The sequence below is a fragment of the Streptomyces sp. NPDC046925 genome, from assembly GCF_040644915.1.
GTDB lineage: Bacteria > Actinomycetota > Actinomycetes > Streptomycetales > Streptomycetaceae > Streptomyces.
This window is the reverse complement of the sequence record NZ_JBEYWZ010000005.1, coordinates 283,361-333,352: the sequence shown is the minus strand read 5'-3', so window position 1 is coordinate 333,352 and position 49,992 is coordinate 283,361. Positions and strand designations below refer to the sequence as shown.

45 protein-coding genes and 1 pseudogene (1 of these 46 running past the window's edge) are annotated in these 49,992 nt (G+C 69.7%); 22 read left to right on the top strand and 24 right to left on the bottom strand.

All coding sequences use genetic code 11. The features are described 5' to 3' along the window. Positions 1–142: 142 nt before the first annotated feature. Positions 143–1,078 (bottom strand): serine hydrolase, encoded by a 936-nt coding sequence (locus ABZ906_RS22985; RefSeq protein ID WP_361191210.1) that lies wholly within the window; start codon positions 1,076–1,078, stop codon positions 143–145. 121 nt (positions 1,079–1,199) lie between these two features. Here ABZ906_RS22985 and ABZ906_RS22980 point away from each other — a divergent pair, with 121 nt between their 5' ends. Both ABZ906_RS22980 and ABZ906_RS22975 read left to right on the top strand, forming a co-directional pair. Continuing rightward, on the top strand, positions 1,200–1,874 hold the full coding sequence (locus tag ABZ906_RS22980; protein ID WP_361190564.1) for a GntR family transcriptional regulator: 675 nt from the start codon (positions 1,200–1,202) through the stop codon (positions 1,872–1,874). Continuing rightward, positions 1,871–3,172 (top strand): MFS transporter, encoded by a 1,302-nt coding sequence (locus ABZ906_RS22975; protein WP_361190567.1) that lies wholly within the window; start codon positions 1,871–1,873, stop codon positions 3,170–3,172. The genes ABZ906_RS22980 and ABZ906_RS22975 overlap by 4 nt, the downstream gene beginning before the upstream one ends. Positions 3,173–3,217: 45 nt before the next feature. Here ABZ906_RS22975 and ABZ906_RS22970 read toward each other — a convergent pair whose 3' ends face one another. Then, positions 3,218–4,042, bottom strand: coding sequence for a maleylpyruvate isomerase family mycothiol-dependent enzyme (locus tag ABZ906_RS22970; RefSeq protein WP_361190569.1), 825 nt, complete (start codon positions 4,040–4,042; stop codon positions 3,218–3,220). Between the two features lie 136 nt (positions 4,043–4,178). Between ABZ906_RS22970 and ABZ906_RS22965 the strand changes: the two genes are divergently transcribed. Further along, positions 4,179–4,982 carry a carbon-nitrogen family hydrolase gene (locus ABZ906_RS22965; RefSeq protein WP_361190572.1) on the top strand — a complete coding sequence of 268 codons (804 nt, stop codon included), beginning with the start codon at positions 4,179–4,181 and terminating at the stop codon, positions 4,980–4,982. A 31-nt stretch (positions 4,983–5,013) separates the two neighbouring features. Here ABZ906_RS22965 and ABZ906_RS22960 read toward each other — a convergent pair whose 3' ends face one another. The 4 genes from ABZ906_RS22960 to ABZ906_RS22945 form a co-directional block, all read right to left on the bottom strand. Beyond that, complete coding sequence (locus ABZ906_RS22960) at positions 5,014–5,508, bottom strand: LURP-one-related family protein (RefSeq protein WP_361190574.1); 495 nt, start codon at positions 5,506–5,508, stop codon at positions 5,014–5,016. Between the two features lie 136 nt (positions 5,509–5,644). Continuing rightward, a complete protein-coding gene (locus ABZ906_RS22955; protein WP_361190577.1) occupies positions 5,645–5,869 on the bottom strand; it encodes a hypothetical protein in 225 nt (74 codons plus the stop codon). A gap of 135 nt (positions 5,870–6,004) precedes the next feature. Next, positions 6,005–7,309 (bottom strand): M18 family aminopeptidase, encoded by a 1,305-nt coding sequence (locus ABZ906_RS22950; RefSeq protein WP_361385400.1) that lies wholly within the window; start codon positions 7,307–7,309, stop codon positions 6,005–6,007. A gap of 308 nt (positions 7,310–7,617) precedes the next feature. Further along, entirely contained in the window at positions 7,618–9,450 is a 1,833-nt protein-coding gene (locus ABZ906_RS22945; RefSeq protein WP_361385397.1) for an acyl-CoA dehydrogenase, read from the bottom strand. A 187-nt stretch (positions 9,451–9,637) separates the two neighbouring features. On the opposite strand from ABZ906_RS22945, the gene ABZ906_RS22940 reads away from it, so the two are divergent. From ABZ906_RS22940 to ABZ906_RS22930, 3 genes are all read left to right on the top strand, one after another. Beyond that, complete coding sequence (locus tag ABZ906_RS22940) at positions 9,638–10,120, top strand: SseB family protein (RefSeq protein WP_361190585.1); 483 nt, start codon at positions 9,638–9,640, stop codon at positions 10,118–10,120. Positions 10,121–10,242: 122 nt separating this feature from the next. Beyond that, entirely contained in the window at positions 10,243–11,199 is a 957-nt protein-coding gene (locus ABZ906_RS22935) for a pirin family protein (protein ID WP_361190588.1), read from the top strand. A 70-nt stretch (positions 11,200–11,269) separates the two neighbouring features. Continuing rightward, a complete protein-coding gene (locus ABZ906_RS22930; protein ID WP_361385394.1) occupies positions 11,270–12,334 on the top strand; it encodes an AI-2E family transporter in 1,065 nt (354 codons plus the stop codon). On the opposite strand, the gene ABZ906_RS22925 is transcribed toward ABZ906_RS22930, so the two are convergent. Next, on the bottom strand, positions 12,289–14,475 hold the full coding sequence (locus tag ABZ906_RS22925) for a SpoIIE family protein phosphatase (protein ID WP_361385391.1): 2,187 nt from the start codon (positions 14,473–14,475) through the stop codon (positions 12,289–12,291). The two genes, ABZ906_RS22930 and ABZ906_RS22925, sit on opposite strands and share 46 nt — an antisense overlap. Before the next feature lie 217 nt (positions 14,476–14,692). Here ABZ906_RS22925 and aspS point away from each other — a divergent pair, with 217 nt between their 5' ends. Next, positions 14,693–16,477 (top strand): aspartate--tRNA ligase, encoded by a 1,785-nt coding sequence (aspS, locus tag ABZ906_RS22920; protein ID WP_361385388.1) that lies wholly within the window; start codon positions 14,693–14,695, stop codon positions 16,475–16,477. Positions 16,478–16,590: 113 nt separating this feature from the next. Next, on the top strand, positions 16,591–17,544 hold the full coding sequence (locus ABZ906_RS22915; RefSeq protein ID WP_361385385.1) for an intradiol ring-cleavage dioxygenase: 954 nt from the start codon (positions 16,591–16,593) through the stop codon (positions 17,542–17,544). 59 nt (positions 17,545–17,603) lie between these two features. Here ABZ906_RS22915 and ABZ906_RS22910 read toward each other — a convergent pair whose 3' ends face one another. Then, positions 17,604–18,404: a metalloregulator ArsR/SmtB family transcription factor gene (locus tag ABZ906_RS22910; RefSeq protein ID WP_361385382.1), complete on the bottom strand. Its 801-nt coding sequence runs from the start codon at positions 18,402–18,404 to the stop codon at positions 17,604–17,606. 68 nt (positions 18,405–18,472) lie between these two features. Further along, the gene (locus ABZ906_RS22905; RefSeq protein ID WP_361385379.1) at positions 18,473–19,342 is read right to left on the bottom strand and encodes an NAD(P)-binding domain-containing protein; all 870 of its coding nucleotides are present in this window, start codon (positions 19,340–19,342) and stop codon (positions 18,473–18,475) included. 106 nt (positions 19,343–19,448) lie between these two features. Between ABZ906_RS22905 and ABZ906_RS22900 the strand changes: the two genes are divergently transcribed. Beyond that, positions 19,449–20,099: a TetR/AcrR family transcriptional regulator gene (locus ABZ906_RS22900; protein WP_361385376.1), complete on the top strand. Its 651-nt coding sequence runs from the start codon at positions 19,449–19,451 to the stop codon at positions 20,097–20,099. Positions 20,100–20,114: 15 nt separating this feature from the next. On the opposite strand, the gene ABZ906_RS22895 is transcribed toward ABZ906_RS22900, so the two are convergent. The 3 genes from ABZ906_RS22895 to ABZ906_RS22885 all read right to left on the bottom strand — a co-directional run bounded on the left by ABZ906_RS22895 (position 20,115) and on the right by ABZ906_RS22885 (position 23,590). Further along, on the bottom strand, positions 20,115–20,300 hold the full coding sequence (locus ABZ906_RS22895) for a hypothetical protein (protein ID WP_361190608.1): 186 nt from the start codon (positions 20,298–20,300) through the stop codon (positions 20,115–20,117). A gap of 219 nt (positions 20,301–20,519) precedes the next feature. Beyond that, entirely contained in the window at positions 20,520–22,154 is a 1,635-nt protein-coding gene (gene metG / locus ABZ906_RS22890; RefSeq protein WP_361190611.1) for a methionine--tRNA ligase, read from the bottom strand. Between the two features lie 95 nt (positions 22,155–22,249). Further along, positions 22,250–23,590, bottom strand: coding sequence for a VWA domain-containing protein (locus ABZ906_RS22885; RefSeq protein WP_361385373.1), 1,341 nt, complete (start codon positions 23,588–23,590; stop codon positions 22,250–22,252). A 289-nt stretch (positions 23,591–23,879) separates the two neighbouring features. Here ABZ906_RS22885 and ABZ906_RS22880 point away from each other — a divergent pair, with 289 nt between their 5' ends. After that, positions 23,880–25,970: a PhoX family protein gene (locus tag ABZ906_RS22880; RefSeq protein WP_361190617.1), complete on the top strand. Its 2,091-nt coding sequence runs from the start codon at positions 23,880–23,882 to the stop codon at positions 25,968–25,970. 89 nt (positions 25,971–26,059) lie between these two features. Here the strand turns inward: ABZ906_RS22880 and ABZ906_RS22875 are convergent, their stop codons facing one another. Together ABZ906_RS22875 and ABZ906_RS22870 are read right to left on the bottom strand one after the other, a co-directional pair. Continuing rightward, positions 26,060–27,343, bottom strand: a complete 1,284-nt coding sequence (locus tag ABZ906_RS22875) for a hypothetical protein (protein WP_361385370.1) — start codon at positions 27,341–27,343, stop codon at positions 26,060–26,062. Between the two features lie 232 nt (positions 27,344–27,575). Further along, positions 27,576–28,517, bottom strand: a complete 942-nt coding sequence (locus tag ABZ906_RS22870) for a LysR family transcriptional regulator (RefSeq protein WP_361385367.1) — start codon at positions 28,515–28,517, stop codon at positions 27,576–27,578. Between the two features lie 220 nt (positions 28,518–28,737). On the opposite strand from ABZ906_RS22870, the gene snpA reads away from it, so the two are divergent. Further along, complete coding sequence (gene snpA / locus ABZ906_RS22865) at positions 28,738–29,403, top strand: snapalysin (protein WP_361190625.1); 666 nt, start codon at positions 28,738–28,740, stop codon at positions 29,401–29,403. Positions 29,404–29,503: 100 nt separating this feature from the next. Here snpA and ABZ906_RS22860 read toward each other — a convergent pair whose 3' ends face one another. Next, positions 29,504–29,908 carry a hypothetical protein gene (locus ABZ906_RS22860; RefSeq protein ID WP_361385364.1) on the bottom strand — a complete coding sequence of 135 codons (405 nt, stop codon included), beginning with the start codon at positions 29,906–29,908 and terminating at the stop codon, positions 29,504–29,506. A 33-nt stretch (positions 29,909–29,941) separates the two neighbouring features. Continuing rightward, positions 29,942–30,385, bottom strand: coding sequence for an SH3 domain-containing protein (locus ABZ906_RS22855; protein WP_361190631.1), 444 nt, complete (start codon positions 30,383–30,385; stop codon positions 29,942–29,944). A 177-nt stretch (positions 30,386–30,562) separates the two neighbouring features. Between ABZ906_RS22855 and ABZ906_RS22850 the strand changes: the two genes are divergently transcribed. The 5 genes from ABZ906_RS22850 (at position 30,563) to ABZ906_RS22830 (ending at position 37,003) form a co-directional block, all read left to right on the top strand. Beyond that, positions 30,563–31,561: an ATP-binding cassette domain-containing protein gene (locus ABZ906_RS22850; RefSeq protein ID WP_361385361.1), complete on the top strand. Its 999-nt coding sequence runs from the start codon at positions 30,563–30,565 to the stop codon at positions 31,559–31,561. Next, positions 31,558–32,409, top strand: coding sequence for an ABC transporter permease (locus tag ABZ906_RS22845; protein WP_361190636.1), 852 nt, complete (start codon positions 31,558–31,560; stop codon positions 32,407–32,409). Before ABZ906_RS22850 ends, ABZ906_RS22845 begins: the two co-directional genes overlap by 4 nt. An 85-nt stretch (positions 32,410–32,494) precedes the next feature. Further along, positions 32,495–33,328: a hypothetical protein gene (locus ABZ906_RS22840; RefSeq protein ID WP_361190638.1), complete on the top strand. Its 834-nt coding sequence runs from the start codon at positions 32,495–32,497 to the stop codon at positions 33,326–33,328. Between the two features lie 532 nt (positions 33,329–33,860). Next, positions 33,861–34,904, top strand: coding sequence for an endonuclease/exonuclease/phosphatase family protein (locus ABZ906_RS22835; RefSeq protein WP_361385358.1), 1,044 nt, complete (start codon positions 33,861–33,863; stop codon positions 34,902–34,904). 224 nt (positions 34,905–35,128) lie between these two features. Next, positions 35,129–37,003, top strand: coding sequence for an FUSC family protein (locus ABZ906_RS22830; protein ID WP_361385859.1), 1,875 nt, complete (start codon positions 35,129–35,131; stop codon positions 37,001–37,003). A gap of 149 nt (positions 37,004–37,152) precedes the next feature. Here ABZ906_RS22830 and ABZ906_RS22825 read toward each other — a convergent pair whose 3' ends face one another. Beyond that, positions 37,153–38,352 carry an SGNH/GDSL hydrolase family protein gene (locus tag ABZ906_RS22825; RefSeq protein WP_361385355.1) on the bottom strand — a complete coding sequence of 400 codons (1,200 nt, stop codon included), beginning with the start codon at positions 38,350–38,352 and terminating at the stop codon, positions 37,153–37,155. A 166-nt stretch (positions 38,353–38,518) separates the two neighbouring features. Between ABZ906_RS22825 and ABZ906_RS22820 the strand changes: the two genes are divergently transcribed. Continuing rightward, positions 38,519–39,475, top strand: coding sequence for a LysR family transcriptional regulator (locus tag ABZ906_RS22820; protein ID WP_361385352.1), 957 nt, complete (start codon positions 38,519–38,521; stop codon positions 39,473–39,475). Between the two features lie 60 nt (positions 39,476–39,535). On the opposite strand, the gene ABZ906_RS22815 is transcribed toward ABZ906_RS22820, so the two are convergent. After that, positions 39,536–40,792, bottom strand: coding sequence for an ion channel protein (locus tag ABZ906_RS22815; protein WP_361385349.1), 1,257 nt, complete (start codon positions 40,790–40,792; stop codon positions 39,536–39,538). Between the two features lie 207 nt (positions 40,793–40,999). Further along, positions 41,000–41,410: pseudogene (locus ABZ906_RS22810) on the bottom strand (hypothetical protein); the annotation flags it as partial. A 201-nt stretch (positions 41,411–41,611) separates the two neighbouring features. On the opposite strand from ABZ906_RS22810, the gene ABZ906_RS22805 reads away from it, so the two are divergent. After that, positions 41,612–42,490: a helix-turn-helix transcriptional regulator gene (locus ABZ906_RS22805; protein ID WP_361385346.1), complete on the top strand. Its 879-nt coding sequence runs from the start codon at positions 41,612–41,614 to the stop codon at positions 42,488–42,490. Continuing rightward, positions 42,420–42,698 (top strand): DUF397 domain-containing protein, encoded by a 279-nt coding sequence (locus tag ABZ906_RS22800; RefSeq protein ID WP_361385343.1) that lies wholly within the window; start codon positions 42,420–42,422, stop codon positions 42,696–42,698. Before ABZ906_RS22805 ends, ABZ906_RS22800 begins: the two co-directional genes overlap by 71 nt. A 16-nt stretch (positions 42,699–42,714) precedes the next feature. On the opposite strand, the gene ABZ906_RS22795 is transcribed toward ABZ906_RS22800, so the two are convergent. Next, positions 42,715–43,659, bottom strand: coding sequence for an SGNH/GDSL hydrolase family protein (locus tag ABZ906_RS22795; protein WP_361385340.1), 945 nt, complete (start codon positions 43,657–43,659; stop codon positions 42,715–42,717). 211 nt (positions 43,660–43,870) lie between these two features. Between ABZ906_RS22795 and ABZ906_RS22790 the strand changes: the two genes are divergently transcribed. Then, positions 43,871–44,254 (top strand): nuclear transport factor 2 family protein, encoded by a 384-nt coding sequence (locus ABZ906_RS22790; RefSeq protein WP_361385337.1) that lies wholly within the window; start codon positions 43,871–43,873, stop codon positions 44,252–44,254. Between the two features lie 97 nt (positions 44,255–44,351). Then, a complete protein-coding gene (locus ABZ906_RS22785) occupies positions 44,352–45,488 on the top strand; it encodes an FAD-dependent oxidoreductase (protein WP_361385334.1) in 1,137 nt (378 codons plus the stop codon). A gap of 81 nt (positions 45,489–45,569) precedes the next feature. On the opposite strand, the gene ABZ906_RS22780 is transcribed toward ABZ906_RS22785, so the two are convergent. The 3 genes from ABZ906_RS22780 to ABZ906_RS22770 all read right to left on the bottom strand — a co-directional run bounded on the left by ABZ906_RS22780 (position 45,570) and on the right by ABZ906_RS22770 (position 48,504). Beyond that, a complete protein-coding gene (locus tag ABZ906_RS22780; RefSeq protein ID WP_361385857.1) occupies positions 45,570–45,995 on the bottom strand; it encodes a MarR family transcriptional regulator in 426 nt (141 codons plus the stop codon). Positions 45,996–46,129: 134 nt separating this feature from the next. Further along, the gene (locus ABZ906_RS22775; protein ID WP_361190664.1) at positions 46,130–46,495 is read right to left on the bottom strand and encodes a PH domain-containing protein; all 366 of its coding nucleotides are present in this window, start codon (positions 46,493–46,495) and stop codon (positions 46,130–46,132) included. A gap of 71 nt (positions 46,496–46,566) precedes the next feature. Then, a complete protein-coding gene (locus tag ABZ906_RS22770) occupies positions 46,567–48,504 on the bottom strand; it encodes an Ig-like domain repeat protein (RefSeq protein WP_361385331.1) in 1,938 nt (645 codons plus the stop codon). A 306-nt stretch (positions 48,505–48,810) separates the two neighbouring features. Here ABZ906_RS22770 and ABZ906_RS22765 point away from each other — a divergent pair, with 306 nt between their 5' ends. Then, a complete protein-coding gene (locus ABZ906_RS22765; RefSeq protein WP_361385328.1) occupies positions 48,811–49,542 on the top strand; it encodes a helix-turn-helix domain-containing protein in 732 nt (243 codons plus the stop codon). A 15-nt stretch (positions 49,543–49,557) separates the two neighbouring features. On the opposite strand, the gene ABZ906_RS22760 is transcribed toward ABZ906_RS22765, so the two are convergent. Beyond that, positions 49,558–49,992, bottom strand: partial view of a DUF5707 domain-containing protein gene (locus ABZ906_RS22760; protein ID WP_361385325.1) — the 3' portion only. It continues 72 nt past the right edge of the window; only the last 435 of its 507 coding nucleotides appear in the window; the start codon falls outside the window, past its right edge; the stop codon is at positions 49,558–49,560.

The window sequence follows — 49,992 nt, the reverse complement described above, 5'->3', positions numbered from 1 at the left end:
CGTGCGGGACCGGGTCGTGCGGCGTCGTGGTGCTGTACGTATGAACTCCCCGGCCCGCTCGGAAGGTTCCGCCCGCCGCATCACGCGGCGGGCCCCCTCGTCGTACTCCCCTCAGAGGCCGATCCGGACCCCGGAGGAAGGCTTACTTCTTGAAGCCGTAGTCCATCAGCTTCTTCGCGTCCTTCGTGCGGGCGTCGGAGGAGGTCGAGGTGAGGACCGTGCCGATGACCGTCTTGCCATTGCGGGTCGCGGCGAAGACCAGGCAGTACTTGGCCTGCGGGCCGGAGCCCGTCTTCACGCCGATGGCGCCGCTGTAGCTGCTGAGCAGGTTGTTCGTGTTCGACCACGACATGTAGCGGTAGCCGCCGCTCTTCGTGGTGACCTTCTGCTTCGTCGACTTCGTCTTCACGACCGTACGGAACGTGGAGCTCTTCATCGCGCTGCTGGCGAGCTTCGTCAGGTCACGGGGCGTGGAGTAGTTGCTCCCGTTGCCGATCCCGTCGAAGGAGTCGAAGTGGGTGTTCGTCATGCCCAGGCTCCTGGCCTGGGCGTTCATCTTGCCGATGAACGACTTCACGCGGGCGGAACGCGTGGAGCCCTTGCCGAACTTGTCCGCGAGCGCGTACGCCGCGTCGCAGCCGGACGGCAGCATCAGGCCGTACAGGAGCTGGCGGACGGTGACCTTGTCGCCGACGATCAGCCGGGCGGACGAGGCGGTGTTCCGGACGATGTAGTCGCTGTAGGCCTTCTCGATCTTGACCTTGGAGTCGAGGTTCAGGTTCGACTGCGAGAGCACGACCTTCGCCGTCATGATCTTGGTGGTCGAGCCGGTGGACCGGCGGGTGTCGGCGGCCTTCGTGAAGAGCGTCTTGCCGGTGCCGTTGTTCATCACGTAGCCGCCCTTGGCGGCGATGGACGGCTTCGGCAGTGCGGCCGCGTGGGCCGGGGTCGTGAGGGCTCCGCCCGCGAAGACCGCGCTCGCGGTGACGATAACGGCCGATGCGCGACGAATGCCCTTGATGGGGGTTTTCAAGTTCTGTGCTCCCAATGCCCAAATGCCCCTGGAATGCGGCCACATGAGGGTGCCGCTCGACAGGTATGACACACGAGAGAAGCAAATGGATGCACGGGAACGCGGGTGATGTCCGGATCGTGGAATGGACGCCCTCATGAGTACCTGTTGTATCTATGCTGTGCGCATGCCTGTCGCACCCGCCTCACCCCCCACACAGACCCTCAAGCGGCCGCCCGCAGCCGAGCGCGTGTACGCGCACGTCAAGCAGGGCGTGCTCGACCGCCGGTACGAGGGCGGCACGCTGCTCACCGAGGGCGAGCTCGCCGAGGCGGTCGGGGTGTCCCGCACACCGGTGCGCGAGGCCCTCCTGAAGCTGGAGGTCGAGGGGCTCCTGCGGCTCTACCCCAAGAAGGGCGCCCTGGTCCTGCCGGTGTCCGTGCAGGAGATCGCCGACGTCGTCGAGACACGGCTCCTGGTGGAGACACACTCGGTGCGCAAGGCGGTGCCGGCGCCGCCCGCGCTGCTCGCCCGCCTGGAGGAGCTGCTTCACCAGCAGCGCGAGCAGGCCGCGGCCGGGGACTTCTCCGCCGCCGCCGTGACCGACCGCTGCTTCCACGCCGAGATCGTGCGCAGCGGCGGCAACGAGATCCTGGCCCGCCTCTACGACCAGCTCCGGGACCGGCAGCTGCGGATGGGCGTCGCCGTGATGCACTCCCACCCCGACCGGATCGCCAAGACGCTCGCCGAGCACGAGGAGCTCCTGAAGGCCCTGACCTCCGGCGACGTCGAGGCCGCCGAAGCGGTGGTCACCCGGCACGTCGGATGGTTCCAGAACCTGGCCAGGGGCGAAGTCCGATGACCACCGTGCCCGTCTCCCTGCCCGGCGATCCGCCCGGCGGCAAGAAGGCCATGCTCGTCTGGGGCATCGGCGTCGCCGTCTACTTCGTCGCCGTCATCTTCCGCACCTCCCTCGGCGTCGCCGGTCTCGACGCCGCCGACCGCTTCCACGTCAACGCCTCCGCGCTCTCGACCTTCTCGATCCTCCAGCTGCTCGTCTACGCGGGCATGCAGATACCCGTCGGCCTGATGGTCGACCGGCTCGGCACCAAGCGCGTGCTGACCATCGGGGTCGTGCTCTTCACGATCGGGCAGCTCGGCTTCGCCTTCTCGCCCTCGTACGGGATGGCGCTCGCGTCCCGCGCGCTGCTCGGCTGCGGTGACGCGCTGACCTTCATCAGCGTGCTGCGCCTGGGCACCCGCTGGTTCCCCGCCCGGCGCGGCCCGATGGTCGCCCAGCTCGCCGGCCTGGTCGGCATGGCGGGCAACCTCGTCTCCACCCTCGTCCTGGCCCGGCTCCTGCACTCCGTCGGCTGGACCGCGGCCTTCGCGGGCAGCGCGCTGTGCGGCGTCGTCGTCCTCGTACTGATGACGCTGTTCCTCAAGGACCACCCCGAGGGATACGCGCCGGAGCCCGTGCGGCACTCCGGCGGAGCCTTCGTGCGCAAGCAGATAGCCATGAGCTGGCGCGAGCCCGGCACCCGGCTCGGCCTCTGGGTGCACTTCACCACGCAGTTCCCCGCGATGGTGTTCCTGCTCCTGTGGGGCCTGCCGTTCCTCGTCGAGGCGCAGGGCCTCACGCGCGCCACGGCCGGGACGCTGCTCACCCTCGTCGTGCTCTCGAACATGGTGGTGGGCCTGGTCTACGGCCAGATCGTCGCCCGGCACCACGCGGCACGCACGCCGCTCGCGATCGGCACCGTCGCCGCGACGGCCACGATGTGGGCGGTCACGATCCACTACCCCGGCGACCACGCCCCGATGTGGCTGCTGATCATGTTGTGCACGGTGCTCGGCGCCTGCGGCCCCGCATCCATGATCGGCTTCGACTTCGCGCGGCCCGCCAACCCGCCGGAGCGGCAGGGCACCGCGTCCGGCATCGTGAACATGGGCGGCTTCGTCGCCTCCATGACGACGCTGCTCGCGATCGGCGTTCTCCTGGACGCGACCGGCGACAACTACCGGATCGCCTTCTCCGCCGTCTTCGTCCTCGAAGCGGTGGGCCTCAGCCAGATCCTGCGGCTGCGGACGCGCGCGGTGCGCAGGGAGAAGGAGCGGCTTGTCGCCAGCCGCGTGGAGGCCGTGCACGTTCCTGTCTGAGGCCTGAGGCCTGAGGTCTGAGGCGGGGCCCCGGGTCCCGAAGGGCTACGGCGTGACCGCGAACTCCCGCAGGATCGCCTCGGCGAGACCGTGATCGCCCTCGATCTTGACCCGGTCGGCCACCGACGCGTACGAGATACGGCCGCAGGCGAGGCGGAAGTACGTCTCCCAGTCCAGGCTCAGCGTGGCGAGCGGGCCGAGCGAGGGGGAGCTGTCGACCGTGGCCCGCCCGTCGGCGTCCACGCGGACCGTGCGCAGGAACTCGACGGGACCGCTCACGTCGAAGACGACCGCCGAATTCACCGGTGCCCCGGCCTTCTTGGCGACCACGTCGGTCAGTCCGTGCAGCAGGAGGTCCCGCGCCACGAACGCTCCCTGGGAGTCCAGGTTGCCGGGCTTCTTCAGCGTCGTACGCAGGTCCTGCTCGTGCACCCAGACGTCGAACGCGCGCATCCGCGTGGCCAGTTCGAGGGTCTGCTCCGTGCCGAGCGGGCCGCGGATCTTGTGGGAGGGGTCGCGCGATTCGTTCCGCAGCTGACGCGTGCGGCGGATGATCGTGTACTCCAGCTCGGAGGTCATCTCGGGCGCCGTGTGATGCCGTCGGACGTCGACCTGCATCTCCATGTAGCGCTGGCCCTCGGTCTTCACGTGGTAAAGATCGCGGGGCAGGGTGTGGATGGGGCGCGGGTCGCCCAGCATCTCGCAGTCCAGGCCTATGACGTGGGAAATGATGTCCCGCACCGACCAGCCGGGGCAGGGCGTGGCCCAGTTCCACTCTCCCTCGGCGAGCGGTGACACCAGCTCGGATATGGCTGATACGGATTGGGTCCAGGCGTCGGCGTAGGTTTGCAGGCTGGGATGGAGACTCACGGGACCCCTCGACGGTCGTACGCGGGCGGTGGGTGTCTGAGACGCTAAGTTACGCTGCCCACAGGCACCCCGGCAGTGCTTTCGTGTGACGATCGTAGGCCCGTGTTGACGGCTCGAATGCCAGGACGGTGGTAGTGTGCGCGCCTCCCTCATCCAGATCGCCGTAGACGAGGGCGAAACGGTCAATTCCCGCCGCTCGCGCGTCTCTTCACTGGTACGAGAAGTAGCCGAGCGTGAGCGGCCGGATCTCATCGTTCTTCCCGAACTGTGGACAACGGGCGCCTTCGCGTACGAAACGTTCGCGAGCCAGGCGGAATCGCTTGAGGGACCCACGTACGAAGCGATGGCCAAGGCAGCGCGTGACGCTGGCGTCTGGCTGCACGCGGGGTCCGTCCCGGAGCGGGACGCGGCCGGGGACCTCTACAACACCTCGCTCGTCTTCTCGCCGGACGGTTCGCTCGCCGCCGCGTACCGCAAGATCCACCGGTTCGGCTTCGACAAGGGCGAGGCCGTGCTCATGGGGGCGGGCAGCGAACTGGTGACGGTACGGACGCCGGCCGCGGCGATCGGGCTCGCCACGTGCTACGACCTCCGCTTCCCCGAGCTGTTCCGGGGCCTTGTCGACGCGGGCGCCGAGATGTTCGTCGTGCCCGCGGGGTGGCCCGCGCGGCGGCGTGAGCACTGGACGCTGTTCGCCCGGGCGCGGGCCGTCGAGGATCAGGTGTACGTCCTGGCCTGTGGCACCGGCGGCACGCACGCCGGGGTCCCCCAGGCGGGGCACAGTGTCGTGGTGGACCCCTGGGGCGAGGTGCTCGCCGAGGCGGGGGACGGTGAGGAGGTCCTCACCGTCGACCTCGACCTCGCGAAGGTCGCCGCCACGCGTGAGCAGTTCCCCGCGCTGAAGGACCGGCTCCTCGGGGTGGACGCCCCTCAGCGCTGAGGACCCTCCGCGCTGAAATTGCCCGGTGGCCCTAGTCGTCGCCGCGTTCCTTCTCCGCCAGGCGGATCACGCAGACCGCGACGGCCAGGAGCAGGGAGGCGTCGGCGTCCTCGCGGACGATCTGCAGGCCGTACGTGTCGCGGACGTGGAACCAGCGCCGGGAGATGTCGGCCAGGAGTTCGCCGTCGTACTCGATGGCGAACTCGCGGTCCAGGATCTTGCCGCTGACGTCGAGCTCGGTGCCGTCGACCAGCTCCACGCGGTAGTGGTTGCGCAGCAGCGAGAGGCGCTTGCGCTTGATCTTGGCCAGGGGCTCGCCGTCGCGTTCGATCACCATCGTGTCGCGCAGCGACAGCATCTTCGCGTGGATGTCGATGAGGACACGGCCCTGCATGTCCTTGAGCTCGAAGGTCTCGCGCAGGCGCATCGCCTTGCCGTCGACGAGAAAGACCTTCTGGCCCTGGTCGTCCTCGATCCAGTAGTCGTCACCGATGCCGAGCAGTCGGTCGCGTACGAGAAGTTTCATGGAGCCATGAGTACCCCGCACCGCCCATGACACCGTGGAAAGCCGGGGGAGTTCACCGTGACGTGGCGTCATGCGGCAGGGCCCGGCAGCGGTGGATGCGGCTGCCGGGCCCTGCGAAGACGAGCGGGTGGAGCTGTTACAAGCCGTGGCGGTGGTGGTCGTCCTCCGTCTCGATCACCGTCGCGCCCGGCGGTACGACCGTCTTGCGGCGCGCGTTGGTGAACGCGGCGACACCGATCACGCCCACGGCCATCATGATCAGACCGGCGACGGTGACGTTGATGCCGTCCATCTCCCAGTCGGTGGCGAACGCGAGGATGGCGCCCGCGGCGATCAGAAGTATGCATCCGCCCAGGCCCATGTGGACCGCCTCCCTAAGTCGTGGCAGGGACTCCGGGTACCCGGGCCCGGCACCATCACACAGGGAAGCGGAAATCGCCCTCGGGGCGGCGGTCCTGAGTGCCCCTCAGCCCTCGTCCTGAGCGCCCGTCAGCTCCTAGCCCCGGAGGAACGCCACAAGGGCGTTGGCGAGCAGGTGCGGGTCGTCGGCGCCGCACAGCTCGCGCACGCTGTGCATCGAGAGGATCGCGACGCCGATGTCGACGGTCTTGATGCCGTGCCGGGCCGCGGTGATCGGGCCGATCGTCGTGCCGCAGGGCATCGCGTTGTTCGACACGAAGCTCTGGAAGGGCACGCCCGCCTTCTCGCAGGCGGCGGCGAACACGGCACGTCCGGCGCCGTCGGTGGCGTACCGGTTGTTGACGTTGACCTTGAGGATCGGGCCGCCGTTGGCGCGGGGGTGGTGCGTCGGGTCGTGCCGCTCGGCGTAGTTGGGGTGCACGGCGTGGCCCGTGTCGGAGGAGAGGCAGACGGTGCCGGCGAAGGCGCGGGCCTTGTCCTCGTACGTACCGCCGCGCGCGAAGACGGAACGTTCGAGCACCGAGCCGAGGAGCGGGCCGTCGGCGCCCGTGTCGGACTGGGAGCCGTTCTCCTCGTGGTCGAAGGCGGCGAGGACGGGGATGTACGGCAGGGAGCCGGCGTCGTCCGCCGTGGCGACGGCGGCGAGCGCCGCCGTACAGGCGTGCACGGAGAGGAGGTTGTCCATGCGCGGGCCCGCGATGAGGTCGCGGTCGCGGCCGAGGTAGGAGGGCGCCTCGACGGGGTGCGTCATCAGGTCCCAGCCGGTGACGTCGCCGGGCGTCAGGCCCGACTCCTCCTCCAGGAAGGAGATGAGGTCGCCCTCGTGCACGTCGTCGCCCAGGCCCCAGATGGGCTGCATGTGCTTCTGCTTGTCGAGCTTGAGACCGTCGGCGACCACTCCGCGGTCCATGTGGATGGCCAGCTGCGGGACACGAAGCAGCGCCCGGTCGATGTTCACCAGGCGCGTCGAACCGTCCCGCAGCGAGAGTCTGCCCGCGAGGCCGAGGTCGCGGTCCAGCCAGGAGTTGAGCAGCGGGCCGCCGTAGATCTCGACCGCCACCTGCCGCCAGCCGTGCGCGCCCGCGTCCGGCTTCGGCTTGACGCGGAGGTTGGGGGAGTCGGTGTGGGCGCCGACGATGCGGTACGGGGTGTGCGCGGATGCCCCTTCGGGCACGTACCAGGCGATGATCGCGCCGCCGCGCAGCACATACTTCCCGCCGGTCGAACCGTCCCAGGCGTCGGTCTCCTCGACCTGCCTAAAGCCGGCCTTCTCCAGCCGCTCCGCGGCGCCCGCCACGGCGTGATACGGGGAGGGGCTTGCCGCAAGGAAGGTGATGAGGTCGTCGGAGAGGCCGCGGTCGAAGCGGGCAGGTGTGCTCATGGCTTCCAGCCTAGCTAGCGGTTTTCTCTGGCGTGGGCGCCCGTTTCCGGGAGTTTCTGTACCGGATGTGCCCGAATCCCGGCGCTTGTACCGCCGGAGTCCCCTCCTTCCGCCCGCCCGCCGGCCGGCTGCGGCGGCGCCCCCGCCTGTCCCGCCGCTCCGCGCCGGATCTCCCCCACCCACCCACCCGACACCCCGCATCACCCCCTGAACCACCCTGCGCCCACGGCTCCGCCCCCCCAGAACCGCCGACGGCCCGCCCCCGGAACTCCGGGGGCGGGCCGTTGGCGTAGGTGGAGCCGTGGAGGCTAGAACGCTGACTCGTCCAGTTCCATGAGGGACAGGTCCACGCCCTCGGCGAGCTTCCGCTCGGCCGTGACGCCCGGCAGGACGTTCGCGGCGAAGAACTTGGCCGCGGCGATCTTGCCCTCGTAGAACGCTTTGTCCTTGGTGGAGGCCGTGCCCGACTCCAGCTTCTCGGCGGCGACAGCCGCCCCGCGCAGCAGGAGGTAGCCGACGACGACGTCGCCGGAGACCATCAGGAGGCGGGTCGTGTTGAGGCCCACCTTGTAGATGGACTTCACGTCCTGCTCGGTGGCCGCGAGGTCCGTCAGCATGACGCCGACGATGGCCTCCAGCTCGACCGCCGCCTTGGCCAGCTCCTCGCGGGCCCCGGCCAGGCTCTCGCCGCCCGTGCCGACCGCGAGGAACTTCTTGATCTCCTCGGCGAGGCCGTTCAGCGCGGCACCCTGGTTACGGACGATCTTCCGGAAGAAGTAGTCCTGGCCCTGGATGGCGGTCGTGCCCTCGTAGAGGGTGTCGATCTTCGCGTCACGGATGTACTGCTCGATGGGGTACTCCTGGAGGTACCCCGAGCCGCCGAACGTCTGGAGCGACTGCGCCAGCTGCTCGTACGACTTCTCCGAGCCGTAGCCCTTGACGATGGGCAGGAGCAGGTCGTTGAGCGCGATCAGCGCCGACGCGTCCTCGCCCGCCGCCTCCTTGATCTGGATGTCGTCCTGGACGGCCGCGGTGTGCAGCACCAGGGCGCGCATGCCCTCCGCGTACGCCTTCTGCGTCATGAGGGAGCGGCGCACGTCGGGGTGGTGCGTGATGGTGACCTTGGGGGCCGTCTTGTCCATGAACTGGGCGAGGTCCGGGCCCTGCACGCGCTCCTTTGCGTACTCCAGGGCGTTGAGGTAACCCGTGGAGAGCGTCGCGATGGCCTTCGTGCCGACCATCATGCGGGCGAACTCGATGATCATGAACATCTGGCGGATGCCGTCGTGCTTGTCGCCGATCAGCCAGCCCTTGGCGGGGTGCTGGTCGCCGAACGTCATCTCGCACGTGTTGGACGCCTTGAGGCCCATCTTGTGCTCGACGTTCGTGGCGTACACGCCGTTGCGCTCGCCCAGCTCGCCGGTCTCCCAGTCGAACTCGTACTTCGGGACGAGGAAGAGGGACAGGCCCTTGGTGCCGGGGCCGTGACCCTCGGGGCGGGCGAGGACGTAGTGGAGGATGTTCTCCGACATGTCGTGCTCACCGGACGTGATGAAGCGCTTCACGCCCTCGATGTGCCAGGAGCCGTCCTCCTGCTGGACAGCCTTCGTGCGGCCCGCGCCGACGTCCGAACCGGCGTCCGGCTCGGTCAGGACCATCGTCGAGCCCCACTGCTTCTCGACGGCGATCGCGGCGATCTTCTTCTGTGCCTCGTTGCCCTCTTCGTGCAGGATGCCCGCGAACGCCGGACCGGAGGAGTACATCCACACGGCCGGGTTGGCACCGAGGAGCAGCTCCGCGTACGCCCAGATCAGGGAGCGCGGCGCGGTCGTGCCGCCGATCTCCTCGGGCAGGCCGAGGCGCCAGTAGTCGGAGTCCATGAAGGCCTGGTAGCTCTTCTTGAAGGACGCCGGTACCGGCGCGGTGTTGGTCTCGGGGTCGAACACCGGCGGGTTGCGGTCGGCGTCCGTGAAGGACTCGGCCAGCTCGTTCTCGGCGAGGCGGCGCAGCTCGTCGAGGATGGTCTTGGCGGTGTCGACGTCCATCTCCGCGAACGGGCCGGTGCCGTACAGCTTGTCGCGGCCGAGCACCTCGAAGAGGTTGAACTCGATGTCGCGGAGATTCGACTTGTAGTGCCCCATGGCGACGGCTCCGTTTGGGTCGGGGAGGCGGGATCCTCAGGCGGGTCTGCGTAAGGCTGTCTGCGTAAGCGAAAAAACCACGTACCAGTTAGTAGCTACCGATAATGCTACCCGCCGGTAATAAGAAGCAACCCCTGATCCCCCAAGTGTGAGCAGCGCCCCGTCCGGCCTCGGTACGCTTGCCCCCATGTACGGCTACGACCAGCAAGCGGGCGCCGGGCAGCATTACGCACCGCCGCAGCCGCCGCCTCAGCAGATGCCGGGCGGCCCGGGCGGTTACGCCCAGCAGCCCCCGCTCTACCCCGAGCCGTCGCCCCCGTCCCTCGCGGACGCGGTGCGCGCCTTCACCACGGGCTCGATGTCCGCCGAGGACTTCCAGCAGGCCTTCGCCACCTCGAAGGTCTACTGCCCGCGCGGCGACAACCCCGGCTTCCTCGCCCTGCACAACACCCAGCAGCCCGTGATCCCGATGTTCACGTCGCTCAAGGAGCTGCGCCGGTACGCGGGCAAGGAGTCCAAGTACTTCGTGATCACGGGTGCCGAGGTCATCGACCTCCTCCCCACCGGTTACGGCTTCGTCCTCGACATGGAGGGCGAGCACCGCATGGTCTTCGACGCCAAGGCCGTCGAGCAGATGGTCGACTTCGCGATGCGCAGGATGTACGGCTGACGCGTCGGGTACACGGACCAGACATGACGCCCGGAGGGAATTACCTCCGGGCGTCTCGCGTTCCCGGTGGCAAGAAGTTCTACGTTCAACTAAAGTGAGCGTACGAAGAAGGAGGCACCGACATGCCCGCTGTGACCGTCGAGAACCCGCTGACCCTGCCCCGTGTGGCCGCGTCCGCCGATGCCGTGGCCCGTCCCGTGCTCCGCGTGACGACCGCGCCGAGCGGCTTCGAGGGCGAGGGATTCCCGGTGCGCCGGGCGTTCGCCGGGATCAACTACAAGTACCTCGACCCGTTCATCATGATGGACCAGATGGGTGAGGTGGACTACGGAGCGGGAGAGCCGAAGGGCACGCCCTGGCACCCGCACCGCGGCTTCGAAACCGTCACGTACCTGATCGACGGCACGTTCGTGCACCAGGACTCGAACGGTGGCGGCGGCACCATCCAGAACGGCGACACCCAGTGGATGACCGCCGGCAGCGGCCTCCTGCACATCGAGGCGCCCCCGGAGTCCCTCGTCCAGTCCGGCGGCCTGTTCCACGGCCTCCAGCTGTGGGTCAACCTGCCCGCGCGGGACAAGATGATGGACCCCCGCTACCAGGACATCCGCGGCGGTCACGTCCAGCTGCTCACCTCCCCCGACGGCGGCGCACTCCTGCGCGTCATCGCCGGTGAGCTCGACGGACACCAGGGCCCCGGCGTCACGCACACGCCGATCACGATGATCCACGCGACGGTGCGCCCCGGCGCCGAGGTCACGCTGCCCTGGCGCGAGGACTTCAACGGCCTCGCGTACGTCCTCGCCGGGCGCGGCACGGTCGGTGCCGAGCGCCGCCCGGTGCACATGGGCCAGACCGCCGTCTTCGGCGCGGGCTCCTCGCTGACCGTCCGCGCGGACGAGAAGCAGGACGGGCACACCCCCGACCTGGAGGTCGTGCTGCTCGGCGGGCAGCCCATCCGCGAGCCCATGGCGCACTACGGTCCGTTCGTGATGAACAGTCAGGCCGAGCTCCAGCAGGCCTTCGAGGACTTCCAGAAGGGCCTGCTCGGCACGGTTCCGGCCGTGCACGGCATGTAGTCCGCGGAGGGGCAGGCGGGTAGCCGTACATAACGTGCGGGGCCGATGAGCCCGTGCTCGGGTAGGAGGGGTGAGCACCCTTCTGCCCGAGCCCGCACGCCGTACCGCCGCCTGGTGCGTGGTCCTCCTGCTCGTCGCCGGCGTGGCCGCCGTGGCGATCTGGCTCTTCGTCACCTTCAAGGCGGCCGCCACACCGGTGCTGCTCGCCCTCCTCGGCACGGCACTCCTCGGGCCCGTCTACCGATGGCTCCTGAAGATGAAGGTGCAGCGCTCGCTGGCCGCGGGGCTCACCTGCGCGGCCGTCGTCGCGGTCGTCGGCGGCGCGGTCTACATCGTGGTCAGGGCCCTGATGGACACCGGCGACCAGATCATCGCCTCCCTGAAGCAGGCCGCCACCGACCTCTCCGAGCACTTCGGCGCGGCGGGGACATCCCTGGACGACATGGCGTCCAACGCCAAGGAACTGCTCGGCAAGTTCGGCGGTTCCGCCGCCTCCGGGGTGCTCAGCGGGCTCAGCGTCGTCGGCGAGATGACCGCCATGGCCGTACTCGCCCTGCTGCTCGTCTTCTTCTTCCTGCGCGACTCCGACCGCGCCATGAGCTCCATGCGCTCGCTCGCCCCGCGCGGCACCGCCGACGTCGTCGAGGCGATGGGCCGCCGCGCCTTCGAGGCCGTCGAGGGCTTCATGCGCGGGACCACGTTCATCGCCCTGATCGACGCCGTCTGCATCACCATCGGGCTGCTGATCCTGGGGGTGCCCGGGGCGTGGGGCCTGGGCGCACTCGTGTTCATCGGCGCCTACATCCCCTATCTGGGTGCTTTCATCTCCGGCGCCGTCGCCGTCCTGGTCGCCCTCGCCGACCGCGGGTTCGTCATCGCGCTGTGGGCGCTGGGTGTCGTACTCGCCGTGCAGGTCCTCGAAGGGCATGTGCTCCAGCCCGTGATCCAGTCGCGGACCGTCCAGATGCACCCGGCGGTCGTCATGCTGGCGATCGCCGCCGGGGCGTCCGTCGCGGGGATCCTGGGGATGCTGCTCGCGGTGCCGGTGACCGCCGCCGCGTTCGGGGTGATCTCGGAGCTGAGGGAGCGCTATCCGGAGGGCTTGTCCGGGTCGGGTCCCACGGCACCCTCGTAGAGCTCGAACCAGATGCTCTTGCCCTCGCCCCTCGGCTCCACGCCCCACTCGTCGGCGAGCAGCTCCATCAGGACGAGCCCACGCCCCGACGACGCCAGTTCACCGGGGTGGCGCTTGTGCGGCAGGTCGTCGCTGCCGTCCGACACCTCCGCCCGCAGCCTGCGCGAGCCCGGCTCCCCGATGACCTCGGCGACGAGCAGGGCATCGCCGTCCGTGTGCACCAGTACGTTCGTGATCATCTCGGAGACCATCAGGACCGCCGAGTCGACCTGATCGGCGACCGCCCAGTCGTGCAGCAGCTCCCGCACATGCCGCCGCGCCCCCGCGATGCGCTCCGGCTCGGCCTGCGCGACCGTCAGGACGGTGCGGCGGGCGGGCGTGCGGTGGGCGGGGTGGCCGGACCTGCGAAGGAGCAGGACCGCTATGTCGTCCTCGCGGCGGTCCACGAGGGGGCCGGTCGTGTAGTGCGATGAGGGCCCGTGCACGGCCTGTACGAGGGTGTCGGCCAGCGCTTCGAGGTCCTCGTCGCCGTCGCCGCCCCCGTGCTCCTCCAGGATCGTGCGGATCCGCTTCCAGCCGCTGTCCAGGTCGTGGCCGCCGGTCTCGATGAGGCCGTCGGTGCAGACCAGCATCGTCTCGCCGGCCTCCAGGACGAGGCGGGTCGTGGGGTAGTCCGCGTCCGGGTCGATGCCGAGCGGCAGACCGCCCGCCGTGGGACGCAGCAGGATCGTGCCGTCGCTCATCCGTATCGCGGGCTCCGGATGGCCCGCGCGGGCGATCTCCAGGACGCCGGTGGCCGGGTCCGCCTCCACGTACAGGCAGGTCGCGAAGCGCGGGTCGGGGCTGCTGGCGCCCTGGTCCTCGCCGTCGAAGCCGATCGTGATGCCGTCCGAGATGCCCGCGAGGAAGCGCGTCGCGCGGGAGAGCACGGCGTCCGGGCGGTGGCCCTCGGAGGCGTAGGCGCGCAGGGCGATCCGCAGCTGCCCCATCAGGCCCGCCGCCCGTACGTCGTGCCCCTGGACGTCGCCGATGACGAAGGCGATACGGCCGCTGGGCAGCGGAATCATGTCGTACCAGTCGCCGCCCACCTGGAGCCCGCCGCCGGTCGGCACATACCGCGCGGCCACGGTCATCCCCGGGATGCGCGGCCCGAGCAGCGGCAGCATCGAGCGCTGGAGCCCCTCCGTCAGCTCCCGCTCCGACTCGGCGACCCCGGCCCGCGAGAGCGCCTGGGCCAGCATCCGGGCCACCGTCGTCAGGACGGAGCGCTCGTCCGGCGTGAACGAGACGGGGTAGGCGAAGGCCGCGAGCCAGGCACCCATCGTGCGCCCGGCGACGGTCAGCGGCAGGAACGCCCAGGACTGCCGGTCGAAGGGCTGGGCCAGCGGCCAGGTGGCGGGGAAGCGGCGGTGGTACTCCTCCGGCGAGGAGAGATAGACCGCGCGGCCCGTGCGCACCACCTCGGCGGCCGGATAGTCCGTGTCCAGGGGCATCGCGGAGAAGGGCACGTCGTCGCCGGGCTGGTGACCGTAATGCCCGATGATCTTGAGCCGGTCGCCCTCGACGCCGAAGACACCGAGCCCGTCCGGCGAGAACCCCGGCATGGAGAGCCCGCTGGCCACCCGGAGCACCTCCTCCGTCGACCGCGCCTCGGCAAGGGCGCGCCCCGCGTCGAGCAGGAACGCCTCGCGGGAGCGCCGCCAGTCACCGGTGACCGGAGAGCGCGCGGCGGCGCCGGGCGGGGGCTCGGTGACCTCTTGCAGGGTGCCGATGAGCTCGTACGACTGTGTGGCCTCGTCCACGATCGGCTTGGACCGGCTGCGCACGATGCGGATGACCCGCCCCTGGTCGTTCATGATGCGCAGGCGGGCCTCGGCCAGGGTGCCCTCGGCGACGGCCAGCTGCACGATCCCGTCGATCTCGTTCCAGTCGACCGGGTGGAAGCGGGAGCGCACGCCCGCCTCGGTGAGCGCCTGTGCGCGCGGCGGAAGCCCGAGGAGCCGGGCCGCCTCGGCGTCGAGCGTGACGGTGCCGGCCGCGTTGTCCCAGCGCCACAGGCCGGTCGCGATGGCGGCGAGGACGTCCCTTACGGGAGGCAGGGGCTCGTCCCCCGCCGGCTGCAGGGGATCGTCGGTGCGCATTGACCCACTTTAGGAAGATCGGCGGACAAGTCGCCACCGCCGGGGGTGGCGGGGAGCTGCCCCGGAGGTACGGAGAGCTGCCCCCGAGGTACGGAGAGCCGCCCCGGAGGTGCGCGGAGAGTGAGCGCGGAGTAATCCGGAAAGCGATCTCCCCCCGGACGGTAGCCTTGGGGCCTGTCTGCTCTCTCCCCTATTCGCGAAGACTGGATGAACGAAGATGCATCGGTACAGGTCCCACACCTGCGGCGAGCTCCGCGCCTCTGACGTCGGCTCCGACGTCCGGCTGAGCGGCTGGCTGCACAATCGCCGAGACCTGGGCGGCATCCTCTTCATCGATCTGCGCGATCACTACGGCATCACGCAGCTGGTGGCCCGCCCCGGCACCAAGGCCGCCGAGACGCTCGACAAGCTCTCCAAGGAGACGGTCGTCCGCGTCGACGGCAAGGTCGTCTCGCGCGGCGCGGAGAACGTGAACCCCGAGCTGCCCACCGGCGAGATCGAGATCGAGGCCGCCGAGGTCGAGGTGCTCGGCGCCGCCCAGCAGATCCCCTTCACGATCAACGCGGACGACGGCGTCAACGAAGAGCGACGCCTGGAGTACCGCTTCCTGGACCTGCGCCGCGAGCGCATGCACCGCAACATCATGCTGCGCTCGTCCGTCATCGCCTCGATCCGCTCGAAGATGGTGGCCCTCGGCTTCAACGAGATGGCGACGCCGATCCTCGCCGCGACCTCCCCCGAGGGTGCCCGCGACTTCGTTGTCCCCTCCCGCCTGAACCCCGGCAAGTTCTACGCCCTGCCACAGGCCCCGCAGCAGTTCAAGCAGCTGCTGATGATCTCGGGCTTCGACCGCTACTTCCAGATCGCGCCGTGCTTCCGCGACGAGGACGCGCGCGCCGACCGCTCGCCGGGCGAGTTCTACCAGCTCGATGTCGAGATGAGCTTCGTGGAGCAGGAAGACGTCTTCCAGCCCATCGAGAAGCTCATGACGGAGATCTTCACGGAGTACGGGGGTGGCCGCGAGGTGACGTCCCCCTTCCCGCGCATCCCGTTCCGCGAGTCGATGCTGAAGTACGGCAACGACAAGCCCGACCTGCGCGCGAAGCTCGAACTGACCGACATCACGGACATCTTCGCGGACTCCGAGTTCAAGGCGTTCGCGGGCAAGCACGTGCGTGCCCTGCCGGTGCCGGACACGGCGTCGCAGTCCCGCAAGTTCTTCGACGGCCTCGGTGACTACGCCGTCGAGCAGGGCGCCAAGGGCCTCGCCTGGGTCCGCGTGGCCGAGGACGGCTCGCTGACCGGCCCGATCGCGAAGTTCCTGACGGAGGCGAACGTCGAGGAGCTCACCAAGCGCCTCTCGCTCGCCCCCGGCCACGCGGTCTTCTTCGGCGCTGGCGAGTTCGACGAGGTCTCGAAGATCATGAGCGCGGTGCGCGTCGAGGCGGCCAAGCGTGCGGGCCACTTCGAAGAGGGCGTCTTCCGCTTCTGCTGGATCGTCGACTTCCCGATGTACGAGAAGGACGAGGACACCGGCAAGATCGACTTCTCCCACAACCCGTTCTCCATGCCCCAGGGCGGCATGAAGGACCTGGAGGAGAAGGACCCGCTGGACATCCTCGCCTGGCAGTACGACATCGTCTGCAACGGCATCGAGCTGTCCTCCGGCGCCATCCGTAACCACGAGCCCGAGGTCATGATCAAGGCCTTCGAGATCGCGGGCTACGAAGCCGAGACGGTGGAGCGGGAGTTCGCGGGCATGCTCCGCGCCTTCCGCCTCGGCGCCCCGCCGCACGGCGGCATCGCCCCCGGCGTCGACCGCATCGTCATGCTGCTGGCGGACGAGCCGAACATCCGCGAGACGATCGCCTTCCCGCTGAACGGCAACGCCCAGGACCTGATGATGGGCGCGCCCTCGGAGCTTGAGGAGAGCCGTCTGCGCGAGCTGAACATCCAGCTGCGCAAGCCGGTCGCGTCCAACAAGGGCGAGTCGGACAAGTAGTCCCGACCGGAAGCGATCAGGGCCCGGAACCACATCGGTTCCGGGCCCTTTCCTGTGCCCATCCACAGTTCGCGCACACGTTCCTGACAGGCGGTCTGCCTAGCGTCCGGGACATGACAGAGAAGAGCACATCACACCCGGAGAAACCCCAAGGTCCCGCACACAAACGGGACCTGACGCGCCGTAAGGTCGTGTTCGCGGCGGGCGCCGCGGTGGCGGCGGTGGGCGTGGGCGGCGCGGTGGCGGCGAGCGCGTCGGCGGAAGGCACGGACACCGCGGACGCCACGTCCGCCCCCTCCTCCGACGCCTCGTCGTCCTCCTCGGAGACGTGCTACCGCCTGACCGGCGAGACGACCGAGGGCCCGTACTACATAGACGCCGACAAGATCCGCAAGGACATCACGGAGGATAGGGAGGGCATCCCCTTCACCCTGCGCCTCAAGGTGATCGACGCCGACACCTGCAAGCCGCTGAAGCGCGCGGCCGTGGACATCTGGCACTGCGACGCGCTGGGGATCTACTCGGGATACGAGTCGATGAGCGGGGGAGGGCCCGGAGGCGGCACCCCGCCGACGGGAACCCCGACCGGCACGCCCACCGGAACCCCGCCCTCCGGTGACCCCGGCGGCCCGGGCGGCGGCGGTGGCCACCAGGAGCCCACCGACGACGAGCGCTACCTGCGGGGCACGCAGCTCACCGACAAGCACGGCTACGTGGAGTTCAAGACCGTCTTCCCAGGCTGGTACCAGGGCCGTGCCGTGCACATCCACACCAAGGTCCACGTGGGCGGCAAGATGACCGACGCAGGCTACGAGGGCGGCCACGCCTGCCACACGGGCCAGTTCTTCTTCGCGGAGACGGCGGTGCTCGCCTCGGCCGAGGTGGCCCCGTACTCCACGAGCACGACACAGCGCACGACGCTGGACGAGGACACGATCTACGGCGGTGGCGGCACGCAGGACGGCCTCCTGAAGCTGACGTACCGCAAGGGCCGCATCGCCAAGGGCGTCGTCGGGTCGATCATGATGGGCGTCGACCCGGACGAGACGCACGACGGCACTCAGTAGCGAGACGCACGACGGTACTCAGTAGCCGGTAGTCAGTGGCTGGTACTCCGTGGCGCGGCTCAGTCGTTCGGGACCAGCCACGGCTCCTGCGGGAGGGGGGAACCCGTCTCCAGGAGGGACTTGAGGTTCGAGAGGACCGCCGCCCAGCCCGACGCCGCCGCGTCGCGCTCCGCCTCGTCCGCGAGGTTCTCGTGGGTCACCGTGAGGCGCACGATTCCGCCGTGCGGCTGGATGTCGAACGTGACCTGCGAGGGGGCGGCGGCGGAGTCGGGGGCCGCGGCCGGGTCGGCCCAGGTCGTCACCAGGCGGCTGGGCGGCGTGCTCTCGACCACCTTCCCCACCACGTCCGCGATGCCCGAGCCGTCGGTGCGGCGGTGCTCCCAGCGCGAGCCCGGCTGCCAGTCGGAGACGTTCGCGTGGCCCCAGTACGCGGCCGTCAGATCCGCGTCGGTCAGGGCGTGCCAGACCTTCTCGGGGGTGCTCTCGATGTAGGTGACGTAGACGTACGTCGGCTTCGTGGTGGTCATGGCGGCCTCCGCCTGTTGTTTCAGGGTGCTGAGGGTTCGCAGACGCGGGTCCTCGAACTTGTCGATCCATCGTTCCTGGATCTCGTGCAGCGGCACGGGATTCAGGTAGTGGAGCTTTTCGCGCCCCCGCCGCACCGTGCTGACCAGGTTCGCGGCTTCGAGCAGGGCCAGATGCTGGGTGGCCGACTGGCGCGTCATCGCGACGCGCTCGGCCAGCTCACCCAGCGTCTGGCCGTTTCGGCCGTGCAACTGGTCCAGGAGATAGCGGCGCGTGGGGTCGGCCAGGGCCTTGAAGACCTGGTCGACGGGGCTCGGACCCTCGCTCGTACTCACCTCTCCATCATGCAGGCATTTACCTGCATGTCAAAGCGGCAGTGCAGCCCGGAGCCGATCAGTGCTGGTCAGCGCCGTTCCAGCAGCTTCACGATGCTGGAGAAGCTGTCCGCCGCGTGGCCCGCGTCCATGCCGCGGCGGAACAGGTCGGCCACCGCGGACGGCAGCGCGGCGTCCACGCCCGCGTCCCTGTGGGTGTCCACGACGTGCTCCATGCTGGCCAGGCCCATGGCCAGGCGGTCCACGTCTCCGGCGTGGTTGTCCGCGTCGATCCGTGACGCGTAGAAGGACAGGAACTCCGGCATTCCGGTCATGTTCTCGGACGCGTACGGGAGGATGTCCGTCGCCGAGAGGCCGTTCGCCTTGGCGAGGGCGACCGCGTACCAGTAGCTGGAGACGCTGGTCCAGAAGATGACCATGTTCAGCTGGTACATCAGCGCGGCGAGGCCCGCGTCCTCACCCCGGTAGTCCGTCCCGCCCGTCAGGACCTCAAGGGGCGCGCGGTGCTTGTCGTACGCCTCGCGAGGGCCGCTGTAGAACGTCGACGACTCGGGCTTTCCGATGCCCGACGGCGGGACGAGCACGCCGCCCGTGAGGTGGGCGGCGCCGTGCCCGGCGGCCCAGGCCGCCGCCTCGCGTGCCTTCTTCGGGGTGTCCGAGCTGAGGTTGACGATCGTTCGGCCGGAAAGAGCCGCTGCCGCGGGTTCGAGGATTGTGTACATCGCGGAGTAGTCCGTGAGGCTCAGGATCACGAGTTCGTTGGCCGCGATCGCCTCCTCGGGGGTGGCGGCGAGGATCGCACCGCGCTCCACCAGGTCGTCCGCGCGGGACGCGGTGCGGTTCCAGAGGGTCACCTGGTGGCCCTTGTCGAGCAGGGCCGTTGCCATCGCATGGCCCATGGGGCCCAGGCCGATGAGAGTGACGGGACCGGCATTCATGGAGTCCTCCCGGACGACTAGAACGAGCGCTCTATCCAGAGCATGGGGAGAACGTAGCACGCCGCTGGAACGAACGCTCTAATTAGTCGCGGGGTAAGCTGCCCGCATGGATCGGACGACCTCGACACCAGGCCCCGGCGCAGGCGCGACGACCGGCACCCGCGACCGCATCGTCATCGCCGCCGCCCGGCTGTTGCAGCGTCAGGGGTACGTCGGCACCGGCATCAAGCAGATCGCGAAGGACGCGGAGGCCACGCTCGGCTCCGTCTACCACTTCTTCCCCGGCGGCAAGGAAGCCGTCGCGGTGGCCGCGATCACGCACAGCGGCGAGGAGTTCGCCGTGGTGCTGCGCGAGGCGCTGACCAGCGTCGACGACCCCGGCGCCGCGATCGAGGCCTGCACGGCGGAACTCGCTTCGGCGCTGCGTGAGTCCGGCTGGATCGACGGCTGCCCCGTCACCGCCGCGGCCCTGGAGACGCTGGGCACGGACTCGGAGATCCAGCGGGTGTGCGCCGCCGCGCTGGGGAGTTGGGAGCGCCTGGTCGAGGAGAAGCTGCTCGAATCGGGCTTCGATGCGCAGGACGCGCGCGAACTCGCGACCACCGTGATCAGTGCCGTCGAGGGTGCGGAGGTGACCGCTCAGGTCAACCGCAGCGAGGAGCCGCTGCGGGCGGTGGGGCGTCAGATGGCGCGGCTCATCGGGTCGTACGAGGCCGGAGAGGGCGGCGACGCCGAAGCGGTTTCCTACGGGTGTTAGCGGCTGGTCGCAGCCTCAGAGGGCCGGCGAGGGGGTCGACGAAGCGGACGTCGCCTCGGCCCACTCCGCGACGAGCTTCTCGTACTCGAGGTGTTGCTCGGGGCGGAGATATCCGCCGGTGCGCAGCCAGAGCGCGCGTATCTCCTCGTTCACCTCGGCCGCTGAGCGCGGCCGGTCCGGGGTGTCGGGAGTCGTGGTCATAGAGTGAAGCGTACGTATGAAGCTGTGAAGACGACGTGAGTTTTGGTCGAATGTGATCGGTATCGCTATTTGACCCGCATGATTCAGCCAAGTTGGGCAAGAAAAAAGGGCCCGCGAGTTCAATCGCGGGCCCTTTCACAGTAGTTCGGGATCGGGTCGGACCGGTTCGAGATCAGCCAGTGCGACCGTTAACGAACGCTTACGGCCGTTAACGACCGCTTACGACTGCTTCGGCTCCTCCAGGCGCGGGAACAGCACCGCGCCCTTCGTCACAGTGGCACCAACCGGCAGCTGACCCCACGTACCCGCGTCCTGGACCCGCTGCTCGGCGAGCGCGCCGAGCGAGGCCTCGGCGCCGAGGGAGTCCCACAGCTTCTGTGACGTCTCCGGCATGATCGCGTTCAGCAGGACGGCCACGGCGCGCAGCGACTCCGCCGCTGTGTAGAGGATCGTCGCCAGGCGGGCCTTGCCCTCCGGGGACTCGTCCTTGGCCACCTTCCACGGCTCCTGCTCCGTGATGTAGCCGTTGACCTGCTTGACGAAGGCGAAGACCGCCAGGATGCCGGCCTGGAAGTCCAGCTCCTCGCCGATCTTCAGGTCAGCCGTCTCGACCGCCTTGACCAGGCCTTCCTGGACAGCCTGCTCGGCCGCGCCCGGCGAAGTCGCCTCCGGGAGCGCGCCGCCGAAGTACTTGCCGACCATGGCGGCCACGCGCGAGGCGAGGTTTCCGTAGTCGTTCGCCAGCTCGCTGGTGTAGCGCGCGGTGAAGTCCTCCCAGGAGAACGAGCCGTCCTGGCCGAACGCGATGGCCCGCAGGAAGTACCAGCGGTACGCGTCCACACCGAAGTGCGAGGTGAGGTCCTGCGGCTTGATGCCCGTCAGGTTCGACTTCGACATCTTCTCGCCGCCGACCATCAGCCAGCCGTTCGCCGCGATCCGGCCCGGCAGCGGCAGGCCCTGCGCCATCAGCATCGCGGGCCAGATCACCGCGTGGAAGCGCAGGATGTCCTTGCCGACCAGATGGACGTCCGCGGGGAAAGTTGTCTTGAACTTCTCCTCGTCCGCTCCATAGCCGACGGCCGTGGCGTAGTTGAGGAGCGCGTCGATCCAGACGTAGATCACGTGCTTGTCGTCCCACGGGACCTTGACGCCCCAGTCGAACGTCGAGCGGGAGATCGACAGGTCCTGAAGACCCTGGTTGACGAAGTTCACGACTTCGTTGCGCGCCGACTCGGGCTGGATGAAGTCCGGGTTGGCCGCGTAGTGCTCAAGGAGCTTGGGGCCGTACTCGCTCAGCTTGAAGAAGTAGTTCTCCTCCTTGAGGAGCTCCACCGGCTTCTTGTGGATGGGACAGAGCTTCTGCCCCTCGAACTCGCCGCCGGCCTCGCCGTCGATGAGGTCGCCGGGGAGTTTGTACTCCTCGCAGCCCACGCAGTACGGGCCTTCGTAGCCGCCCTTGTAGATCTCGCCCTTCTCGTGGAGATCCTGGACGAACTCCTGCACGCGGTCCGTGTGACGCTTCTCCGTCGTACGGATGAAGTCGTCGTTCGCGATGTTCAGGTGCTCCCAGAGAGGCCGCCAGGCCTCGTCCACGAGCTTGTCGCACCACTCCTGGGGCGTGACGTCGTTCGCCTCGGCAGTGCGCATGATCTTCTGACCGTGCTCGTCCGTGCCGGTGAGGTACCACACCTTCTCGCCGCGCTGACGGTGCCAGCGCGTGAGCACGTCCCCTGCAACGGTCGTGTAGGCGTGGCCCAGGTGAGGAGCGTCGTTGACGTAGTAAATGGGGGTCGATACGTAGTACGCCTTTGCGCCTTCGCTCGTCCCCTGCTTCTCGGATCCAGTGGCCGCCATGGTCGAAATCCTAACGGCCCCGGAGGGAGCGATTCACCTCGATTCCAGGGGGTGGACCCGTGGCCCACCCCCTGAACCTCACCGCTTTCCCGCGGTTACGGGCGCCAGGCCGCGAGGAGGCCCGTGTAGAGCTCCGCGTCCGTGAGCTCGCGGGGGGTGGGGCCCGCGTGGAAGAAGGCGGCGTTCTCCGCCTTCAGCTTGCGGAGGTAGTCGAAGCCCTTCGCCTCGTGCTCGCCGAACGCGACGAACTGGAAGAAGAGGGGGTGCTTGGCCGCGTCCGCGAGAGCCTGGTTGGCGGGGCCCTTCGCGTCCGGGGGGCCGTCCGTCTGGAAGACGACCAGGGCGGGGCTGCCCTTGTGCTCCGACTTCTCGTAGTGGGACACGACCTCTTCGATCGCCGCGTGGTAGCTGGTGCGGCCCATGCGGCCCGCTGCCGCGTGCAGGTCGTCGATACGGCCCTCGTGCTCGGGGAGCGTGAGGGTGCCGGTGCCGTCGATCTCCGTCGAGAAGAAGACGACGTTCACCGTGGCTTCCGGGTCGGTGTGCGCGGCCAGGGCCAGGACCTGTTCGCCCAGGCTCTGGGCGGAGCCGTCCTTGTAGTACGAGCGCATGGACCCCGAGCGGTCGAGGACGAGGTACACCGGGGCGCGGACCCCGGTCAGCTCGCGCTTGGCCAGCGCGGCACCGGCCGCCTTGTAGGCGGTGGCCAGGCCGGGGGCGCGGTTCTTCAGCTTGGCGGCGGAGAGGGCCGGCTTCGCCGGGGTCACGGGCGCCTCCGCCGCTTCCGGCTCCGCCGGGGTTGCGGGCTGCTCGGCCGTTTCCTCGGCGACGGGGGTTTCCGGCTCTGCCGGGGTTGCGGGCTGCTCGGCCGTTTCCTCGGCGACGGGGGTTTCCGGCTCTGCCGGGGTTGCGGGCTGCTCGGCCGCTTCCTCGGCAACCGGCGTTTCCGGCTCCGCCGAGGTCATTGGCAGCTCCGCCGCTTCCTCGGCACCCGGCGTCGAGGGCTGTGCCCACCCGTCCCGCCCAGCGGGACGATTGCCCACAGCGGGAGCGGGCGAATCAGCCTCGGGCTCCTGTTCCGGTGCCGCAGGCTCCTGCTTCGCCTCCGGCGAGGAGAGGTTCGGTTCCGGGGAAGGGGACGGGACCGAGACGCGGTCGCGGTCGAACGCCGCGGCGACGAGATCGTCCACCGCCGAAGGCGAAGGCTCGGACGCCGGCCCCGGCACGGTCGGCTTCGGCTCCGCCGCCGGAGGCACCCGCTCGGACGAGGGCGCCGGCACCGTCGGTGACGGAGCAGCCGTCTCCGCGGCCTCCGCGCTCTCCGGGGTCTCCTGGCTCTCCGGCGCCTCGGGGGACGCTGTCTCAGGCTCAGGAGCCCGCTCCCCCTTGCGTGAAGACCGTCCGAACGCGTTCCGCAGGACACTCAGAATGCCCATGGGTGCACCCCTTCGCGTGAGTTGATTCCCGATAACCCCTGGCCAGGGCGGACACGTAAGGTTAGCCGCCGCAATAGGCGATCTTGGTGAGGGTCGCCATACCGTCACCCTCACCGCGTCCCCGCACATCAACCGCACTTCCACCGCGGTTCGATCGCAGCTCAACTGCCCTATGTGCGCTCCCGGTTCACCTCCCGTTCATTCTCAGGCCGTCGCCCTGCCGACCTCCGCGCCTAGCGTCACGGCGGAATCAAGCCACGCTCAAGCAACGCCACACAACGGAGGAACCGTGCGCAAGCTGCTGCCGATCATCACCTCGCACCAGGGGAGCGGCAATCGGTCCGCCCTGACCTGCCGGTTCCGTTGTGGTGATGCCTGCTTCCACGAGGTGCCCAACACCAGCGACAACGAGTACGTCGGCGACGTCATAGCGGGCGCCCTCAGCCGCCGCTCGATGATGCGCGCCGCCGCGGTCGTGACCGTGGCGACCGCCGCGGGCGGCGCGGTGATCGCGGACCCGGCCGCCCCGCAGGCGGCAGCCGCGCCCCAGAAACCCGCGTCGCACAAAAGCAAAAAGGGGGCGCGCGGTCTCCGCTTCACGCCCGTCGCGCCCAACACCGCCGACACCGTCACCATCCCGGACGGCTACGCCCAGAACGTCGTCATCCGCTGGGGCGAGCCCATCCTCCGCGGCGCCCCCGCCTTCGACCCGGACAAGCAGACCGCGAAGGCGCAGGCAGGCCAGTTCGGCTACAACAACGACTTCCTCTCCCTCCTGCCGCTGCACCGCGAGCGCGGCCGCCAGGTCCTCGTCGCGAATCACGAGTACACCGACGAAGTTCTGATGTTCAAGGGGTACGACGCCGAGAAGCCGACCCGCGAGCAGGTCGAGATCGCCTGGGCCGCCCACGGCCTGTCCGTCGTGGTCGTCGAGGAGGAGCGCAGGAGCGGCAAGCTGACCGCCGTCACGCGCCACCAGCTCAACCGCCGCCTCACCGTCACCAGCGAGTTCCGGCTCACCGGCCCCGCCGCGGGCAGCGCGTACGTCCGTACGAAGGCCGACCCGCGCGGCACCACCGTCCTCGGCACCCTGAACAACTGCGCGGGCGGCACCACCCCGTGGGGCACGACCCTGCACGGCGAGGAGAACTTCAACCAGTACTTCGCCAACGCGGAGAAGGTCACCGAGCCCAAGGCCGCCGCGCGCCTCAAGCGCTACGGCGTCATCGGCACCGCCTCCGAGCGCAAGTGGGAGCGGTTCGACGACCGCTTCGACCTCGCCAAGGAGCCCAACGAGGCCAACCGCTTCGGCTGGGTCGTCGAACTCGACCCGTACGACCCCGAATCGACCCCGCGCAAGCGCACCGCGCTCGGCCGCTTCAAGCACGAGGCCGCGCAGCCGCGCCTGACCCGCGACGGCCGCCCGGTGGTCTACATGGGCGACGACGAGAAGTTCGACTACTTCTACAAGTTCGTCAGCAGCAAGCGCGTCGACAAGGGGAAGTCGCGGTCCGCCCACGCGCACAACCTCACGCTCCTCGACGAGGGCACCCTGTACGTCGCCAAGCTGACCGGCGACTCCCCGGCGGGCGACATCGACGGTACCGGCAAGCTCCCGGCCGACGGCGAGTTCGACGGCAGCGGCGTCTGGATCCCGCTCGCCACCGCGGGCCCCAAGGGTCACGCCGTCTCACACGTCGAGGGCATGACCGCCGAGGAGGTGTACGTCTTCACGCGCCAGGCCGGTGACAAGGTCGGCGCCACGAAGATGGACCGCCCCGAGGACATCGAGCCGTCGCCGCACACCGGCAAGGTCTATGTCGCGCTGACGAACAACTCCGACCGCGGTAAGGCGGGCAAGGCCGCCGCCGACGAGGCCAACCCGCGCAACCTCAACAAGCACGGGCAGATCCTGGAGCTGACCGAGCGTCGCAACCGCCCCGAATCGACCACCTTCGCCTGGTCGCTCTTCCTCGTCGCGGGCGACCCCGAGGACCCGGCCACGTACTTCGCGGGCTTCCCGAAGGACAAGGTCAGCCCGATCTCCTGCCCCGACAACGTCGCCTTCGACCCGCACGGCAACCTGTGGATCTCCACGGACGGCAACCAACTCGGCTCGCACGACGGACTCTTCGGCGTCGCGACCAAGGGCGACCGGCGCGGTGAGCTCAAGCAGTTCCTGACCATGCCGACCGGCGCGGAGACCTGCGGCCCGCTGGTCCAGGACCGCCGCGTGCTCGTCTCCGTGCAGCACCCGGGCGAGGTAGACGGCGCGTCCGTCGAGAAGCCCGCGAGCGCGTGGCCCGATGGCGCGGGCAAGATCGTCCGGCCTTCGGTCGTGTCCGTCTGGCGCAAGGACGGCTGCGACATCGGCGTCTGATCCGTAGCCACGGAAATGGGGCACTCCCTTGGAGAAGGGGGTGCCCCATCGTCGTACCGCTCGTCGTACGTACCGCCGCTTTCGCGAGCTCAGTCGTTCCGCTTGCGGCGGTGCATCGCGAAGCCGAGGCCCGCGGCGCCGAGCGCCGCCATGCCGCCGCCGGCCGCCATCAGCGGGGCGCTGTCGCCCGCCGGGTGCACGCCCTCGGCGCCCGCCTTGACGCCGCCCTTCGGGACGATCTGTGAGGTGCCGTTCTTCGGCGGGGTCTGCGGACGCGTGTGGGTCTGGTTGTGCTTCTGGTCGTGGTTCTGCTGCTTCTTGCCCTCGGTCCAGCCCCGCATGGTGCCGTTCGGGTTGAGCACGAAGTGGGCGCCGTTGTGCTGCCCGTACGCGGGCTTGTGCCCCGACTGCTTGATGGTGTCCCAGACGACCCTCTTGCCGGTGTCGGGGGACTTGGCGATCATGTCGGCCTCGTAGCCGCTCTTGACCTTGTAGACCTTCGCGTCGAAGCCGGAGCCGCCGAGGTTCGTGTACTGGCGGACCAGGGTGCGCTTGTGGTCGGGGTTCGGCTTGGGGTCCGGCTTCGGCGGGGTCGGCTTGGCGCCGGTCCGGGTGATGGTGCCGTCGGCGGAGAGCGTGAAGGTGTTGCCGTCGATCTTCGTCTTCGCCGGGTCGATGTACGCCTTCAGGGAGCCCTTGACGGAGTCGTCGTGCCGGATCTCGGCCTTGGCGGAGCGGGCGGAGGCGTTCACGTCGACCTTCGCGGTCCAGCCCTTGCCGAGGTCGGTGGTGCCCTTGGAGACCCAGCTGCCGGGGACGGGCTTGTCCTTGTCCTTCCCCTTGTCCTTGTCCACGAGCTTGGCGGTGGCCTTGCCGTCGGGGGTCAGGGTGAAGGTGTTGCCGTCGATGCTGGTGCTCGCGGCCTTCTCGTACGCGGTGAGGGAGCCCTTGGCGGCGCCGTCGAGCGAGATCGTGGCCTTGGCGGTGCGGGCGGAGGCGTTCACGCTGATGTCCGCGGTCCAGCCCTTGCCGAGGTCCGCGATGCCCAGCGACTCCCAGCTGCCGGGCTTCGGGGTGTCGGTGTCCTTGTCCGTCTTGTCTGTCTGGTCCGTCTGGTCCTTCTGATCCTGGCCCTTGTCCTGATCCGTCTGGTCCTGGCCGTTGTCCTGGTCCGTCTGGTCCTGGTTCGCCTGGTCCTGGCCGTTGTCCTGGCCCTGGCTCTGGTCCTGACCCGTCCGGTCGTCCGGAGCTATCTGGCCGTGCGGGTTCGGCGGAGCGTCGGCGGCGAAGGCCGCCGTCGTCGGGACGGCGAGAGCGGCGATGGCCCCGGTGGCGATGGCGGCGGTGCGGAAGGTACGGCGGGTGGCGCGCATAGCGGATCCCTTGTGGCTGGTCGGGCTAATGTCCGTCTTTGTGCCTCTTTGCGGTGGCGACAGACATGAAGCTACGGGCGCTGTGTGTGCGTCATCCGTAGAGAACGTAACAACCGGCCGCATATGGCGACGCGGAACCATAAACCGGGCAAAAGCCCAGGTCAGAGGCGGTGCGGCCAAAGGTCACCAGTTGCCGGGGACTTAGGTCACCCCTGTCGCCGGGCCGCCCGGATCACGCGGCGGCCGCCCGCCCCGCCAGCCACTCGTCGTACGCGGGCGACTGCCGTGCCGCCTCCCAGTACGAGGCTTCGAGTTCCCCGTAGACCGAGTCGAGCTCCCCCTCCGTGCGGGCCGCCACGAGCAGCCGCACGCCGAGCGGGTCGCCGTCCAGCGGCCGGACCACCATGTCGGGTCTCGCGTGCGAGGTCGGCTGGCAGACCGTGACGACCTCGCCGGTGGCGACGAGGGAGGCCGCGGTGAGGTAGTCGCCGTGCAGGACGCGGGGGTTGAGCCCGGCCGCGCGGAGCACCCGCAGCAGTCCGTCCCACTCGCCGTCCACCGTCGGGTCCACCATCCACCGGTCGGCGGCGAGGTCGGTGAGGTGCACGACGGGCTGCGCCGCCGCCGGGTGATCGGCGGCGAGGAAGACGAACTGCGGCTCCCGCTCGACGAGGACCCGGGAGTGCAGCCCCTCCGGTATCCGCAGCGGACTGCCCTCCACCTCGTGCACGAAGGCCACGTCGAGCTGCCCGCCCGCGACCATGCGGAGCAGCGCGTTCGCGGAGACGTCCGTCTGGAGCGAGGTCTCGGTGGTGGCGGGCAGTCGCACGCGCAGCCGCCGCAGCCAGCCCGGTATGGCACGGCTTGCCGTGGAGCCGATGCGCAGTTGCGGGCCCTCGGTGGCGTGCGCGGCGGCCGCCTTGGTCTCGCTGATCAGCGCCCGCATCTCGCTGACGAGGGGGCGGGCGCGGCTGAGGGCCATGCGGCCGAGCGGGGTCGGGCGGCAGCCGGTGCGCTCGCGGGCGAAGAGCTGGCCGCCGATCTCCTGCTCGATGCGGCGCAGCTGGGTCGTCAACGACGGCTGGCTCATGCCGAGTTGACGCGCCGCCTTGTGCAGACTGCCGGTGTCGGCGATGGCGCACAGCGCGCGGAGGTGCCTCACCTCGAGCTCCATGGCTGTGAGCGTAGAGCGGAGGCGGGCGGCGCACCAGACTCACAAACCCCACGCGAACCGCCTGAGTTGGGCATGCGAGGGGGAGCGCAGAAGGTTGGCGGACGGAGGGCGATAGCTCTGGGCTATCACCACTTGCCATCATCCCCAGAGGCCCCGGGCTCCCTGAGACTCCCGTTACCGAACCGTTCACCTTTCACGGAACGACTAGGGAGCCCCCCACATGAGCAAGCGTTACCTGTCCGCCGTGGCCGTCCTCGGCCTCGCCGCCGCCGGTCTCGGCACGACATCCGCGACGGCCGCGACCCCCACCGCGCCGTCGACCACCGCCGCGTACGCGAACTATGCCGGTTCCGGCGAGGAAGCCGCGGCCAACAAGGCGTTCTTCGACGCGGTCCTGAAGTCGGTCGCCGAGAAGCGCGCCGCCAACCCCGGCACGAAGCAGGTCACGGTGGTGTACGACGCCTCCGGTGCCCCGACCTTCGCGCAGCAGATAGCCAGCAGCACCTCCATCTGGAACAGCGCGGTCTCCAACGTGAAGCTCCAGGAGGGCAGCAGCGGTGCGAACTTCGAGTACCGCGAGGGTGACGACCCGCGCGGCTCGTACGCGAGCACGGACGGCCACGGCAGCGGCTACATCTTCCTGGACTACGCGCAGAACCAGGAGTACGACTCGACCCGTGTGACGGCGCACGAGACGGGTCACGTGCTCGGCCTCCCGGACCACTACGAGGGCCCGTGCAGCGAGCTGATGTCGGGCGGCGGCCCCGGCCCCTCGTGCACCAACTCGCAGCCCGACGCGGCCGAGAAGTCCAAGGTCGACCAGCTGTGGGCCAACGGTCTCGCGAAGGCGCTGGACAAGCTGGACAGAATGGAGAAGGTCGGCTGAGCCCCGGCTCGGACCTGCCGTAAGCAGTAAGCAGTAAGCAGTAAGCAGTGACCGCTGTGCCCGTCGGTGCCTCAGGCGCCGACGGGCACAGCGGCGCTTTCTACGACTTCTCGCTCGTGTAGTACCGATAGAACATCCACGCGAACACCCCGCCCGCCACCGCGAGCGACATGGCCACGGACCGCAGGACGGTCGCGTCGGTCAGGCTGTAGAGATAGCCGAACGCGATCCCGGCGAAGGCGGCCCAGGCAGCCGCCCGCAGCTCGCGCGGCAGCCCCGGCGCGATCATGCGCAGGCCCATGAAGACCGCGGCGGCGACGATTCCGGCCACGACGCCGAGCAGGACGTTGCCCGTGGTGATGGGCCCGGCGTCGCGCGCGATGCCCGCCGCCCAGATGCCGTAGACGATGCCGAGGAGCACGGCGGCCGTGCCGATCCTGGTGACGGCAGAGCCGCCGAAGACGTGCGGTACCGCTGCCGACGGTGTGGATGCCACATGAGCCATGACGATTCCTCCAGACACATTCGCCCCCGGGGGTCAGTGATAGCGGTTGTAGCCGCCCTGGCACGTGTCCCAGCACGGCTTGTACTCCTGGCACGGGTCCGATGACGCACAGCCCGGCACGTGCTGCCCGCCGACGTCCACGTACGCGGCGCTCGCCCAGCCCTGCACCCCGCCCAGCCAGTACCAGGTCGTATCGCCCCAGACGCTGGAGCCGCGCGTCTGGCACTCGACGCGGTCCTGGCTCTCCGCGGGCAGCTTCGCGACGATCGAGGCGCCGGTGGACGGCGCGTCCCGGATCTTCAGGTCGTGGGGGGCGACGATCGTCCCCCAGATGACCTCATGGTCGTTGTGCGCGGGTGATGCCGCGGCGGATGCGGGCGAGGCACCTCCGAGTGACAGCGCGCCCGCGGCCAGGAGCGCGGCGGCGAGAGTTCCCAGGGCGGCCGGAGTGTTTCTCCGGGCCGGAGTGGTCCGCATGATCGACCTCCTCTTCCCCCTCCGTCCCCTCCACGTCCCCCTCCTCCTCATATCCAGCAAACACCCGTTCGGGCGAACGCTCCACCGGACGATGAGTTTGCGCCGCGCGGACGGTCTGCCTTCGTGACGGACCACTGACGTGGTGAGCCGTGGAGAGACGTGGAGAGGGCGTACGACATGAACAGCGTGGCCATCGAGACCGCGGGCCTGGTGAAGACCTTCGGGGACAACCGCGCCGTCGACGGCGTGGACCTCACCATCCCGGCCGGCACGGTCTACGGCCTGCTCGGGCCGAACGGCGCGGGCAAGACCACCACCGTGAAGATGCTCGCCACCCTGCTGCGCCCGGACGGCGGCGAAGCCCACGTCTTCGGCCACGACGTCGTGCGCGAGGCCGACGCCGTACGCAGCAGGGTCAGCCTCACCGGGCAGTACGCGTCGGTCGACGAGGACCTGACGGGCACCGAGAACCTGGTGCTCCTGGCCCGCCTCACCGGCCACGGCAAGAAGGCGGCGTACGACCGGGCCGGACAGCTCCTCGACGCCTTCGGCCTGAGCGACGCCGCCGCCCGCCAGGTGAAGAACTACTCCGGCGGCATGCGCCGTCGCATCGACATCGCCGCATCCATCCTCAACACCCCTGAGCTGCTCTTTCTCGACGAGCCGACGACGGGCCTCGACCCGCGCAGCCGCAACCAGGTCTGGGACATCGTGCGCGCGGTCGTCGCGCACGGCACGACGGTCCTGCTGACCACGCAGTATCTGGACGAGGCCGACCACCTCGCGTCCCGCATCGCCGTCATCGACGACGGCAAGGTCATCGCCGAGGGCACCAAGGGCGAGCTGAAGGCGTCGGTCGGCGCGGGCTCGGTGCACGTACGGCTCCGGGACGCCGGTCAGCGGGCGGACGCCGAGCGGGTGCTGCGGGTCGCGCTCGACGCGGAGGTCCAGCTCGAACCCGACCCGGTCGCCCTCACGGCCCGCGTCGGCGACGGCGAGCGCGACGACAAGGGCGCCGCCGAGAAGGCGTCGCGCGCCCTGGCCGAACTGGCCCGCGAGGGAATCACCGTCGACAACTTCTCCCTGGGCCAGCCCAGCCTGGACGAGGTGTTCCTGGCCCTCACGGGCATCCCCCATCACGCGACGGACACGGCGAAGGAAGAGGCACCGGCATGAGCACCGCGACCAGCACATCTGAGGCCAGGGACCTGGCGCCCGTCAGCACCGAATCCCTCGCCGAACTGCTCGTCGCCGGTGACCGGCCGCCGCGCCCCGGCGCGCTCGCCGCGTCCCTGACGTTCGGCTGGCGGGCCATGCTCAAGATCAAGCATGTGCCGGAGCAGCTCTTCGACGTGACGGCGTTCCCGATCATGCTGGTACTGATGTACACGTACCTCTTCGGGGGCGCGCTCGCCGGATCGCCGGGCGAGTACATCCAGTACCTCCTGCCCGGCATCCTCGTGATGTCCGTCGTCATGATCACGATGTATACGGGCGTCTCGGTCAACACCGACATCGAGAAGGGCGTCTTCGACCGCTTCCGTACGCTGCCGATCTGGCGCCCTGCCGTGATGGTCGGCTACCTCCTGGGCGACGCCCTGCGCTACGCGATCGCGTCCGTGGTCATGCTGACGGTCGGCATCATCCTGGGCTTCCGCCCGGACGGCGGCGTCCTCGGCGTCCTCGGCGGGGTGCTGCTCCTCCTGGTCTTCTCGTTCGCCTTCTCCTGGGTGTGGACGATGTTCGGACTCCTGCTGCGCACCGAGAAGTCCGTGATGGGCGTCAGCATGATGGTGATCTTCCCGCTGACGTTCCTCAGCGACATCTTCGTGAAGCCCGAGACGATGCCGGGCTGGCTCCAGGCCTTCGTCAACAACAACCCCGTCACGCATCTCGCGTCGGCGGTCCGCGAACTGATGGCGGGCACGGCACCGGACGCGTCCCTGGCGTGGGCGCTCGGCTGGGCGGTGCTGCTCGTGGCGGTCTTCGGCCCGGTGACGATGCGGCTGTACAACCGCAAGTAGGAGCTTCAACCGCAAGCGGGAGCTTCTTGCCCCATCTGCACGCACCCCGGTCGCGCTCGGCGTGACCGGGGTTTCGTGTGGGTGCGTGCTCAGACGATCGCTCTCCACCGTGCTGCTCGTTCTCGCCTGTGTCCTCGTCCCGTTCGGCGCGCTCTCCACCTGGGCGAAGTACGAGATCCAGGACGCCGACAGGTACGTCGCCACGATGGCGCCGCTCGCCTCGGACTCCGCGGTGCGGGACGCGGTGGCGGGCGCGGTCACGGACGCGGCGATGAAGGAGATCGACGTGGGTCCGCTCCAGGGCACCGTCGAGTCGTTCGTACGGGACGCGGTGCGGTCCTTCACCGGGACCCCGGCGTTCAGGACGGCCTGGAACGCGGCGAACCGCGAGGCGCATGCGGCGGTGCAGGAAGCCCTCACCGACCAGTCCGACGGCGGCGCCGTCACCATCGACCTCGCGCCGATCACCCAGCAGGTCAAGAAGCAACTCGCCGACGACGGAGTGCCGTTCGCCGACCGCATTCCGGTCACGCGCACCGAAGTGACGCTCATGCAGTCCTCGGACCTCGGTCCCTTCGGAAAGGGGTTCCACATGCTCCAGGTCGCGGGCCTCTGGCTGCCGATCGCCGCGGTCGTCCTCGCGGTGGCGGGCATCTTCCTGGCGGTACGGCGCCGCAGGGCGGTGATCGGCACGGCGCTGGGCGCGGCCCTCGGCGGGGCGGTCCTTGCGGTGGCCGTCGCGGTGGGTCGAGGCCTAACCCTCGACGACCTCCCCAAAGACGTCTCCCGCCCGGCCGCGGAGGCGGTCTACAACGCCCTGACGTCATCACTGAGCGTGGCGGCGTGGGTCATCCTGGGGGTGGGCCTAGCGGTGGCCGCCGCGGCATGGCTCCTGGGCCGCTTCAAACGGGCCGGGTGATGTTTCGGTAACCGCTCATCGCCGGCTGCGCCGAGCTCGTCCTCAATCGCCGGACGGGCTGAGTGATCCTGGCCGGGTGGTGATGCTCGCCCCGTCTCGGTGACCGCTCATCGCCGGCTGCGCCAGGCTCGTCCTCAAACGCCGGACGGGCTGATGGGTCCCGGCCGGGTGATGATGCTCGCCCCCGTCTTGGTGACCGCTCATCGCCGGCTGCGCCAGGCTCGTCCTCAATCGCCGGACGGGCTGATGGGTCCCGGCCGGGCTGATGGGTTTCCGCCGGGCTGGGCAGTCGATGATCCCCGCCGGGCTGAAGGTATTCAGCCCGTCCGGCGTTTGAGGACGAGCTCGGCGGAGCCGGTGATTGCGGTGCGTACAAGGCCCTCGCGTCGAGCGAGTTTTCGGGAAGGGGCGGGGTTGGGGAGAATGCAACCCTCCCGAGCCCCCCGCCGTCTCTAAGGGAAGATTCCGCACAGAACCCCAGACGGACCGGACGGACCGGACGGACCGGAGGGACCAGACGGAGAGGCCGGCCTTGGACAGCGCAACCGCAGCGAGGACGGCACCCCAAGACGACTGGCCCGAGCCGGAGGCGACCACGCGGCCAAGGCCAAGGCCAAGGAACCGCCCCTCCGCCTGGCTGGCAGCCCTGCTCCTGGCAGGCACAACCACCATCCTCGGAGTCCGCGCAGCCGACGCGGACGGCCCCACCCCCCTCCCCCAACTCCTCGCCTTCCTCCCCCTCCTCCTCGCCCCGACCATCGCCGCCCTCCTCCTCGCGGCCCTCGCCCGCTGGCGAGTAGGCCTGGTCTGGGGAGTCATCGCACTGGCCGGAGTCGCCTGGTTCCTTGAGCCGTACGGAAAGGCCGACGAGCCGAAGGGCCCCGCAGTGGCCGACGTACGCGTCATGGCATCGAACGTCCAGTTCGGCCAGGCCACCCACGCCCTCCTGAAGGCGGTCCGCAAGGAAAAGCCGGACCTCCTCTTCGTCCCGGAGTGCGACTACACCTGCTCGGACACCCTGCGCGACGAACTGCCCCGCTCCGACTACCCCCACCGCACCGCGAGCGAAGCAGGCGGAGCCGAAGGCTCGGTGATCGTCAGCAAGCTGCCCCTGAAGAAGACGAGCGGCCTCGCGGGCACCCTGGGCATGCCCGGCGCGGTCGCCGAGCTGAAGGACGGCCACCAGATCCGCATACAGCTCGCCCACCCCATGCCCCCGCTGCCCAAGCAACTCGGCACCTGGCGCACCGAACTTGCCGAACTCCGCGACTACGCGGCCGAGGGCAAGCGCGAGAACCGCTCCACCATCATCGCGGGCGACTTCAACGCCACCCAGGACCACGCGGCCTTCCGCGACATCCTGGACAAGGGCGGCGTACGCGACGCCGCCCGCCTAGCGGGGTCCGCCCGCACCACCAGCTGGCCCGCCGACCTGATGTCCCCCCTCGGCACGCAGATCGACCACGTCCTGGCCACCCCGGACTTCTCGGCGAGCGACGCCCGCTTCCTGGAGATCGGCGACTCGGACCACCGGGCCCTGGTGGTGGACCTGACACTGCACAGGCCAAAGCGGTAAGCCGCGGGCCCGGGAACCGCTCAGCCGCAGGTCAGACCGGGCAGAGCAACACCAGGCAGAGCAACACCAGGCGCAGCGATAATGTCCCCATGCGCCGCCGCGACTCCCCCGCCCCACCAGGCCCACCAGGCCCTCGCGCGCCAAGCGCCCGTGACCGCACCCGCACCCGCGCCCTCACCCCACCCCCCTGGCTGGTCAGAACGCTCAAGCCGCAGGCAGCCCCGATCCCCTGGGCGGCGGTGGCCCGCACGTCCATCGCGCTCACGCTGCCACTCGCCGTCGGCCTCGCGGCGGGCCAGCCCGCGTACGGAGCGCTCGCCTCGATGGGCGCGCTCTCCGGCGTCATCGGCGACACCGCAGACGCGTACCGCATGCGGATCTTCAACATCGCCGTCCCGCAGCTCTTCGGCGCCATCGGCGTCACCATCGGCTCGCTCGTCTTCGGCCACGGCTGGGTCGCGGTCGGCGTCGTCACGCTGGTCGCCCTCGTCTCCGGGATGATGTCCACGATCGGCGCCGTGGCGTCCGTGGCCGGGCTGCTCCTGCTGCTCAACTCCGTGGTGGGCGCGGGGCTTCCGATGCCGGGGGACTGGTGGCTCGCCCCGGCCTTGATGACCGGCGGCGGCCTGCTCGTCCTCCTCCTCGCCCTCCTCGCCTGGCCGCTGCGATCCGGCATCCCCGAACGGGCGGCCGTCGCCGCGACCTACCGCAGCGTGGCCGCGCTGCTCGAAGCAGCGGGCACCGAGCGGTACGACGAGGCGCGCACGGCCGTCACCGCCTCCCTCAACCAGTCGTACGACCTCGTCCTCGCCCGCCGCACCCGCGCGCACGGCCGCAACCCGGACCTGGTCCGCCTGGTCGCCCAGCTGAACGCGATCACGCCCGTCATCGAGGCCGCGCCCGCCGCGCACCAGTGCGGCGTTCCGATGCCGCCGGAGTTCCCGGCGGAGGTGCGGCGCCTGGCGGCGGCGGTGGCCGCGCCGGGCCGCGAGCCGATCCCCGTCCCCTCGCTCCCCGAGCCGCTCGACCCCTCCGCCGACGCCGTGGACCACGCCCTGCGGCACGTCGCCGAACTCCTCAACGACCCCGACCCGCACGGCATCGTCAACGTCGACGACCGTCTGGGCCGCCCGGCGGCCCTGCGCGTCAGAGCACGCCGAGCCGCCCGCAACGTCATCCTCTCCGGCGCGTCCTGGCGCTACGGCCTGCGCCTCGCCCTCTGCATCGGCATCGCGCAGTCACTGGTGTCGCTGATCGAGGTGCCCCGCTCGTACTGGGTGGCCCTCACCGTCACGTTCGTGCTCAAGCCCGACTTCGGCTCGGTGTTCTCGCGTGCGGTGCTGCGGGCGCTGGGTACGGCGGCGGGGCTCGTGGTCGCGGCGGCGGTGCTCTCCGAGGTGCCGCGGGGCTGGTGGGACGTGCCGGTGATGCTGGCCCTCGCGACCCTGATCCCGGCGCTCACGCCACGGGGCTACGGCTACCAGACGGCGGCGATCACCCCGGTGATCCTCCTCCTCTCGGACGTCCTGAACCACCAGGGGTTCGGCCTGGTCGTGCCGCGCCTCGTCGACAGCCTGATCGGCTGCGGGATCTCGCTGGTGGCGGGGTACTTGCTGTGGCCGGAGAGCTGGCACACGCGGATCGGCGACCGCCTGGCCGACGCGGTCGCCGATACGGCGTCGTACGTGGAGAGCGCGTTCGGCACTTCGGTGGACGTGGCGGAGCGGGCGCGGATGCGGCGCGGCCTGTACCGGGACCTCTCCACCATCCGCACGGAATTCCAACGAGCCCTGACCGAACCGCCTCCGATGGGGGCCCGTGCGGCGGCGTGGTGGCCGCTGGTGATCGCCGTCGAGCGCATCGTCGACGCGACCACCGCCGCCCGGGTCCGGATCCGCCACGGCGCCCCGGAGCCGACCCTCACGGAGGTCGGCGAGGTGGCCCGCCAACTCCACGAACTCTCCGAGGGGCTGCGGGGTTCCGAAACCCTGGAAGAGGTCCCGACATCCTTCTCCACCACGGGCCCCCAGAACAGCGTCCTGGAACCCCTCCGCCAGGAGGTGGTAGCCGCAAGAGCCATCACCTCGCCACAGGGGTGAGGAAACGCCGGCCGGACTGGAACTATTCAGCCCGGCCGGATAGTTCCAGCCCGTCCGGCGTTTGAGGACGAGCTCGGCGGAGCCGGTGATGACGGCGCGCACAAGGCCCTCGCGCCGAGCGAGTTTTTGGGAAGGGGCGGGGTTGGGGACTAAAGCTGCTTGAGATCCACCGCGCGGGCCATCGCCGCATACCCCGCATCATTCGGATGCAGATGATCCCCACTGTCGTACCGCGAAGCGAACCGCTCCCCGTCCGCCGGATCACTCAGCGCCCGATCAAAGTCCACGAACGCGTCGTACTCCCCGGAATTCCGCACCCACTCATTGAACTCGTCGCTCACCTTCGCAGCCCGCTCCCCATAGTGATCAGACCCCCCGAGCGGCAGCAAAGTAGCCCCCACGACCCGCACCCCCTTCGCCTTGGCGGCCCGGATCAACTTCCGGTGCCCCGCGATGAGCTCATCCGCACTCACCACCGGCGCAGGCTTGTACGTAGGCGTATCGCTCTCGCTGAACCCGATGTCGTTCAGCCCCTCAAGGACAACGACAGTCCCCACCCCCGGAAGATCCAGCGCGTCCCTCCCGAACCGCGCCGTCCCCCGCTCCCCGTACCAGGCCGAGTCATTGAGGACGAGGTTCCCGCCGATCCCGGCGTTCAGGACCGGCCGGGGCGACCCCGCCTTCGCGAGGCGTTCGGCCAGCGCATCGGACCACCGCCGGTTGAGGTCCGTGGAAGAAGCGAAACCGTCCGTGGTGGAGTCCCCGAAGAGGACGATGCCGTCGTTGCGGCGAGCCCGCTCGCCCGTCACAGCCACATCCACCCCCGACAGGAAGTACCAGGACTCCGAGGTCTCGTCGAACGCCCCCGCCCCCACATCCCCGGTGTGCTCCCCCTCCGCCCGGTAACTCGTGGCGAACGACTGCGCGTGGAAGGTCGCGGGCCCGGTCGTATCGGCCAGATGGAGGGTGACGGTCACCGACTCGAAGGCCTTCAGGCCCAACCCCGCCGCATCGCTGGACAGTTGCCCGTGCGCCGGTATCGACACCGACCGTCTCCCCTCGAAGGTGAGCCGCCGCACCGACCCCTCCTCCACCGCGGCCCCCTTCTTCGTACGCGCGATGGTCGCCCCCGCGATGTGCAGCGGCGAGGTCCCGTACGCGTTGGACAGCCGGATACGCGCTCTTTCGCCGCCCGCGGTGACGCGTACGACCTGCCGCAGGGTCTGCCCGGAGAAGCCGTCCTCCGACCAGTTGGGCTTGAAGCCGGTACTGGCGCGCTGCGGCGAAGCGGCCCAGGCGGCGGCCCAGCCGGTCCCGGCAACAGCAGAAGTACGAGTACGCGAAAGCATGGAAATCTCCCCGGAGTTGAGGCCAGAAGTACCGTCCGCCGACCGCGTCGACCGGACATCTCAAAGATCCGCCCCCGCCAACCCCCGATCAACGCCGATCCATGAAACGATTGGCACGCTCAGGCTTATAGATGCAGGTCAGAGACTTGAGAAGGCGGCGGGGGCCATGGAACGACAGACGATGGAACGCCAGACGCCGCAACGCCAGACGCTGGAGCGGCAAGAGCTCGAAACCTTCCTCACGCTCGCCGAAGAACTCCACTTCGGCCGCACCGCCGAACGCCTCCTCCTCTCCCAGGCCCGCGTGAGCCAGACCGTGAAGCGCCTGGAACGCAAGATCGGCGCGCCCCTCTTCGAGCGCACCAGCCGCAAGGTGGAGATGTCCCCCCTCGGCCGCCAGCTCTACGACGATCTCGCCCCGCTGCACACGCGCATGGAAGCCGCCGTCGCCCGCGCCAAGGACATGGCCCGCGGCGTCGACGGTGAACTGACCGTCGCGTTCCTCGGGTCGGGCGCGGGCTCGCTGACCTCCGCGATCCTGGCGAAGTTCCGCGAGCGCTGCCCGCACTGCGAGGTGCGGATGCGGGAGACGCAGTTCGGCGACCCGCTCGGCGCGCTCCGGGGCGGCGAGGCCGACGCGCTGTTCACCTGCCTGCCCGTGGAGGAGCCCGACCTCACCGTCGGACCCGTCGTCATCAACGAACCCCGCATGCTCGCCGTGCCCCTCGGCCACCGTTTCGCCGGTCGGGACAGCGTGTCCCTCGAAGAGTGCGCGGGCGAGACCTTCTTCGGCGTCGTCAACGGCGCGCCCGCCTACTGGTGGGACTTCCACGTCCCGCCCCGCACCCCCAACGGGCTCCCGATCCGTCGCGGCCGGGCCGTCGCCGGATTCCAGGAGCTGATGACGCTGGTCGCCACCGGCCAGGGAGTGTCGCCGGTCGTCGCGTCCGTCGAGAAGTACTACTCGCGGCCCGACATCGTCTTCGTACCCCTGCACGACCTCCCCTCGGCCGACGTCGCCCTCATCACGCGCACGGCCGCGGCAGGCACCCCGCGCCTGGAGGAGTTCGTACGCGCGGTCCGCGACGCCGTGGCGGCCAACGGCGGCCCGGCACCCTTCTGAAGCTCACCCCACCGCCTGAAGCTCACGCCACCGCCTGAAGCCCACGCCACCGGCCGAAGCTCACCCCACCGGCTGCCGCCCCGCGTCCTCCTTGACCAGCATCTCCGGCCGCCCCGTGACCAGCAGCCAGGCCGGCAGCGCCGCGACGCACAGCATCGGCAGCAGTTCCACGTCCATCACCACGACCGCCGCCGTGAACAGGCTCAGCCACCCCTGCCGCGTCGTGGCGAGCAGCACGCCGAGTACGGCGCAGGTGATCCCGAGAGCGGGCGGCACCGCGTCGACGAGGGCGTGCGCGAACATGCCGAGCGCCACGCCCACGAACACCGCGGGAAAGATCCGCCCGCCCCTAAAACCGCAGGTGGCGGCCACGGAGAGCGCGATCAGCTTCACCAGGGCGAGCAGCAGCAGATTGCCCGCGCCGTGATCGGCGGCGTGCGCGGTCAGCTCCTTCACCTCGTCCAGGCCCTTGAAGAGCGTCAGATGCCCGCCGAGCGCGCCCAGGACACCCAGGACGAGTCCGCCCACGGTCAGCATCAGCACGGGGTGTCCGAGCTGGTGGAAGACGCGGTGGAGGTGGGGGAAGGCGTACACCGCGAACAGACCGACCGCCGCAGCCCCCGTACTGACGACCATCGCGGAGAGCACGTCGCCCCAGCGCGGACCCGTATACGCCTCCACGTCGATCTGGAACGTCGGGTGCGCGATGAGCACGGTGGTCAACGCCCCGGCACCCGCCGCCACCAGCGGCGCGAAAAGCCGGTCCCACAAGGGCCGCGGATCGGGCCCCGGAGCGGTGGCGGTCTCGGAGAGTACGAGCGCCGCCGCGACCGGCGTACCGAACAGGGCGCCGATCGTCCCGGCCGCGGCGAGGGCCACCCAGTCGCTCGCGGGCGTACGCGGCATGGCTTTCATGCCGAGCGCGTACGCGAGGGCGATGTTGATCGCCGTGATCGGGTTCTCCGGACCGAGGCTGACGCCGCCAGCGAGGCCCACCACGACGGCGAGCGCGATGCCGGGAAGCACCCGCACCGGCAGCGGCGGATCGACCAGACCCAGCGTCGCGGGATCGGGCCCCGCACGTCCCGGGACCTTCCACACGATCAGCCCGACGACGAACCCCACCGCCGTGAGCATGCCGATGATCCACCCCGCCGACGTCCCGGAAACCCCCACGGCGTCCGGCAGCGCGTCCCACAGCAGATCCTGCAACCGCTCGGCGACCACGCTGAGCAGCAGCAGGATCAGGCTCGACCCCACCCCGACGAGCAGGGCGGGCACGACGAGCGGCAGCAGCGCGCGGCCCTGTGGTGTCACGAGCCCCACCGAACCGCGCCCTGGCCTCAACCCCGCCTCCGGTCAGTGGGCGGCGGGCGGCGGAGTGGGTCCCGTACCGCCGGGATTGGTGCCCGCGGAACCCTCGGCGAACGGGCCGGGTCCGCTGGACGTGGACCTGGCGTCCCAGCCACCGGCTGCCGCCCCGCCGCCCGGCGGAACGTAACCGGCACCCGGCCGGTCGGGGTGGTCCGTGCAGAGCGCCCAGATGACGAAGAGGGCGATCGCGATCGAGATCAGCGCCCAGATCGGCTGGTACGGCAGCCACAGGAAGTTCAGGACGACGGCGAGCGAGGCGAGCGCGATACCGCATGCCTTGGCCCAGTTCGCGCCCTTGAGAATCCCGTAACCGGCAGCCGCTACGAGGATGCCGAGGATGAGGTGAATCCAGCCCCACGCGGTGAGGTTGAACTTATAGACGTAGTCCCCGATGCGCGTGTAGACGTCGTCCTTCGCGATGCCCGCGATGCCTTCGAACATGCCGAGGATGCCGTTGACCAGCATCAGGACACCGGCGAACATCGTGCCGCCCGACGCCCACGCGCTCTCGCCCCGCGGGTTGCCGGCGGGGGTGCCGGTGCCGCCGCTGCTGCTGCTCATGAGCGCCTCTTCTCTCTCGCCGCCAGGGATTCACAGCGTGTGACAGCCTTACGGGGGTCGCGAGCGGGCTTAGGCCGAACGGGTTACCCCTCGTGCCTCGGCATTTACGTGATTCGCACCACCGGCGCGCAATCAACTGATTACGCTGGGCTACCACTGAACTCCCCGCCGCACGGCGCCGGTTGAAGGGGTGGCCCCCACATGGTCAACATCCGCGACCTCGACCCCAGCGCGTCACCGCTGGACTACTACGGCTCAGAACTCCGCCGCCTGCGCGAGGCCGCGGGCCTCAACCAGGGCCAGCTCGGCAGCTGCATCTTCTGCACGGCCTCGCTGGTGGGCCAGATCGAAACGGCGAGGAAGGTGCCGACCAGAGATTTCTCCGAACGGGTGGACGCGGCGCTGGGGACGGGCGGGGTGTTCTCGCGGTTGGTGGGGTTGGTTCTCAGGAGCCAGTTGCCGTCGTGGTTCCAGGCGTTCGCCGAGATGGAGGCGAAGGCGACGTTCATCTCCGCGTATCAGTGCCAGCTGGTGTACGGGCTGCTGCAGACGGAGGGATACGCGCGGGCCGTGCTCGGTGTGGAGCACCACGACCGGCTCGATGAGTTGCTGGCAGCTCGTATGGAGCGACAGCGGATCTTGGGGCGGGGGCGTCCACCTGCCCTGTTCGTCGTTCTCGATGAGGCAGTGCTGCACCGTGAGATCGGGGGCCGCGAGGTCATGCGAGAGCAACTCGACCACTTGTTGGCTTTCCGGGACAGCCCTTGGCTGCACCTCCAGGTGTTGCCGTTCTCGATTGGCCAACACGCCGCCGTCATGGGGTCCTTCACCCTGTTGCGCTTCGAGGACGATCCTGACTTGTTCTACTCGGAGAGCTATGACTCGGGGCACATGACTGCCAACCCGCAAGTCATCTGGGAGCGTTCGCTCGGTTACGCTCGGCTGCAAGGCGCGGCCCTCTCGCGGGAGAAGTCAGCCACGCTGATCGCTCGCGTGATGGAGGAACGCTATGGGGACCAGCCAGGACCTGAGGGGCGCGCGGTGGCGCAAGTCGTCCTACAGCGGCAGCAGCGGCGGTGAATGCATCGAGTGCGCCCCCCTCGACGGCGCGGCATGGCGCAAGTCGACGTACAGCGGCAACACCGGCGGCGACTGTGTCGAATTCGCCCCCCGCCACGGCGTCATAGCCATCCGCGACAGCAAGAACCCCCAAGCCCCCGCCCTCACCACCACCCCCCGCGCCTTCGCCACGTTCGTGCAGGCCGCGGCGACCCGCACCTTGAAGTAGCCCGGTAAGCAGCCCGCTAGGGCGCTTCGGCGACCGCGCGGGTGATCTCGGCGGTCATCCGGCGGATACCGGGCGAACGGGCCGGGCACGGGCGGGACTTGGCCGTGGTGGGAGCAAGGCAGAAGTGCAGATAGTCGTCGCCGCGGTGCAGCGCCGTACGCCCGCGGCCGGGCTCGGTGCAGTACGCGGGGTGCTGCCGTTCGTACGACGTGCACGGCAGCTTCTCCACCCAGGTGTGCCGGCCCGACGCCGGGGCGACCGCGCGGCCCGCGTCGGCGACGAGCCCGCCCGTGGCCCGCGCCTGCGCTTCGTAGATGCCGTTGACGCGCCGTACGCGGTCCGGGGTGATCGGGTCGGGCCCCTGGAGCACCCACACGATGCGCGGCGGGCTCGACCCACCGGCGCCGCGGATCTGTGAGGCGAGTGCCTTCGCGTCGGCGGTGTACCGGTCGAAGTACTTCGCGCGCGCCTTGTCGTACGTGATGCCGTCCATGCACGGCGTATAGCCCCAGGCGTTGCCCCAGAATTGGAGCACCACGAAGTCGGGGCGCTGCTCGCGTACCAGCGCGGCGGCCTTGTCCTTGTCGGGGACGAGGGAGTCCTTGCCGGTGCCGTCGAGGTAGTCGCAGAGGGTGGTGCCCGAGTAGGGCGCGCTGGTGTAGCGCGCGCCGAGTTCGGCGCGGAGCTGGTCGCCGAGGACGGTCTGGTTCTCCATTGCGAGAGAGTCCCCGAGATACAGGACCTTCGGGGCTTTTGTCCGGGACTTTTCTGCGACGCGCTGCCGAGTCGTCGAAGACGACGACGGCGACGGTGACCGGGCGGGGTCGTCGCCTTCCGGGGTGCGGTCCGCGGCCGGGGTTTTCGGGACGGCGGCGGGCGCGCCCCCGTCCGAGCCGGGGTCACCGCACGCCCCGAGGAGCAGCACAGCCGCCAGCACCCCGCCCACCCACGCCTTGCGCATGCCCCAACTCCCGTCCAGCCGACCGAAAGAGCCCCCAAAGGGCCCCAAGGCAAGCACAGACGCACCCGCGTGAGAAGACGCGAGGGAGCGCTTCCGGACCGTGCGGACCGGCATTACCCCGGACGTAATCGACCCCCGCGCGGCCGCTCGGCAGTCTTGGGTCATCGCCCCGGCACGACGAAACAACCACCTCACAGGAGGCTGACCCGCCATGACCGCACACGACACCGCCGCGTACGAGACCGCCGTCGCCCGCTACTTCGAGGCCTGGAACGCCGAGGGCGCCGACGACATCGGCAAGGCCGTTTCCGCCGCCTGGGCCGAGGGCGGCAGCTACACGGACCCGCTGGCCGACGTCTCCGGGCACGAGGCCGTCGCCGCCGTGATCAACGGGGCCCACGAGCAGTTCCCCGGCTTCGAGTTCCGCCAGATCGGCACGGTCGACGGACATCACGACATCGCCCGCTTCGGATGGGAGCTCGTGTCGTCCGCGGACGGGGCCGCTCCGGTCGCCGGATTCGACGTCATCAAGCTGGCCGACGACGGCCGAATCCTTACCGTCCACGGGTTCCTGGACCGCGTCCCGACGGCCTGAGCGGACGCGCCATCGCAGGATTCACGATTGAAGTTCGCCCTACGAACTAATATGGTTCGTAGGGCGAACTACTTTCTTCATTCCTGGAGTGGACGTCATGACTCGTACCGTCGCCCGTACTGACCTTCGTACCGTCGCTGTCGTCGGTGGAGGCTACGGAGGTTCCGCCGTGGCCAAGGCCCTGGACGCGGAGACCGATGTGGTGCTCATCGAGCCCAAGGACGCGTTCGTGCACGCGGCCGGATCACTGCGGGCCCTGGTCCAGCCGGACTGGGCGCGCAACATGTTCTTCCCGTACGGCAAGCTGCTGCGGCGCGGCAGGGTGGTGCGCGAGCGGGCGGCTTCGGTGGATGCCGAGGGGGTCACGCTGGCTTCCGGGGCGCGGATCGACGCCGATTACGTGGTCCTTGCCTCCGGCTCCGGCTATCCCTTCCCCGCCAAGCCGGACACCGACGTGACCAGCGAGGCTCTGGAGAGGCTGCGCGCCACGCACGGCGAACTGGACCGTGCCGAGCGGGTGTTGCTGCTCGGGGCGGGGCCCGTGGGCCTTGAGCTCGCCGGTGAGATAGCGGCGGTCTGGCCCGGCAAGCACGTGACGGTCGTCGACCCCGCCGACCAGCTGGTGCCGGGCTTCCTGCCCGAGGTGCGTGCGGAACTGCACCGGCAGCTGGCCGAGCTGGGCGTGGAAGTGCGGCTCGGCACGGGGCTCGCGGAGGAGCCGCCGACGGAACCGGGGGAGACGAAGAGCTTCACCGTCGCCACGACGGCCCCCGGGGACGAGGGCGGCGAGGGGGAGGAGATCACCGCCGACATCTGGTTCCGCTGCTACGGCGTGCGCGTCAACGGCGACTACCTCGGCGGAACGCTGGCCGGGGCCCGTACGGCGGACGGGCAGGTGCGCGTGACCGAGGCGCTCAACGTCGAGGGCCACAGCCACATTTACGCACTCGGCGACCTCACGGACCTGGCCGAGGCGAAGATGGCGGCCAACGCCATGAAGCACGCCGACGTGATCGCGGAGAACATCCTCGCCCGGGTGCGCGGCGAGATCCCGGCCGCCGTCTACCGGCCGGCGCCCCACCCCTCGATCCTGCTTCCGCTCGGCCCGAAGGGCGGCATCGGCCAGATGGGAGCGCCCGACGGGGCGACGGTGCTGCCCGCGGAGACGGTCAGCGAGTACAAGGGGACGGACCTGCTGACGGGCCGCTTCGCGGAACTGTTCGGCACGGCGTGAGCCACACGTACGCGTACGCCCCTGCGTACGCGTACACGTACTCGTACACGTACGCCCCTGCGTACGGCTTCGGCCTGCGGGCTAGTCGCCGAAGACGACCGGCACCTTGTTGTCCCGCACCACCCGGCTGAGCAGTTCCGCGAGCTTCGCGCGATCGGTGTCGGCGAAGCCCGCGGGAAGTTCGTCGATGCGGCGGCAGGTCGCCGCGTAGAACTCCTCGGCGAGGGTGTCGCCCTTGGCGGTGAGGACGACCTGCACCGCCCGCCCGTCCCGCGGGTCGGGCTCGCGCCGCACGAGGCCGTGCTGGGCGCTGCGGTCGACGAGGCCGGTGAGGCTCGACTTGGCCAGACCGAGGACCGCGCCGAGCTCACTCATGCCGTACGCCTGCCCCATCAGGACGCAGAGCAACTGGCCCTGCTGGGCGGTGAGTCCGAACTCCCTGGCGGATTCGGCGTACACGGCGTTCACCAGGAACGACGAACGCACCAGCGCGGCGGCGACCCCCATCCGCTCTTCCCCGGAAGCCTCGGTATTCCCCATCGGCCCAGAATAAGGCAGCACCAGAATGAGGCAGCAAAGGAAGAGCGGACATTCGCACTACGAACTACTGCTGGTGGCGACGACGCGACGCTGCTGCTTGCTCAGCGGGCCACGTACTGCGTGAGGATCGCCTGCACCTCGTAGATGTCGACGCCCTTGGTGAAGGTCTTCTGGATCGGCTCGTGGGTGCCGGAGATCCAGATCTTGAGCTCGGCGTCGAGGTCGAAGTGCCCGGCGGTCTCCACCGAGAAGTGCGTGATGCTGCGGTACGGCACCGAGTGGTACTCGACCTTCTTGCCGGTTATCCCCTGCTTGTCGACGAGGACCAGACGGCGGTCGGTGAAGAGCATGGTGTCGCGGATCAGCAGAAACGCCGCCTGCACCTGCTCGCCGTGACCCAGCAGGCGTGCGTAGTCCTGCTGCGCGGTCGCCGGATTGATCGTGTGCGCGTTTCCGAACAGCGCCATGAGAAACCCCCCATTTGCGGAACTTACGGACTGAAATGGTCCGAACTTGACTGAACTGGATCTCTACGAGCCTAGTTCGACCAGTACAGGTACTTCCAGGCGCCGTAGGTCGTGGAGTTCACGTTGTCGCCGGACGAGCCGTTGACGTAGGCGGAACGCATCCGCGCCTTGATGCCGGACTGGTTCGGCCCCTCCAGGGTGATGGCCGACTTGCCGTTCGTGCCGAGCGGGAAGTACTCGGAGTCGGCGGAGTGCCACGAGCCGCCCGAGTAGACCTGGAGGTCGAAGCGCTGCTTGCGGCCCTTGTAGTAGCTCATGGTCGTGGTCAGGACCGGGTCGGCCCTCTTGTGGAACCAGTAGTACGACGTCGAGCCGATCTTCGCCTTCTTGTAGTGCTTGGAGACGGAGGTGGAGATCTTGACCTTGGCGTACGCCGTGGACTTCGCCGTCTTGGACGCGGTGCGGGCGTCGCCCTTGTAGACCGCGGTGACGACGGTGTCCCGCTTCATGTCGACGGTGGCGGAGATGTTGCCGCTGGAGTTGACCTTGCCGGACTTGATCAGCTTGTTGGGCTTGTCGCCGCCGTAGGGGTTGGCCCAGATCTCGACCGTGCGGTTCTTGTACGTCGAACCGAGGTGCGCGGTGAAGGAGACGTCGGCGCCGTAGCCGTACACCTTGCCGTTCTTGTTCACCGTCAGCGTCGGCTTGGTGCGGGAGACGTCGACCTTGTCCGATGCGGAGACCTTCGTGTGCTGGGCGTCGCCCGCGTACGTGACCTTGTACGTCACCTTGCCGCCGGCGGGCGGGGTGTCGGTGAAGCTGTAGGAGCCGTCCGCCTTGACCGTGACGGAGGGCAGGGTCTTGCCGTCGGGGCTCTCCAGGTCGGTGCGGGTGACCTGGAGCTTGGTGCCGCCCGGCAGCGGCACGGTCGCCGTGATCTTCCCCGTCACGGTGAGCTTCTTGGCGCGGGTGGCGGTCGACGGGGCGTTCACCGTGAGGGTCGGGGCGTTCAGGGTCGGGTCGGTGAGCGCCTTGAGGGTGTAGCCGCTGCCGGACTCGGCGATCGCGAAGAGCCGCGAGGAGTCCGGGGCCCAGGCGAGATCGGCCGCACCGATCATGTCGGCCGTGCCGGTGTCGTACGTACGGATCGGCTCGGTGGTGTTGGGCCGGTAGACCGACACCTTGGCGCCCTTGGCCTGGGCGACGAGCCCGTTCGGCGCGATGTCGGCGCGGTGGCCGGAGGGGTAGGCGCCGGACGCGGTGAACTTCCCGTCGGCGTAGGCGTCGCGCTGGGTGCCGTTGACCAGGACCTGGGAGGCGCCGGGAACGAGGTCGATGTCGCTGATGCCGTCGTTCAGGGAGTAGTCGCCGTTGTGCCAGGCGGTCAGCTGCGGTGTGCTGCCGGAGACGTCGAGGACGGCCATCGAGTCCGTGGACAGGCCGGTCTCGCCGACGGCGAGCAGGCCGGGCGCGGACGGGTCGGTGTCGAGGAGACCCGCGTCGTAGATCCCGGGGTGCGGCTGCGGGAACAGGCCCAGCGTCACCGAGCCGTCCTCCGGATCGACCGAACCCAGGTCGCCGTCCCACTGGTCGCCGTACGTGAACCAGACCTTGCCGCCGGCGAAGGCGACATGGGTCGGGCCGTCGGTGGTGTCGACGGCGTAGCGGTTCTTGACGTCGAGGGTGGCCGCGTCGAGGGCGACGACCTCGTGAGTGTCCTGCGCGGCGGCGTACAGGGTCGACCCGTCGGCGGACAACGCGAGATCGGAGACCCCGCTGACCCCGCTCACCGAGTCGACGAGAGCGCCGGAGTAATCGGCGGCGAGAACCTTCCCGGCCGCACGGTCACCGACGAAGACCCGCTTGAGCCCACCGTCCGCGACGATGCCCCCCGGCGCCGCGACGACGGCGGAAGCGGCCGCGGCGGGCCCGGCGGTGACGACACTCAGGGCCGCCGAACTGAAAAGAACCGCGAGCGCTGTCGCGGTCGAAATGGTGCGCGTACGCACAGTGATGTACCCCCACAAGAAATCCCGGTGGATGGCCGGGAGATGAGAGCGCCGCGCGACACCCGGACATGACCGCTTGAAGTGCGGTAACGCGCGGGGCGCGGCTGCTGTGGCGCAGCGTATGGCATGGCGGGGACAAATGGGGAGGGGGTTTCTCCGGGGGCTCGTGGCTTTCTCTGGGGCTGCTGGCTTTCTCCGGGGGCTTCTGGCTTTCGGCTCCGGCTTCGGCCCTGGCTTTTGGCTCCGGCGATAGCATCACTATCGGGGAGTGCTCCCCGCTTGGGTCGATGTGGGTGGAGAGTGACGATGAACGGCGACTCGAAGCGCCCGATGCCTCCGCGGCGGCGTGACGCGCGGCGGAACTGGGAGCTTCTGGTGGAGGCGGCCCGTGCGGAGTTCGCCGAGCAGGGGCTCGAAGCGCCGCTGGACGTGATCGCCCGCCGGGCGGGCGTGGGGAACGCGACGCTCTACCGGAACTTCCCCACCCGCGCCGCCCTGATCAACGCCGTCTTCCACGACCTGCTCACCGGCACGATGACCGCGGGGGAGCAGGCCCGTACCGTGCCGGACGCCTGGGCCGCGCTGAACGACTATCTGCAAGCCGTCTTCGTCACGCTGGCTGCCGACCGAGGCACGAATGACCTGATGACCACCAACCTGGAGGGCATCGACGCGCTCCAGGCCGTGCACGCCCACAACCGCGAGACGATGGACATCCTGCTTAGCCGGGGCCGCGAACAGGGGGCGGTCCGCGCCGACGTCACCACCGAGGACGTGCTGTTCGCGCTGGCGGCCCTCGGCCGTGCTGTTCCGGCTCTCATGGCGGCTACTGCTGTTACCGGGGCTTCCGCTGCCACCCCGGCTGCCGGTGCGTCGGCGCCCGATGCGTGGCGCCGTCCGTTGGCCCTGTTCCTGGACGGTCTGCGTGCGTCGCCGGGGGTGCCGGAGTTGCCGGGGTCGGCTCTGACCGCGGACCGACTCGGCGATGTACTTACGGAACTGGGTCCGCATCGCGCGTCCCGCAACGTCAGCGGGTGACGTCAGTGGTTGACGTCAGCGGGTGACCTCGAAGGTGGCCGCGCGGGGCGCGAACTTCGTGTCGCCGTCCTTGGCGGTTGCCCGGGCCGAGACGTACCAGGTGCCCTGCGCCAGGTCGGCCGCTTCCTCCTTCGTGACCTTCAGCGTGTAGGTGCAACGGGACGTCTTGTCCTTGGCGCCTGCGGTGTCCTTGCAGGTGGCGCTCTCCGCCTTCCGGAGCTCCGCCTCGGTCGGGTCGAGCTTCGAACTCGCGGGCCAGGCAAGGACCTTGAGACCCCGCACGCCCGAGTCGTCGCTCACGTCCGCCGTGAAGGTGAGCGAGCCCGCGCCGCCGTCCGGCGAGGGGGCGGTGTAGCGGGCCGAGCCGTTCTTCAGGGCCGGTGCCTTCTTCGGAGTCGAGTCCGAGGCCATGGCTATCCCGCCTGCGGTGATTCCGCCGACGACGACCGC

Coding starts and splice junctions, on each gene's coding strand:
- ABZ906_RS22785 (WP_361385334.1), top strand. CDS start 44,352: ATGACTCGTACCGTCGCCCGTACTGACCTTCGTACCGTCGCTGTCGTC.
- ABZ906_RS22825 (WP_361385355.1), bottom strand. CDS start 38,352: ATGCTTTCGCGTACTCGTACTTCTGCTGTTGCCGGGACCGGCTGGGCC.
- ABZ906_RS22895 (WP_361190608.1), bottom strand. CDS start 20,300: ATGACCACGACTCCCGACACCCCGGACCGGCCGCGCTCAGCGGCCGAG.
- ABZ906_RS22940 (WP_361190585.1), top strand. CDS start 9,638: ATGTACGGCTACGACCAGCAAGCGGGCGCCGGGCAGCATTACGCACCG.
- ABZ906_RS22850 (WP_361385361.1), top strand. CDS start 30,563: ATGAACAGCGTGGCCATCGAGACCGCGGGCCTGGTGAAGACCTTCGGG.
- ABZ906_RS22905 (WP_361385379.1), bottom strand. CDS start 19,342: ATGAATGCCGGTCCCGTCACTCTCATCGGCCTGGGCCCCATGGGCCAT.
- ABZ906_RS22955 (WP_361190577.1), bottom strand. CDS start 5,869: ATGGGCCTGGGCGGATGCATACTTCTGATCGCCGCGGGCGCCATCCTC.
- ABZ906_RS22980 (WP_361190564.1), top strand. CDS start 1,200: ATGCCTGTCGCACCCGCCTCACCCCCCACACAGACCCTCAAGCGGCCG.
- aspS (WP_361385388.1), top strand. CDS start 14,693: ATGCATCGGTACAGGTCCCACACCTGCGGCGAGCTCCGCGCCTCTGAC.
- ABZ906_RS22945 (WP_361385397.1), bottom strand. CDS start 9,450: ATGGGGCACTACAAGTCGAATCTCCGCGACATCGAGTTCAACCTCTTC.
- ABZ906_RS22875 (WP_361385370.1), bottom strand. CDS start 27,343: ATGCGCGCCACCCGCCGTACCTTCCGCACCGCCGCCATCGCCACCGGG.
- ABZ906_RS22765 (WP_361385328.1), top strand. CDS start 48,811: ATGAACGGCGACTCGAAGCGCCCGATGCCTCCGCGGCGGCGTGACGCG.
- ABZ906_RS22780 (WP_361385857.1), bottom strand. CDS start 45,995: ATGGGGGTCGCCGCCGCGCTGGTGCGTTCGTCGTTCCTGGTGAACGCC.
- ABZ906_RS22915 (WP_361385385.1), top strand. CDS start 16,591: ATGACAGAGAAGAGCACATCACACCCGGAGAAACCCCAAGGTCCCGCA.
- ABZ906_RS22790 (WP_361385337.1), top strand. CDS start 43,871: ATGACCGCACACGACACCGCCGCGTACGAGACCGCCGTCGCCCGCTAC.
- snpA (WP_361190625.1), top strand. CDS start 28,738: ATGAGCAAGCGTTACCTGTCCGCCGTGGCCGTCCTCGGCCTCGCCGCC.
- ABZ906_RS22795 (WP_361385340.1), bottom strand. CDS start 43,659: ATGCGCAAGGCGTGGGTGGGCGGGGTGCTGGCGGCTGTGCTGCTCCTC.
- ABZ906_RS22845 (WP_361190636.1), top strand. CDS start 31,558: ATGAGCACCGCGACCAGCACATCTGAGGCCAGGGACCTGGCGCCCGTC.
- ABZ906_RS22800 (WP_361385343.1), top strand. CDS start 42,420: ATGGGGACCAGCCAGGACCTGAGGGGCGCGCGGTGGCGCAAGTCGTCC.
- ABZ906_RS22870 (WP_361385367.1), bottom strand. CDS start 28,517: ATGGAGCTCGAGGTGAGGCACCTCCGCGCGCTGTGCGCCATCGCCGAC.
- ABZ906_RS22775 (WP_361190664.1), bottom strand. CDS start 46,495: ATGGCGCTGTTCGGAAACGCGCACACGATCAATCCGGCGACCGCGCAG.
- ABZ906_RS22805 (WP_361385346.1), top strand. CDS start 41,612: ATGGTCAACATCCGCGACCTCGACCCCAGCGCGTCACCGCTGGACTAC.
- ABZ906_RS22820 (WP_361385352.1), top strand. CDS start 38,519: ATGGAACGACAGACGATGGAACGCCAGACGCCGCAACGCCAGACGCTG.
- ABZ906_RS22855 (WP_361190631.1), bottom strand. CDS start 30,385: ATGCGGACCACTCCGGCCCGGAGAAACACTCCGGCCGCCCTGGGAACT.
- ABZ906_RS22900 (WP_361385376.1), top strand. CDS start 19,449: ATGGATCGGACGACCTCGACACCAGGCCCCGGCGCAGGCGCGACGACC.
- ABZ906_RS22950 (WP_361385400.1), bottom strand. CDS start 7,309: ATGAGCACACCTGCCCGCTTCGACCGCGGCCTCTCCGACGACCTCATC.
- ABZ906_RS22960 (WP_361190574.1), bottom strand. CDS start 5,508: ATGAAACTTCTCGTACGCGACCGACTGCTCGGCATCGGTGACGACTAC.
- ABZ906_RS22975 (WP_361190567.1), top strand. CDS start 1,871: ATGACCACCGTGCCCGTCTCCCTGCCCGGCGATCCGCCCGGCGGCAAG.
- ABZ906_RS22885 (WP_361385373.1), bottom strand. CDS start 23,590: ATGGGCATTCTGAGTGTCCTGCGGAACGCGTTCGGACGGTCTTCACGC.
- metG (WP_361190611.1), bottom strand. CDS start 22,154: ATGGCGGCCACTGGATCCGAGAAGCAGGGGACGAGCGAAGGCGCAAAG.
- ABZ906_RS22985 (WP_361191210.1), bottom strand. CDS start 1,078: ATGTGGCCGCATTCCAGGGGCATTTGGGCATTGGGAGCACAGAACTTG.
- ABZ906_RS22935 (WP_361190588.1), top strand. CDS start 10,243: ATGCCCGCTGTGACCGTCGAGAACCCGCTGACCCTGCCCCGTGTGGCC.
- ABZ906_RS22860 (WP_361385364.1), bottom strand. CDS start 29,908: ATGGCTCATGTGGCATCCACACCGTCGGCAGCGGTACCGCACGTCTTC.
- ABZ906_RS22925 (WP_361385391.1), bottom strand. CDS start 14,475: ATGCGCACCGACGATCCCCTGCAGCCGGCGGGGGACGAGCCCCTGCCT.